Here is a 57671-nt window from a genome sequence, read left to right on the forward strand (position 1 = left end):
CCGCCTGGCTTATTTGTCATAAAATCCGCCACGCAATGAGTCGTACGGATTCTGCACATTTATTAACTGGGATCGTCCGAGTCACAGATGGAATCTATTGCAAGCGAATAACTTCAACGTTCGATTGGCACAAACAAGAGCAGCCCATTCTTATAGGTGCATCCAACGATGAAGTCGGAAATATCGGATACATTAAAATAAAGCTCCAGTCCAAGCTTCCTTTACGAGACAAATATGATTGCCCTGATACTCAACCATTCCTACGCAATCACGTCGATCCTCTAGCCACCAAGAACACGATAATAACTAGAAGATATCGGCGATATGGAAAACCGATAGACAAGACCTTAGTCATGGAAAGCCATCATGCGACCTGGTGGATAGGACGTTTATTTAGAGGTGTTGGCCCTAAGCACTTGCAAGCATATTTAGATCAGTATTGTTACCTTTCCAATCATGGAATCGAGGTAGTGTTCAACCATCTCTTAGACGCCTGCTCTACAACGCATACAATTATCTACTCAGTTCTGATTGGCCGTTCGACTACGATACGCTCCTTGAAACGATTACGAAATTCCGTTCGAGTATCACAACAAACCGGGTAAACAATCTTCTAGATACAAAGAGCGATCTACTCTGGTACTATACCGATGACTTATCTAGTATCTGCAGTTGCTCTTGCAGTTGCTCTTGCACCCCACTGCCCCCCCCCTCTATTCACCTTCCTGAGCGAAGGGGATACCGTCAAAAGGGATAAAACCACAAAGGAGAACCAAGAAGCAGCCCTCGACAAAGCCTATTTCATATAAAAACCAATACAGAAAAATCCCCAAGCCAGAAATAGGCAAGGGGATCAATATTAGGCAATATAACAGATAAGTATAAGAACAAGCATTTCATTATCGACGTATTTGCAAATCCGAAAATTAAGCGAGCGTCGGTTGAATGTTGCGGATTCCGATTTCTGTCGGTGCCGCTGAGCGATGTTCTAATTGCTGAAGCAGATTTTCCGGTTTTAGAGAAGCTTGCTCAGATTCCTCCAGAACATCTTCTGGAGAAGGTGCACGATAAATATCTGCACCAAGTGCAGCAAATTTATTCACAATGTCCATGTAACCACGTTCAATGTGATGGATTCCGCTCACTTCAGTACTTCCATCCGCCACCAAGGCAGCACATATGAGCGCAGCTCCTGCTCTCAGATCAGTCGCACATACGCTAGCTCCGGACAATTTGGCGCCACCTGTAACAATGGCGGTACGTCCATCCACTTTAATCTCGGCACCCATTTTGATCAATTCATCCACGTGCATGAACCGATTCTCAAACACAGTTTCCGTAACAATGCTCGTTCCGTCAGCAGCTAACAGAAGAGTCATCATCTGCGCTTGCATATCTGTCGGGAAACCTGGATATGGCAATGTCTTAACATCCACCGCACGCAGTGGGTTAATGGCTTTTACACGAATTCCGTTCTCGTCACATTCGACGACAACACCCATCTCTTCCAATTTAGCAACAATTGGCCCCAGATGATCGCGAATTGCACCTTCAACATACACATCTCCACCCGTAATAGCCGCAGCAATCATGAAAGTTCCCGCTTCGACCCGATCAGGAATTACGTGATGCTCCGCACCATGAAGCTGCTCAACACCCTCAATACGAATAATGCCTGTACCCGCTCCGCGGACTTTAGCTCCCATTGCATTAAGGAAATTAGCAAGGTCCACGATTTCCGGTTCTTTAGCTGCATTCTCGATAATTGTCGTTCCGATTGCGGTAGTGGCTGCCATCATAATATTTTCTGTAGCACCTACGCTTGCAATATCCAAGTAAATTCTTGCACCGCGTAATTTACCTTCCACACTCGCTTCAATGGAGCCTTGACCGAATCCGATCTCCGCACCCATCGCTTCAAAGCCTTTTAAATGTTGGTCAATGGGACGCGTTCCAATTGCGCAGCCACCCGGAAGAGAAATAGTTACTTTCCCCAAACGTGCCAGCAATGGACCCATAACCAAGAATGAAGCTCGCATTTTTCTAACTAATTCATATGGCGCTTCACAGGAAGTCAGTGATTCAGCATTTAATTTTACAGTTCCGTCACCTTGCTGGGCATTTACACCCAAAGCGGCAAGCACTTGCAAGATGTTCTTAACATCGTCCAAGGCGGGAGCATCATGAATGACACTGGACCCCTTCTCCGCTAATAATGCAGCGGCCAGGATCGGAAGAACGGAATTTTTAGCGCCGTGCACGCGGACTGTTCCCGATAGGACACGTCCGCCGCGGACGATGATTTTGCTCATGGGTGGTTCCCTCCGCGCGTTATAGATTCATTCCGATGCTTCAGCATGACAACTAAAGCACGAAAAACCCAAATTTTATCATACCACTTAGTCCGCCATAGACACAAGCGGCATTTTCTGGGGTTATCCCTTACTTTTCGACTTCATTCGTCCACTTGATGATCAGATTGTACGTTTTGAATATTATTACCCATTCTTATCATTCCGTCGCATCCATTTTGAAAAAATACGACATCATGAACCAAATAGCCATTTTAACGTACCTACCCACGTCCAATAATCTAGAACGAACTGAGCGACTAGTTGCCCGAGTCCTACTGCAAGTAACAGTTGCAGCACTCTAGCCCGCGGGCCTCTTGGCTGGCGTAAAATCTTATCAAAATTAATTTCTTGTATAACAATCCATGCCACAACCACACAGCCTAAAGTGACGAATATCGAAAATACGCCATTCCATCCCGCCATCTCGAATAATCCTGCATCGTCACCCATTACCTGAAATACCCTCCCAGCCTGCAATTATAACTCCAACCTGCCCACTACATCCCAAAAGTTAACTATTTGTAATATACAACTTAAGCCCATAATACTCATTCCGGTTAGAACGATCACCAGTCACCTTCACATAGTAAGATCCCGCTTGTAGCATTTCCTCGCCGGAAATAGCGGTTTGACCTTCCTCATTGATCCATTTCTTTATCGTTTGCAGCTTTTTATCCCTTAATTCTACTCTAATTGCCGTATTACCAGGAATCGGGTTGATTGACAGCTTAACTTTCTGCTTTTTATTTAGAGTGAATTTGTACCAATCTTGGTCTTTAGTCGTATTGATCAACCCGTTGTAAATTTTACCGGGTGAAAGCGGGGTCGATGTTAATGGACTTTCATTAGGTTCGTAAAAATCTTCCTTCTCGGTAATATATTCCAAAGAGGCGGCATATGTCCCGATTACCGCTTCTGGGTTTGACGAAGCTGCATTAGAAATCCGAAAGTAGTATTTGCCAGCCTTCGCATTGTTCAGAATCCATTGCTCATTTCCACCATCTCCACGTTCATCCACAAGTATTTCATTAGAACCAACTTGCTGTATCATTAACTCGGGATCAATTCTTGTTGTATCCGTCGAAACAGATAGCTTCAGAATTCCTGGCTTGGGAAGTGTCACAACAAACCAATCCTTATCCCCGCGTTGATGGAATGATCCAACCCATTGCTGGCTTCGTGGGGGAAGAGTACTTGCGGATGCTGCACTATCATTAGGTTCCTTCGCATCCGGTTTCATCGTAAATTGAGATTCCAGTCTGTATTCATCAGGAGATTGAGCATTAGCTTGAACATTAAGTGATGAACTCTGCACCTGCAACCAGTATCGCCCTTTTGTTACCTCCCATTGCTTAAGTAAACCTTTTGAATTCGAATTGTCTACTGTCACGCTTTGAGGTTGTATAACTTTTGTCTTGCTGTTATATAGTGAGATACGAACATCATCGCCTCGTACACGGTACGTGCCATCATAAGGTGCTTCAAACGTATACCAATCCACGTCCGTCGGACTTCCCCAGCTACTCACTATTTCTTTACCCAATGGAAACTCACTTGCATCGACCTTATCGTCGTTAGGCTCACGCCAATCAATGTCCGAGTCGACTTGTACAGCATTGATCGCCGAGATTAGTCCATAACCCATATTAGGGTTCCAAACAGCTTTTCCGCTTTGCTCGGCAGTTCTCCTCAATGTTTCGCGTAGACGAATCGGCGCCCAATTGGGATGAACGGCTTTAATCATAGCAGCAGTGGCTGCAACTTGAGGCGCTCCCATAGAAGTCCCCTCCATGACAATCGTTCCACCGTTAATCGCCAACGTTTGTATTCTCCACGAGGCACTTACGTCATTTTCCGAGCCGGATGTCGATTGTGAGACGGGCTGCTTATCCTCTGATCCGGCAACAGCCAGTACAGTTGGATAGGCTGCGGGATATTGCACAGCTGCTCTAGCACCAAATAGAGCTGCATCATTACCACTCGCCGCTACAAGCAGAACACCATTTTTCTCCGCATACTCAACAGCTTCGCGCAGTCCAGGAGCATCACGTCTCAATCCGAGAGATAAGACAACTATATCCGCCCCTTGGTCTACGGAATATCGTATTCCTTGGGTGAGCTTCTCTTCATTGCCTGATCCAAATTGATCAAGTGCCTTAACTGGCAGAAGCTTGCCTTTCCATCTTCCTTGACCCGTTGAAGATTCTCCCGCTTTCGCAACGGCAACAATAACTCCAGCTACTGCAGTACCGTGTCCATTATCATCTTGAGCTGTTTTGCGCTCATTTACTAGATTCTTTCCTTCAAGTAGATAGGGCTTCAATTGGGGGTTATTGTAATCAACTCCCGTATCCACAATCGCAATTGTAGATAGAACGTCCACATCCATTTTGGCCCAGGCTTCCGGAATTCCAATAGCCTTAAGATAATTAGGAATTGGAGGACTGACTGACATCAGAACCTGAGGCAGCACGCCCTCCTCAGAAATGCGTAATTCTGCCGTCTGCACCTCATTGAATATCTGTGAAGTGTGTGAGGGCTTTAAGACTAGAACGTCCATAGGTGAAAGTAAGGCAGTAGAACAACACACAAATACAGACGCCATCACTAAGTGAAAGGGGACTCTGAGTTTACGTAACATTCTGCTTAACCTCATGTTATTTAACAGCTAAATCACACCTTTATAGCACACTTAATAAAATCATATAGTTAATCTTTCGATTTTCGACAGCGATTCCCTTCTTTCGACCGTAAATTCATTCAATTGTTTCTTTCCCGACAAATAGAATAGAGTAGGCAACACGCCCTTTCAATACGGAGTGAAACGACTCAGTATATGTTCTGTTCATATTCGATATGCCCATATCAAAAAGCCATAAAAAAGGCAGACTCCAAGTCTTCGACTTGAAATCCGCCACCCTTAAATAACCAGGTTGAATTAGGTTAATCAAAATCTTTTACAAGAAAAGATCAGTAGGCAAGGAGAATAACCGATCTAACCATTCCAATATCGGCACTGGCAGGAACCCAAGAGCCAGAGTCGCAATCGTGCAAATCCATATCGTGATCGCAGTAGGTAATGTCATCTGCAATCCGGAATCAATAGATCCGCTGCGCATGAACATTTGACGAATAAATGTAAAATATACAGCGTAGGAAACGACCGTTGTAATTAATAAAATAGCACCCAGCCAGTACGTATGTGATTGTACGGTTGCAAACAAGATAAACAGCTTTCCGAAGAATCCACCCGTAACTGGCAGCCCCGCTAAAGAACAGAGCAGGATGGTCATCGCCACTGCTGTCCAAGGAGCACGGTGATACAAGCCTGCAAATCCGGATAATGTTTCATTACCGGAATCCCTCGCCACGATTGTAAGCACCGCGAACGCACCAATATTCATGAACGCGTAGGCGATCAGAAAATAAGTGAATTCCGAGAACATGGACGCATTCATTTCCGTTAAGGAAAGCGCCAGAGGCGTTAGAAGAATACCCGCATTCGCCACTCCGGATAGCGCTAGAAGCCTTTTGACATTACGCTGTCTTAAAGCTCCTGCTGTACCCACAATCATCGCTGCTGCTGCAAGAACAGATAAGCTTAAGAAAATATCATTCTTAAGCATACTTTCCTCTTCAGAAGCGAAGAAAGCCGTATTCATGAAAATACGATAAAGCATTGCGAATGCAGCACCCTTAGCAACGACCGCCAGGAAAGCTGTTACGGGAGTAGGGGCACCTTGATAGACGTCCGCAGCCCACGCATGAAATGGGGCTAGTGCCAGCTTAACAGCAAACCCGGCTATCATTAAGAAAAAGCTAATATACAGCAATGCCTCAGAGTTGATGAGTGCATTATCTAACCCCGCCTGTATGGCAGACACATTCGTTCCGCCAGTGAGTCCATAAAGGAAAGACATTCCGTATAAAATAAATGCTGAAGCAACACTACCCGTTACAACATACTTAAATGCCGCTTCACTAGAAAGATTACTCTTCTTCCTGCTGGCAACCAGCACATAAGAAGTAATACTTAACAGTTCCAGCCCTACAAATAAAGTAATCAGATCGCCCGATGAAGACATTACCATTGCGCCCAACACTGCTGGAAGAATAAGATAATAAAGCTCGCCTTTAATCGGAACATCTTCATCTCTTATCGTGCCAAGCGACGTAAATACGATGAACGCCGCTGCGCCGATGAACACTAGTTTGAGAACATTACCGAAATCATCAATTCGGTAGCTTCCTCCAAGCAAGCTATAAAACCCATCGGCTTCCTTCCCGTTTCCTAGAGACAGCAGGAGCAGCACAACAAATACTCCAGCGACCAATAAACCAACAAGCGTCAACCAGCCAATAAGATCGCGATTTATTTTTTTCGGCAGTATGAGTTCTAGCAGCACTAATATGATCGTAAAACCTGACAAGACGAGCTCAGGGGCTAGGTACCACGTATCGCTCCACGATAAAGTCTGTAAAGCTTCCATGTTATCCCCCCATCCTCGATTGAATTTGATCGATGAATCCATTAAAGCTATTCTGCATGAGGTCCGTCAATACGGATGGGTAAACGCCAAGTAATACGATAAAAGCCACTAGAGTAACCATAGGCAGTGCCTCTATGAACCGTGCATCCTTCATCCCAGCGAACTGCTCGGGCATAGAACCGTACGTAATATTAAGGATGCTTCGGAGAACGTAGATGGTGGCAAACAGAATACCGAGCACACCTATAGCTGTCACGATTTTCATAGATCCGAATAAGCCTAGGAACGACAAGAATTCACCGACAAAGCCTGACAATCCCGGTAATCCTAAAGACGCTAGACCCCCAACCAGTAGTACCCCCGACATAAAGGGTACAGATTTGGCCAAGCCGCCAAGCTCACTCAATTGAGTGGTATTCGTACGTTCGTATAAGCTACCAACGATGAGGAACAATAAGGCAGAAATTAAACCATGGGAAACCGACTGGTAGATGGCTCCTTGTAAGCCAACCTCCTCGAGGGAAGCGATCCCTAATAACACAATACCCATATGACTAATACTGGAGTATGCTAGCACAAGCTTGAAATCTCGCTGCACGCAAGCTAGGATCGCTCCATACACAATATTGATAACCCCAAATATCGCCAACGTAGTTGACCACGAATGTAATTGTTCTGGAAATAAGAACACGACGAATCGAATTAATCCGTACACGCCCATTTTCAGCAAAATACCCGAGTGAATCATAACAATAGCTGGTGGAGCCTCGGTGTGCACTCGTAACATCCACGTATGGAATGGGAAAATAGGAATCTTGATCCCGAAGGCAACAAGCAGAAGAATGAATGCCGCCCATTTCGCATTTTCTGACATGAAAATACCCAATGATCTGAATAGCTCATTATCCACGTTAGCGATAGCATTCGGATCAGTCACATTACTTAGCAGAACATCGTAATTTCCGCTAAATAATAAATTGGCTCCATCCGCCGTACTAAACCCAAGTGTCGCGATCAAGATCAGGAAGGATAGCAGCATCGCTGCAGAACCTAGGCCATTGTAGATAAGGAAACGAGTTGCTGCTTTCTCACGTCCATAATATCCCCATATCCCGATAAGAAAGAACATTGGAATAAGAGTCATTTCGAAGAAGATGAAAAACAGGATTAAGTCTCTCGCCAGGAAAACGCCATAAATACCAGTCAGCAATAGCAGAAACAGAAAGTAATAGGTTTTCCACCGCTTTCGAATATGGACTGAAGCCAGCACGGACATTGTTGAAACGATTCCTGTAAGCAGTAGAAGTGGCAAGGAAATGCCGTCGACCGCTAAGTGATAATCGAAGCCTAACTTTAATGAGTTAATCGTGCCATTAAACGGCATATTCAGAACTTCTATATTCAATGGAATGGTTAGCCATGTCGATTGTTCTGTATACTCCCCACCTCCAACGGATGGTTCGTACATTGCAAACAACATTAGCAACAACGCTAACGGTAATAAAGTAAAAATAATAGCCGTCGTTCGAAGCCAGTTACTGCGAGCACTCGGCAATAAGAGAATAATAAGCGCACCGATAAGAGGGGTAAATATGATTAGTGACAGCACCGGTAGGTTATCTAGCATTACCAGAACCTCCTTCCGGCGATTGCGACAATAAGGATGACGATACCGATTAATACGGAAAGGGCGTACGTTTGAACTTGACCACTCTGTAGCCTTGAATTTAACCGTCCAATTGCCGATACAGAGTACCCCGATATACGGACGATCCCATCGACAACATAATAGTCAAACAACTCCAGCACTTTGCCAAAGCTTTGAAGAGGCTTCACGAATATCAGTTGATATAGCTCATCAATATAGTATTTACGCTCAAGCAAGGTAACAAGACCTGAAACGCGCGCAGATACCGCATCGCGGCGGATCGTGCCTTTCACATACATGAGCCAGCCAATGTACAAGCCTAGCAAACCGACCGCAGCGGATATAACCATAACTAATCCGCTAACATGATGCTCTGCCTCATCGCCCATTAACCATTGTCCAAGCCAACCGTTAAAGGGTGTTTCCACAAAGCCGGCTACAATCGCCAGTACGGCTAACACGATAAGTGGGATCGTCATCACCGCTGGAGATTCTTTGGCATGCTGGCCCTCTCGCGGTTTACCGACGAACACCAAGAAAAACAATCTAGCCATATAGAGTGCAGTGAAGAATGCTGCTACTAATCCGACTATGAACAAGATAGGTTGCTTATCTAGTGCTGCAGTCAGAATGGCATCTTTGGACCAGAATCCGGAAAACGGTGGAATACCGGATAAGGCTAGAGCCCCAATACCGAACGTCCACGCCGTTATCTTCATTTTGCTGCCCAAGCCACCCATCTCGCGAATGTCCTGCGTATGTACGCTATGGATGACACTACCTGCTCCTAGAAACAGGAGAGCCTTGAAGAATGCATGAGTCAACAGATGGAACATGGCCCCTGTAACGGAGCCAACACCAAGAGCCAGCATCATATACCCCAGTTGGCTAACGGTTGAAAAGGCAAGTATTCGCTTGATATCATTTTGCGCCAATCCAATTGTCGCCGCGAAGATTGCCGTAAAGGCTCCAACAATCGCCACCGTATTCATTGCAACCTGTGAAGCTTCGAAAATATCGAACGTCCGCGCAACGAGGAACACACCCGCAGCAACCATCGTCGCCGCATGGATTAAGGCACTAATGGGTGTTGGACCTTCCATCGCATCAGGTAACCACACATGCAACGGAAATTGACCCGATTTACCAACCGCTCCGAGAAAAATGAGCAAGGCGATTAAAGTGGTAATCCCTGTTGAGATGACTCCAGCTTGCGAATCGAACACATTGTGGATTGTCGTAAAATCTAGTGCATGGCCTGGCATATACCAGAACAATAACAGCAACGCTATCAGTAAGCCCAGATCTCCGACCCGTGTTACGATGAACGCCTTCTTAGCCGCAGCTTTGGCTTCCGGTTTATGATACCAGAACCCGACGAGTAGGAATGAACATACACCTACCAATTCCCAGAAAATGAAGAAGGTCAGCAGGTTGTCGGACAGTATCAACCCAAGCATTGAGCTTGTAAACAGTGCAACGTATGCGAAGAAGGTTGAGATTCTCTCATCATTTTTCATGTAGCCTTGCGAGTACAGATTGACGAGGAAGCTCACTAGCGTCACGATAACGAGCATTAACGTTGACAGGTTCGTCACTTCGAAGCCTGCTGTCAGCTTCATATTCCCAATCTCTATCCAGTTATATTGGTTACTGTAATCCGCTGCATTACCAGAAATTCTTTCTGTCGCGATACATAACGATAATACCAAGGAGCCGAAAGTCGCAATCGTACCGATCCATGCTCCTGTTTTTTTCAAGCCTTTGCCCATCGCTGTGAGAACTAAAAAAGCAGCAAATGGAAACACCGGGACGAGCCAGGCGTATTCGGCAAAGAAGGTGCTCATGGAAGTTACCTCCTCAACTCGTCGAATTCGTCCACGTTCACCGTTGCGCGGCCTCGGTAAAGCACGATCAATACCGCGATGCCAACTGCAGCTTCAGCTGCTGCAACCGATATGGTGAAGAGGGAGAAGATTTGACCCGCAAGCGAAGGATTGACACCATACTTAGAAAATGCGATCAAGTTAAGGTTAACCGCATTGAGCATCAGTTCGATCGACAGCAGAATAATAATTGCATTTCTTTTGGTCAGCACGCCGTAAAATCCAATGCAGAACAGAACCGCTGCTAACGTTAAGTAAGAGGACAGCATCGTCATTGCGACCCACCCTCTCTCTTCGCTAGAGCAATAGAACCGATAAAGGCAACTGTCAGCAAGACGGACATCAGCTCAAATGGTATTGCATACTGAGTGAAGAGCTGCATCCCGATCTCCCGCGTGTTATCTTCGATGAAGGGTGCCGATTCTGTCGGGAAATTCGCATTTCGAATACCATAAAATAATATTCCGAAAAGGCTTATACAACCGACTGCCGCCAATGTTTCCAATAACGGTCGCGCTGGCTCTTTCCCTTCTCCATCGTGCTTAGTCATCATGATTCCAAAGATCATTAGAATCGTAATCGCTCCAACGTAGATGAGCACTTGTACGAAAGCAACAAATTCAGCCTCAAGAAGTACATACAGTCCCGCTAGCGCAATAAATGTGAAGGCAATGGAGAGCGTCGTATGAACGACTTTCGTAAAGTTAATCGCCATTACTGCCCCAACGATCGCGCATACCGATAGTAGAAAAAATGCTACGAACTCGCCTGTCAACTCGATGTTAAAGTTAAACACTTTATTTGGCGCCTCCCTTCGGAGAGCCGATATTATTGTTATCCTCGCGAATATTTACGTTGTTCTCGTAAAGCCACTTTTTGTCCTTATACAAATCATCGCGACTATACGTAGCAAGCTCAAAATTGTTCGTCATGACAATTGCTTCCGTAGGACAAACCTCCGTACATAGATCACAAAGGATACAAATCTCGAAGTTAACATCAAACGTATCAATGACTTTGCCTTTTTTCTCCGGATCCGGATTTGCTTTACCCGTTAATGTAATACAGTCTGTTGGGCAAATGCGTGCACATTGATTACATACGATACATTTGTCCGGTTCAAAATATTGAATGCCACGAAACCGATCCGGCATCTCGATGGGAACGTCGGGGTAAGCCAACGTCACCTTCTTGGTACCCAATGTTTTCAGTGATACTCCGAGCCCTTTGAGCATTCCTTTCATGGCGTCTGCCCCCTATCCCATCAATTCTATGCCAATTGCCGTCAAGAAAATATTGAGAATCGCCAGCGGCAGAAGTACCTTCCACGCTAGCCCCATTAACTGATCGACCCGAAGCCTTGGAAAGGTAGCCCGAATCCAAAAGAGAGTGAATACAATAACGGCGAATTTAAGGAAAAACCACAATACTCCCGGTATGAAATCAAGCTGCGGAATAGGTGGATGCCAACCGCCGAGGAACAATATCGTGGTCAGACTCGCAATGGCATACACATAAATGTACTCTGACAGCATGAAGAACGCAAAGCGAAATCCGCTATATTCGACATGGTACCCGGCAACTAACTCCGATTCCGCCTCAGGCAAGTCGAACGGTGTTCGATTAAGCTCGGATATCGCCGCGATTATGAATATACCGAATCCGAGAATTTGTGGGACGAAGTTCCAATGCCAGAAGTAACCACTCTGGGCGATGACTATTTCCCGTAAATTCAAGCTTCCCGTCATCATCACAATGCCGACGACAGACATGACTAGCGGCACTTCATAGCTGATCATCTGTGCCGCAGAACGCATTCCGCCGAGCAAAGAGTACTTGTTATTAGATGCCCAGCCCGCTACAACAATCCCAATCGTCGTAATCCCTGATAGAGCAACATAATAAAGAAAACCAACATTCAGATCGGCAAACTGTAAATCCAATGAGTAGGGAATAAAGGCTAATACAACAAACGAAGGTACAAATGCCATCACCGGAGCGAGCATGAATAACCCTCTATCGGCTTTCTTAGGAATTGTATCTTCCTTAAACAGCAGCTTAGCAACGTCCGCTACCGACTGAAGCAAACCTAATGGTCCCGTACGGTTCGGCCCCTTGCGATATTGCATCCAGCCAATGAATTTACGTTCGAAGTAAATCGCATAAGTTACAAATAGGATGACAAAAGCTAGCACTCCTACTGCCGAAGCAGCGAAAATCCCGGCGTTGCCCCAGCTTAATGGCTGATCCCAGAAGTGCTGCATTAGCAGTCGACCTCCCCGAGCACGATATCGATTCCCCCGAGAATGGTAACCATGTTCGTCATACTTTCTCCAATAAGCAGCTTAGGCAAAATTTGGAGGTTCACGAATGATGGTCGACGGAACTTCAGACGGTACGGCTCTGCTTTACCTTTGGAAACAATATGGCAGCCAATTTCCCCACGCGGTGATTCGATTCGCACATAGATTTCGCCGACAGGAGGTCGAATGACGCGTGGTACCTTCCCCATCGTCTCCCCTTCTCCTGGAAATTGCTCCAACGCTTGATCCAGTATGCGCAGGCTCTGCGTAATTTCCGCCAAACGCACCTCATAACGATCGAAGCAATCGCCGTTCTTCCCAACAGGCACATCGAAATCGAAGCGATCATACAAGCTGTAAGGCTCAGCTTTACGGAGATCCCATTTCACACCCGTACAGCGAAGATTCGCCCCGGATAATCCATAGTCGATCGCCGTCGCCGCATCATACTTGCCAATCCCTTTGATCCGGGCAAGGAAAATCTCATTGCCGCTTACGAGATTATGATATTCATCTAGACGGTTGTACATATCTTTGACGAACACTTTAACTCGGTCTATCCATCCGTCTGGTGCATCCCATTTCACTCCGCCAACCCTCATATAGTTATAGGTTAGCCTAGCACCACATAACTCGTTAAACAACCCGAGTATGCGTTCACGATCGCTGAATGCATATAAAAATGGACTTAGTGCTCCGATATCAAGCAGATAGGTCCCCCACCATACCAGATGGCTGGCAACCCTTTGCATTTCCATGACAATTAGGCGCATGAACTCCGCTCGTTCCGGAATTTCTAGCCCCATCATTTTTTCCACCGCATGGCAGAGTACATAGTTATTGGTCATTGCGGACACGTAGTCCATTCGATCAGTATAAGGAATGATTTGTGTGAAGTTCAAGTTCTCTGCAAGCTTCTCCGTTCCACGATGCAAATAGCCCATGACGGGAGTCGCTTCTGTAATGACTTCTCCGTCTAATTTGACAACAATTCGAAATACTCCATGCGTGCTTGGATGCTGTGGACCAACGTTGAGTAGCAGCTCTTCAGTACGAATCACGTATGCTTACACCTCCGGGTCAAGCGGGACGTAGTCTTTGCGAAGCGGATGGCCAACCCAATCATCAGGCATCATGATGCGCTTGAGGTCTGGGTGCCCTGGAAAATCAATTCCGAGCAGATCATAGATTTCTCTTTCATTCCAATTCGCGGTTTCCCAAATGGGTGTGACGGATGGAACCGCTGGTTGCTCGCGGTCTGCACGAACTTTAATTGCATAGCATTCCCGAGTATCCATATTAAGAGGATAATAAACGACTTCCATGTACGTTTCATAATCTACGCCCGAAACATTGCGTAAATAATTGCAGCTTAACTCAACATGATTACGGAATAATTGCGCAGCCTTCAGCCAATGCTCACTCTTAACAACGAATGTTGGAAGATGATCGTTGGCTTCATTTATATAAGCTTCTTCAACAGCATCTTCCGCAGCTAATTCTCTTAATAGGGTTGTAACCCGATCTAATCTCGGTTGATTAGGAGATGGAGGCTTGGGTGGCTCTACATTCTCCAAGCTCGCACCCTCATTATCAGCTGTTTTGCCCGCAGGAGTATTACCATCCGTTACGGGCTGCGATGCTTGTGCAGACGCTAGTGCCGCCGCTTGGGCTGCAGCCACTTTCGCCGCTTCTTTAGCTTCTATCGTCGCCTTACGCCGAGCTGCCTTCTCTTCGTCCGTCTCTTTCTTACGGACAGGAGGGGCTTCTCCAGCTTCCTGTGCAGCTGTGGAAGCCGGTGCTGATGCAGGTGACGGTGTTTCTACTTGTGTTGCTGTTGTTTCAGGCTGTGCCTGCACGGCAGGCGTTTCTGTTGACGCTTCGACGGGTATGCTAGCAGGCGACTCGGAAGCAGAAGATTCGGAAGCTTCCGGCTCAGATGCAGCAGGGGATTGCTCCTTCTCCCGATTGTTCTCCTCGCTCATCGATTAGTCACCTGCTTCCCGGTTTTCGCCTCATAGCGAATTTTCTCCTGAAGCTTATTTATTCCATAGATCAGTGCAGCAGGATTGGGAGGGCATCCCGGTATGTATACATCAACCGGTACAATTTGATCGACACCTTTAATGACGGAATAAGATTTAACATAGGGTCCGCCTGCAGTCGCACATGAGCCCATCGCAATAACCCACTTGGGTTCAGGCATTTGATCATAGAGACGTTTAAGCAACGGCCCCATCTTCTTCGTAACCGTGCCCGACACGATCATGACGTCCGATTGACGTGGTGAAGTTCTGAAAATGACTCCGAAACGGTCCAAATCATAATGGGCTCCACCTGCGGCCATCATCTCGATCGCACAGCAAGCCAAACCAAAAGTCATCGGCCATAAAGAATTACTACGTGCCCAGCCCTTCAACTGATCGATTGTGCCAAAGAGTACGTTGCGCTCCACTTCTTTCCGATCTTCCGGCGATACATTCGCTAAATCGAATTCCATTTAAGCACCTTCTTCCTCCAAGCGTACACCAGACCTATAAGTAGTAATCCTGCAAAAATAAACATTTCGACTAACGCGAAAAGACCAAGCTGATTATACGCTACGGCCCAAGGGTAAAGAAACACAGTTTCCACATCAAATACAACAAACATAAGCGCGTACAAATAATACCGAACATTAAAGCGGATCTGGCTATCTCCTACCGGTTCATTCCCACTCTCGTAGGTGGTTGCTTTCTCTTCTGTCGGTTTGTTCGGCCGAAGCAAGGAGCCAAGCCACAATACGAATATCGGAAATACGATACCCAAGATGAGGAAGACTGAAACAATGACGTATGAATTGATGTATTTCTCCACTTCAACGCCTCCGCAAATAGGTAAATTTACCCCATAAGTATAACAAATGCTCCCAATCAAGTCTACGATAATAGCGTTTTCATTGGTAACAGATGGGATTTAATTCTATTTAAACTTTTCGTATAAAACTAATTATATGATTGATATTCTGAAGATTATGTGAGGAGCATCGCAATTTGTCTCGGTTTGTTTATGCAGGCCACACGAAAAAGACTGCCCTCAATCACCTTGTCTCATAGACAAAGTCATTAAGAGCAGTCCGACTTCATAGTCGAAAACCTCAATTATGCTAAAGTAGACTTGAGCATCCACACTTGCTTCTGCAGCTCCTCAACCTGACCAGTCAGTACATCTGAGGTTGCCGTGTCTTTCGTTGCCTCAGCTTCCTCTGCTGCTGCCATGAGCCCCTGTATAAGCTCCTGTAAGTCCGCAATTGCGGCAGCTAGCATGTCATTCTCCGACTTCGCCTTATCTACTTCCTTAATCGTGGAAAGAGCTAGGAATTCCTTCATTGTCGATACCGGCTTACCTTCTATCGCAAGAATTCTTTCTGCTAACTCGTCTAATTTTAACGCAGCAAGATCGTACAATTCCTCAAACTTAGCATGCAACACCGGGAAGTGGGGCCCTTTTACATACCAATGAAAATGGTGAAGCTTAAAATACAAAACAGACCAGTTAGATAGTTGGACATTAAGTGAATCATTCAGTTTACTCATATGAATCCCTCCAGCTTTGTTCAGTCTCATCTCCTTTAACTTACCCTTCTGACCCTAAAATGAATCAAAAATGCATTGAATTGCATAAAAAATCGCCCTCCTCCAGATCCTTAGATCTAGAAAAGGGCGATCGTGACAACCAATTATTTATTGATCGATGACAGACTCCAAACGGCTGATTGCACGTAGTAGCGCCATCTCTGCACGTTGAGCATTAATATCCGATTGCTTCTGCGCCAGACGGCGTTCCGCACGTTCCTTCGCCAAACGAGCACGGGACACATCGATGTCCGCTCCCAGCTCAGCAGCTTCCGCAAGGATAACCACTTTGTCTTTACGCACTTCCATGAAGCCACCGTGAACGGCAATAAATTCATTCGTATTGCCGATCTTAGCTTTAACCGGAGCAACCTTTAAGGGTGTTACCAAAGGAATGTGGTTAGGTAATATACCTAGTTCACCAGCAATCCCTTTAACAACAACCATGTTCACGTCTTTCTCGTAAACTTTGCGCTCCGGAGTTACGATCTCTAACCGCAAGGTACTCATATCGTTCCCTCCAAACCGGCCGCTTGATTAAACCGAAGCAGCGAGTTTCTTCGCTTTCTCGATGGCTTCTTCAATGATGCCGACATTATGGAATGCCGGTTCTGGAAGATCGTCATGCTTCCCTTCGAGAATCTCTTTGAAGCTACGAATTGTTTCTTTAATTGGAGCATAAACGCCAGGAATACCGTTAAAGGCTTCAGCAACGTGAAGTGGCTGAGACAAGAACAATTGTAAACGACGTGCACGGTGAACGATTTGTTTGTCTTCTTCGGACAACTCATCCATACCGAGAATCGCGATAATGTCTTGAAGCTCTTTGTATTTCTGGAGAATCTTTTTCACACCTTGTGCCACGGCATAATGCTCATCGCCGACAACTTCTGGAGCCAGAATCCGGGACGAGGATGCCAACGGATCAACCGCAGGGAAAATCCCCATTGCCGCAATATTCCGATCCAAGTTCGTAGTCGCATCAAGATGCGCGAACGCTGTAGCAGGAGCTGGATCCGTATAGTCATCCGCAGGAACATAGATCGCTTGAATCGACGTAACAGAACCCTTCTTAGTAGAAGTGATACGCTCTTGAAGCTGACCCATCTCAGTAGCCAGCGTAGGCTGGTAACCTACCGCAGATGGCATACGTCCGAGCAATGCGGAAACCTCAGATCCCGCTTGTGTGAAGCGGAAAATATTATCGACGAACAGAAGTACGTCAAGGCCTTCTTGATCACGGAAATATTCCGCCATCGTCAAGCCTGTTAACGCAACACGCATACGCGCGCCTGGAGGCTCATTCATTTGACCGAATACCATGGCCAGCTTCTTGATTACTCCAGATTCTGTCATCTCATGATACAAGTCATTTCCTTCACGAGTGCGCTCACCAACACCGGCAAATACAGAAATACCGCCATGATTGGAAGCAATATTGTGAATGAGCTCTTGCATAAGAACAGTTTTACCTACTCCAGCACCACCGAACAAGCCGATTTTACCACCTTTTGTATAAGGCGCGAGTAGATCGACAACTTTGATCCCTGTTTCCAGCATTTCTGTCTGGGTTGTCAGTTCTTCAAATGTCGGAGCTGCACGGTGAATCGGGTTTACATGCGCACGATCAACTACACCTTTGCCGTCAATCGGATCTCCCAATACGTTAAATACGCGACCTAATGTAGCGGGTCCAACAGGAATCGTGATCGGAATACCCAGATCAATCGCTTCCGTTCCTCTGACAAGACCATCAGTCGTGGACATCGCTACTGCGCGTACTAGGTTATCGCCTAGATGCTGTGCGACTTCAACCGTAAGACTAACATCGCGAGCGCCAGCGGTTTCCGCTTTTGCTTCAATTTTGATCGCATTGAGTATGTCAGGCAGATGTCCGTGGTCGAATTCGATATCGACAACCGGTCCCAATACCTGTACAACGCGCCCTTTGCTCATGGTTTTACCTCCTGAAGTGCAATTAAACTCTCTCCCCGAAGGGCTTGAGATCAACCGTCACAAAATTTATTGCTGTGCATTCGCTCCGCTGACGATTTCTGCGATTTCTTGAGTAATTGCGGCTTGCCGCGCACGGTTGTAAGTGAGCGTCAGATCCGAAATCATTTTCGTCGCATTTTTCGTTGCGTTGCCCATTGCTGTCATTCTCGCTCCGAACTCGCTTGCTTTACCTTCGAGCAATGCGCTGAATACGAGTGTTTCCGCATATTTCGGTAGAAGAACGTTAAGTACCTCTTCCGAAGATGGCTCGTACTCGTAATCCGGCTTATCTGTGCCAGCTTCAATCTGACCTAGAGGAAGCAGTTGCTTAAGCGTTGGAACTTGGGTAAGTGCATTATAAAATTTGTTGTACGCAAGATGAAGCTCATCGAAAGTTCCATCTTCGTACCCTTTAACTGCTCTAGCAGCTATCTCTTTAATGTCCGAGAATTTCGGCGTATCGGATAGACCAGTGATTTCATCCACTAGCGTAATATTCCGGCGAGCGAAGAAGTCCCGACCTTTCCGGCCAATAACGAATACGGCATACTCCTCCGGAGAACGGTGGTTTTCTTTAATCGTAAGCAAGACCTTACGTAGGATGTTGGCGTTGTATCCACCAGCCAGACCACGGTCTGAAGTAATGACCAGGTAAGCCGTCCTCTTAATTGGTCGGGTTTGCAGCATAGGATGCTTGCTGCCACCGGCACCAGAGGCAATACTGGATATGACTTCCTTCATCTTGTCCGCATAAGGGCGAGATGCGAGCGCAGCTTCCTGAGCTTTTCTAAGCTTAGCGGCTGCAACCATTTCCATCGCTTTAGTAATTTGCTTCGTATTCTGCTTACTCTTAATCGAGCGCTTAATTTCGCGCATACCTTTAGCCAATCGTGTCACCACCTTATTGCCAGGCCTACCTCCGGCAAACCTGGCTCAAGCTTAATGTTACATTCCGAACCAAGTAAACATAAACGGCTTACTCCGATACTGCAAAGCCATTCTTGAACGCTGCGATTGCTTCTACCAAAGCCTTATCCGTTTCCGGAGTTAAGTCTTTTGTATCGCGGATCGAGCTATAGATTTCCGGATGTTTCGCATCTACATATGCCAAGAATTCCCCTTCAAAACGACGAACGTCCTGTACAGGAATCGTATCAACATGACCTTTAGTCACAATGTACAAGGAAACAACTTGACGCTCAACCGATAGCGGCTGATTAACGCCTTGTTTAAGAATTTCAAGCGTACGGATACCGCGATCCAGACGCGATTTCGTTACTTTATCAAGATCCGAGCCGAATTGCGCGAACGCAGCTAGCTCACGATATTGAGCAAGGTCCATCTTAAGAGTACCCGCGACCTTCTTCATCGCTTTGATCTGTGCAGAGCTACCTACCCGAGATACGGAAATACCAACGTTAACTGCTGGACGTTGACCGGAGTAGAATAAATCTGATTCCAGGAAGATTTGACCATCCGTAATCGAGATTACGTTAGTCGGAATATAAGCAGAGACGTCACCTGCTTGAGTCTCGATAAACGGCAATGCAGTCATAGAACCGCCACCCAATTCATCACTCAGCTTAGCAGAACGCTCTAATAGACGGGAATGGAGATAGAATACATCCCCTGGATAAGCTTCGCGACCCGGAGGACGACGGAGCAACAAGGAAAGCTCACGATATGCAGCAGCTTGTTTAGTCAAATCATCATAGATGATTAGAACGTGCTTGCCTTTGTACATGAAGTACTCACCCATCGAGCAACCTGTATAAGGCGCAAGATACAAGAGTGGAGCAGGTTCAGATGCACTAGCGGAAACAACGATCGTATACTCAAGAGCGCCGTGCTTACGAAGTGTTTCAACAACACCACGAACAGTAGATTGTTTTTGTCCAATCGCAACGTAGATACAAATAACGCCGTTACCCTTTTGGTTAACGATCGTATCGATAGCAATCGTTGTTTTACCTGTTTGACGGTCACCGATGATCAGTTCCCGTTGGCCACGACCAACTGGAATCATAGCATCGATTGCTTTAATACCGGTTTGCATCGGTTCATGAACTGATTTACGGTCCATAACACCTGGAGCCGGGGATTCTACAGGACGTGTTTGCGTCGTGTTGATCGGTCCGTTTCCATCGACGGGTTGTCCGAGAGCGTTTACTACGCGTCCGAGCAGTTCTTCGCCAACTGGAACTTCCATGATGCGACCAGTTCTTTTTACTTGGTCTCCTTCACGGATACCTGTGAAAGGTCCCATGATGACGACACCAACATTGTCTTCTGCTAGGTTGAGGGCCATGCCCACAACTCCATTGGAAAACTCAAGCAATTCTCCCGCCATACATTTCTCCAGGCCATGTACGAGAGCAATTCCATCTCCGACCTGGATGACGGTGCCTACGTCAACGACTTGAATATCGGATTGATATTGCTCGATCTGTTGTTTAATCAGAGTGCTAATTTCTTCGGGCCTAATACTCAATTCGTTCACCCCTGTCTCCATTGCTTACAAATGGTATTGTTAAAATTAATTCACTGCCGCTTGCAGTGCTTTATCCAAACGTTCCAACTTGCCTTTGAGGCTTCCATCATACAGCGTATCGCCAATACGAACGGTAAGGCCTCCTAATAATTCCGGGTCAACTGTATTCGTTACCCGTATCTTCTTACCAAGTAATGCACCAAACTTCTCAGATAGCTTAGTTTTCTCTTCTTCACTAAGTGGCTTAGGAGAAATGACATTCGCATCCGAACGACCTAGAACATCACCTGCAACTTGCAGATAAGCGGCCAATACAGCACCTATTTCACCTTCACGACCCCGTTCAACCAGCAAGCTGACCGAGTTAAGGACGATTGGGGAAGCTTGTGCTCCAAAAGCTTGGTTCAAGACTCTTTTTTTAATTTCAAGAGTAATGTTAGGTGCCGTGAGGAACGCGCGAACTTCGGCATTACTCTCTACGACATTAGCGATTAGTCTAAGTTGATCTTCTGTTTCTGCTACGAGCCCTTTTTGCTGCGCCAATTGGAACAACGCCTTCGCGTAACGTTTAGCAACTACCGTACCGCGGCTCATGATTTATTCCCTACTTTTGACAAATACTGATCAACGAGTTGCTTCTGAGATTGCTCATCAACTTGTTTCTCGATGATTTTGGAAGCGATCAGGACGGACAATCCGCTAACCTGTGCTTTCAATTCAGCAATCGCTTTGTTCTTCTCAGCTTCGATATCACGAATTGCTGTCTCTTTCAAACGAGTAGACTCGCTTTGAGCAGCTTTAACGATCTCATCTGCTTGTCTTGAACCCATCGTCTTAGCTTGTTCAACGATTTCGAAAGCATCCTTACGGGCTTGCTGAAGCGCTTGCTTCTGTTCTTCGATATATTGATCCGCTTCAGTACGGTTTTTCTGAGCGCCTTCCATTTGCTCTTGAACCATCTGACGTCTTTTTTCCATAATGCCGAACAACGGTTTGAACGCATAGCGTTGCAACAGCAAGAACAATATTAGGAAAGCAACCAATTGCACAAAAAAGTTACTCCACACAATCTTTTCTATCACGGATCTTCACTCCTTTCACACAGCTGTTCTCAGTTCATGCTTTGCAAAACGAAGGCGTGGAGGCATTAGGCACTCCGCGCCCAGTTCCAATATTGCCTACTCAGCTTGACCCATCAAGATAAATGCAAGAACGAGAGAGATGATCGGCAATGCTTCAACAAGACCTACACCGATGAAAGCTGTTGTTTGAAGGGAACCACGAAGCTCAGGCTGGCGGGAAATACCTTCGATTGTTTTGCTGAAGATCATACCGTTACCAATACTTGCACCAAACGCACCAAGACCAAATACAATTGCAGCTGCTAAAAGACCGTATACCATTTGTAAATCCTCCTCGAAAATTTAAGTTTGTTTTTTTGGGGTAATTAATGTCCTTCTTCGTGAATACTTGCCTGACCGATGTACACCATTGTGAGCATCGTGAATACGAATGCCTGAATTGCGCCAACGAAAATACTAAAGCCCTGCCACACAAGCAGTGCCGGTAATCCGATCCAGCCCATACCCAGGATAATACCGATCATAACTTCGCCCGCGTAAATGTTACCGTAAAGCCGAAGACCAAGCGTAAGTGGTTTCGCTATCGTCTCAATCAAATTGATTGGGAAGAAGAAAGCCCACGGTTGGAAATAGTGCTTCAGGTAATGCTTGCGATTGTGACGTAATCCCTGAATGTGCGAAAGACCAATTACAGTCAATGCCAACGCCATCGACATAGCCATATCAGCTGTTGGTGATTTCCACCACGCCCAAGCGAGATGCTCAGGAGGTACGCCCTTGATAATGAGCTCCTGTCCGAAAACGGTAGGAAGTGCATCACCATGCTGTTCGGTAACGATTGAGAACGGGAGTCCCAACATGTTGCTGACGAAAATGTACATGATGAGCGCTAAGCCAAGGCCGAGATATATACGACCCCTCTTATAGTCGGTAGCCATGCCTATTATGCTCGACACGAACTCGACGACCCACTCCATGAAATTTTGCAGCTTACCCGGATTTTCAACCGATAGGTTGCGAACTGCGAGTCTGGCAAGAATGAAGACGACCACACTTGTGATTACAACCATAATAATGGCTGAAAGATCGAATTCGATGCCAAAAATCTTAATAATGGGAGCTAAATGATCCATACTATTGCTTTTCACCCCTTTCATCAGAGGGATGTCCACCGCGTTTGCGGCGAATGGACGATAAACCCAATACGAGTGTTGCCATCGGAGCGGTAATTATTCCCGCAACCGTTGCCGCTGGATCGTAACCCAACGTTCTTACCGATATAACCGCTGCTAGCAATCCAATGGCTGCTCGGGACATAAACCCGAATCCACCACGACTTCGACGACCTCCAGCTGCCATATCTGCAACGCGCACTGTTTTCCAGGCAAGCTGCCAGGTCAACAATAAACTACCAAGCGCTCCAATCAAATAACCGCCGAAAACCTCTTTCCACTCTGGATAGATGGCCCATCCTAAGCACCCTAAGAACAAAAAAAAGAAAGTAATTCGACTGATTTTGCGCATTAAAACTGGCAAATCATCCTTCATGTCCGCTTGCCTCCCGCATATTTGCGGATAAGCCCAACGGCGGAACCGATTCCGGCGATTAACCCAACGATAAGACCAGTCACAGATCCGTAACTCGTACCGTTCTGATCATCGAATGAGGTACCTAACCACCAGCCGAGACCAACTAATATGGCCAATTCTGCTCCGATGGCCGTCACTAGACCAGCTGCCCGCCAAGGATTATCGTCTTGTGGGGTCCGTTGCGGTGAATCCACCATGATTCGTCGCTCCTTCGCTACCTCAAGTCAGAAAGGCTTTCGTAAGCCCTTTCCTCCCATGTTCCACGTTTTATTGTAGCTTTGCCCGAACCTGTTTGTCAATCAACGTAAAATCAAATTTTATGTGAACACGAAATGTGAAAACCGCGTAACATCAAGTCTTCCGGGGTTTCTAAACCATACAGTTGCACTGTACACTGTACATCTCTTATGACATTTTTATCGATCTGATCTACAAAATAAAAGGTTAGACCTAAAGACTAAACGACTCAGGTCTTTCCGAACCTCTAAAATGGTGTAAAATAGCAGCAACAATTCGCTTAGATGCTTGTCCATCTCCGTACGGATTCGCCGCTTGACTCATGCGCTCGTATAGGGAGGCATCCGTCAACAATGCTTTCGTACGGTTGTACACATCGTTCTCATCTGTGCCAACAAGCTCAAGCGTTCCCGCGTTGATGCCTTCCGGCCGCTCTGTCGTATTCCGTAACACGAGTACAGGAACCCCATATGAAGGCGCCTCCTCTTGTAGCCCACCGGAATCCGTCAGGATAAGATGGGTATGGGGATAGAAATTATGCAGCTCAACCACATCAAGCGGATCAATTAGCTTAATACGCGGATGATCACCAAGAATCGCTTGGGCAGGCTCTTTGACTGCAGGGCTTGGGTGAACAGGATATACAATCGCGATATCCTCGAATTCATCCGCAATTCTTTTCACCGCTTGAAAAATTTGCCGATGCGGCTCGCCTTGAGCCTCTCTCCGGTGCGCTGTCATTAGAATGAGTCGCTTTCCTTTAGCCCAATCTAGCACAGGATGAGTAAAGTCTTTCTTTACGGTGTACTGAAACACATCCGTTACGGTATTTCCTGTAATGTAAATATGATCCTCGTTTTTGTTTTCTTTATGCAGGTTTCCCGCCGACAACTCCGTTGGCGCGAAATGTAAATCTGCCAGAACCCCTGTTAATTGACGGTTCATCTCTTCTGGATAAGGCGATAGCTTGTTCCAAGTACGTAATCCCGCTTCAACGTGCCCCACTTTAATTTGCTGCATGAAGGAAGCATAGCTCGCAAGGAACGTCGTTAACGTGTCCCCGTGCACGAGCACCAAATCAGGCTTAGCTTCTCTCAATACCGGTTCTAGTCCTTGCAGGACGCGAATGGAAATGTCGTTAAGCGTTTGACTAGCTTGCATCACATCCAGATCGTAATCTGGCTTGATGTCGAATACCTCAAGCACCTGATCCAGCATCTGACGATGCTGGGCGGTTACACAAACGATAGGCTCGATCTGATCCGGATACTTCTGTAGCTCAAGAATTAACGGAGCCATCTTGATCGCTTCAGGCCGTACCCCGAATATCGTCATGACTTTTATTTTGTTACTCACGTCGGTTTCTCTCCTTATTTCGTTCCGTACAAACGATCTCCAGCGTCACCGAGACCAGGAACAATATAACCTTGTTCATTTAATTTCTCATCTAATGCGGCTAAATAAATATCGATGTCAGGGTGTCTCTCTTGTACAGCCTTAACACCTTCTGGAGCTGCAATCAAGCACATCAGCTTCGTTGGACGACAGCCTTTTTTCTTTAGCATATCTAGTGCTGCATTCGCCGAGCCACCCGTTGCAAGCATCGGATCGATCACGATCAATTCCCGCTCGGCAACATCGGACGGTAAACTGCAGTAATATTCGACGGGTTGCAGCGTCTCGTGATCGCGGTAGAGTCCGATATGACCAACCTTAGCAGATGGGATGATCTTTAATACTCCATCCACCATACCAAGTCCCGCACGCAAAATCGGGATGAGCCCCATCATTCTACCTGCAATTACTTTTCCCTCAGCAACTTGGACTGGCGTCTCCACTTTTACCGTAGAGAGCTGTACGTCCCTCGTTATTTCGTAAGCCATTAGCATAGCTACTTCGTCGACTAATTCGCGAAATTGCTTCGTATTTGTCATTTTGTCACGGATGAAGGTGACTTTGTGTTGGATCAACGGATGATCGCAAATAACGAGCCGTCCCATATGTTCGTCCCTTTCTTCAACGAACCGACAAAACGCTTAAATCGCGAATTTCGGCCGTTCTCCTATGTATCGTGCCCGTACATTATATCATTGTCTCCGAATGGGTGCATTACATCCCTTGAACTTGCCCGAATTTCGTCGAAAGGGTTTACACACAAATAAAATGTCTCCTAGGAGACCACTCCAAGGAGACATTTTATTTTCAATTACAATAAGATTCCTAGCTTAAGATTAATAAGCTAAGTCCGGATATAGCGGGTATCTTGCAGAAAGCTCAGCCACAATTCCACGCGCTTTCTCAAGCGTTGCTGCATCTTCTGGGTTTTTCAATGTTAAAGCAATAACATGAGCGATTGTTTTCATATCCTCTGGCCCCATACCACGAGTCGTAATTGCAGGTGTACCAATACGGATACCACTTGTTACGAACGGGCTAGTTGGGTCAAATGGAATCGCGTTCTTATTCACAGTAATCGCAACAGAATCCAATACATGCTCTGCCACTTTTCCTGTAATGTTCAGGCTACGCGTATCGATCAGCATCAGATGGTTGTCTGTACCGCCGGATACCAGGTTCAATCCTTCTTCGATAAGCGCTGCAGCTAGAGCTTTAGCGTTAACAACGACATTACGTGCATATTCTTTGAAAGAAGGCTCAAGAGCTTCGCCTAGCGCTACTGCTTTAGCAGCGATAATGTGCATCAGAGGTCCACCTTGTGTACCTGGGAAAACAGCTTTATCAATTGCTGCTGCCCACGGTTGACGACACAGGATCATGCCTCCACGAGGACCACGAAGCGTTTTGTGAGTCGTTGTCGTAACGAAATGAGCATGAGGTACCGGGCTTGGATGCTCGCCACCCGCCACAAGACCAGCGATATGCGCCATATCGACCATGAACAATGCGCCAACATCGTTAGCAATTTGGCCCATTTTAGCGAAATCAATTGTACGCGGGTATGCCGAAGCACCTGCTACGATTAGACGAGGACGGTGTTTGAACGCTGCTTTACGTACTTCATCATAGTCGATTGTGAACGTTTGATCGTCAACACCGTAAGCAACGAAATTGTACAGCAAGCCAGATGCATTGGCAGGGTTACCATGAGTGAGATGTCCGCCATGAGCAAGGTTCATACCAAGAACAGTATCACCAGGCTTCAGAACTGCCAAGTAAACAGCTAAGTTAGCTTGAGCGCCGGAGTGAGGTTGTACGTTAGCATGCTCAGCTCCGAACAATTCCTTCGCACGGTCACGGGCGATTTGTTCAGGGATATCCACATACTCGCAGCCGCCATAGTAGCGTTTGCCTGGGTATCCTTCTGCATATTTGTTCGTCAATACTGTACCCATCGTTTCCAGAACAGCTTCACTTACAATATTTTCAGAAGCGATCAATTCAATGTTGTCGCGCTGACGTGTCAATTCCAAATTAAGAGCTTTAACAATTTCCGGATCTTGCTTGCGTAGATTTTCCAACATAGTTATAGTCCTCCTAAAAATTTATAATGGTTTATTATTAATCACAAGTTTTAAGTGAAGCTTCTTTCTCCCCGGCAGTCGGTTGATCTTCACGTACCGCTGGGTATACGGCGCGAGCGCCGCCAATCAATCGTGGTCGAGTCGTTGCCATATTTACTCTTGCTTGCCCAATCGTCCGAATCGATGGTCTTAAAGGAACAGCTACGGGACGAAGATGCATCCCGATCAGTGTTTCACCAATATCGATTCCGGCATGGACCTGCACGGATTCCACAAGGCAAGGCTCATTCATTTGGCCGTACGCATAGGATGCCATTGATCCCCCCGCCTTCGGGATAGGAACAGCGGATACCTCGGTCCACCCTTGCGTCTCTGCCAGCTGACGCTCAGTGACGAGCGCACGATTAAGATGCTCGCAGCATTGCCATACGATAAGGAACCCGCCTCGCTCCTGAGCTCTGAGGGCGCCAGCATAGATTTGCTCAGCAACCGTCTCTGCACCCGAAGAACCGATACGATGCCCCTGCACTTCGCTTGTACTGACTCCAAACACGATAATTTGCCTCGGTCTTATTCCACCCGACTGAATCAATTCATTTAGCAGGTGTTCCACTTGATCTGCTATGGATTGAGAATCCTGGGTCATGACAATACCTCCTTACAAGCTCGGTTGTATCGCTGATCACAATAAAGGTATTATACCTGAATTCGCACGCGGCTCAAACAGCTTGACCTGCTCGTAGATGCGGTAGTTGCCCAATTATCGCCCCCATTTCGTCAAATAAAGACAAAAAAGAGCAAACGTGCATACGCACGTTGCTCTTTGCCCAGGCGACCGGCCGTCATTCCGATGCTCCACCGTGGTTTAATCCACTTGTCGTCGCCAGTTACATCGGAATCTTGAAGTTATAGCTTAATCATAACGAACGAGCGCAAAAAAATCAATCATTCATATTTCATTTTCTGTGCCCAATTTGTCGACCAAAGTCATTAGAATATCTTCTATTTCATCCGCACATTGCTCATATAGTGATAACGGCCCCCCATAGGGATCTGCAATATCGAAGTCAGGGATGCTACGTTGGAGCTCGAATAAGCGCGTCCGTTCCTCTGAGCTCAGATTTTGACCTAACACCTGTCTGACCTGCCACTCCGAGTAAAGTCTCTCAGCCTCCGCCACATCGTCCATTACTGGATCACCGCGAAGAGCGTACTCTTTCAATGTGAAGGTTTTGGACATCGCTTCAGGAAAACGTTCAAGAATCGCACGCTTATGTCCCGCAGTCATTGTCAGAATGACATTTGCCCAAAGCACTTCATCCGCAGACAGCACCGTTGAAGATCCAGGGAGCGTCAAATTTCTTTTTCTTAGCGTAGTGGCTGCATGAGGAGAAATCGGTAATCCCCCAACGGTAGCAACACCCGCAGATCGGATTTCGAGTGGCTTCCCACTTCTCTCAGCCAAATCCTTAAGCATCACTTCCGCCATTGGGCTTCGACAAGTATTCCCTGTGCACACGAATAAAACCCGGTTCATTTTCTCCCCCCTCACTCTGATGACGTTCCATGCTTACACTAAAAATAATAGACCAAATCCAAATAAAATAACACCACCTAATGCCTCTCCATAGTCTCCCATGGAACGACTGACCCTTCTTCCTAGCATTAAACCAAGCACACTCATTAATCCACCAAAAAATCCGAACATAAGAACAGTGAGCACGATATGTGCTGAGAACATCCCCATAGATATGCCAACAGAGAATGAATCGATGCTTACGCTAAAAGAAAATACGAGCATTCCCCACACCGTACGATGATCGATCGAATCAACAGCTTCACCGCGGAGTGAGCTATAAATCATATGCCCTCCAAGCAGCAGAAGCAATGCACCCGCAGCCGACGTCGCAATTCCACCAAGTAATCCACTCACGTATTGACCTGTAATCATTCCACCGAGCGGCATCAGCACATGGAATATAGCTATAATCACACTTAGCTTCAAGATATCATATAACCGAATACCTTTCAGTCCGATCCCTATTCCTAGTGAGAAAGCGTCCATTCCTAATGCGACCGCCATGATAAGTATAGTCAGCATTTGCCCGGTTGCCGCGAACGCATCGAACATAGCTCGTCCCCCCTTGCGAGTTGTCACCCATTCCTCTTCCAACATATGCGGACAAGAAGGTGAACATGCAAGGGGATGAGGTTGATCCTGCTTATTCGATCGTTATTTCATGACCTCCAGCTGCTTTACGCAGACGATTCATGAGAGCCGCACCAATTCCATCTTCAGAATATCCTTCTGCCACGATGAATTCCACTCCTCGCTCATCGCATTCACGCAATAGAGCGTACAGGGAATGCGCGGCTTGATGAGGTACATTGTAGGGACCACAATCAAACACTTCATCCGCCTGGTAGGAGGAGATATGCTCCGAACAGGAAAGAATCGCAACTCGGCAACCTCTCTTCTTCGCTTCATCCGCCTTTTCTTGAACAATGACTTTAAGTTTTTCTTGTTTTCCTGTTATGAGCAGCATTTCGCCTTTAGGTGCATAATGCGTATACTTAACGCCGGGAGAGCGAGGGACTTGCACCTGCTCCTTGTTATCCTTTTTTTCCGGAGTCCGTACGAGCGCTACCCTAGATGATCCTACCGCCTGCTGTAATTGTTCTCGCGTGATGCCACCAGGCCTAAGAATATGAACCTCTCCCGCAAGCACTCGAACAACAGTAGACTCTAAACCGACACCGGTCGCCCCACCGTCCAATATGCCATCAATTCGTCCATCCAAATCCTCAACGACATGCTTTGCTTGCGTCGGACTCGGGCGACCAGAGCGATTAGCGCTTGGTGCTGCGAGCGGGCAGCCGGATTGCTGGATGAGCGCTCTAGCAATCTCATGTGCTGGAACTCTAACCGCAACTGTATCCAAACCTGCCGTAACAAGCTCTGATACCGCTCCAGCTCGTACAGGAAGTACTAATGTCAGAGGACCTGGCCAGAAAGCCTCCATTAACATCTCTTCCACTTCGTTCACCTGTTCTACTAGCACATAAACCTCTTCACGATCCGCTAGATGAACGATCAGCGGATTGTCCGAAGGCCGCCCTTTGGCCGCGAATATCCGTTCGACCGCCTCCGTATTGCGTGCATCCCCACCAAGTCCGTACACGGTCTCCGTCGGGAATGCAATAACGCCGCCTACGGCGAGTACCGCGGCGGCTTCTTGAATACCAGTCTGCGTCTGCTCTACAGACCAAACCTTCGTAGTCCCTGTCATGTTGTATTCCATCCTTATATTGGCCACCCTATTGTACGTGGGTTACCCACTCTATCTCATTTTCGTTATTATATCATAGCCCTTAAGAGAACCAAGAGCTAATGAAAGCAACCAGCTTCTGAATAAGCTCCCAGAGGAAAAACTTCGCTTTCGGCTCCTCCGTCTCAGCTGAAGCCTTGTCCACTTGGCTTTTAGAAAGAGTTGAACCATCTGACGATAACTTGGTCACTTCAGCTACAGGCGCTTTGTCGTCCGGTGCTGTTGCAGCGGTTAAGCACAGGGGCGGAAACAACACGCACCACCAATTTGCTCCACTACCTTGTCCCAGTGTTATCCGTAATGCTTCGTAATCCCCAGCAGCATAATTGGAGCCATCGAACATTTTTTCTGGAAAAGGAACCTTCGCAAGCTCTACAACACCCCCATAAGGTGCTCCATATTCATTAAGCTTACTATCCACGAGCTGCTGAATTTGCGGTAACCGAGCCTTAATCTGTTCACGTGCTTCGTCATGAGTCGTAGGCATGCTGCCCCATGATTCAATATAAGTTGCAACTTCATCCCGTAGGTTATATTTAAGGGTTTGATCCTCATCTATGTCTGAATTAGCGATTATACGAATTCGAATAGCATCATCAGGAATGAGCTTACTAGAGCTCGCTGAAGCATACTGTCCGATTAATGCAGATAAGCTTAATACTAGTGCAAAACCAATCACAATCATTTTACTTGCTGCTAGAGTAAGGGAAGAAAATATAAAGGAATAATGGCTAATACGCATAGGATTTCGCTCCTTGATGCACCCGTCGGTGCAAGCTATGCGTTCCGGAACGTCTTAGCCATCATTATGTCCGGATTTGAACTCTATAAACCTAGCAATCGCAATTTATTAAAATTAAGATTTCATAGCCTACAGGCATCCCTGTATTGATTCTAAAGAAAGCTCAGCAGATAGGATGGGATTGCTACTCTTCGCGTTGCGGAGTCCGCCTAAATGATATTTACTCAAAACATCTGTATCCTTCAACAGGTTACCCGTGAGAATGCATACCGCCGACTCCTCCCTACCCACCTTTTTCTCCGCGATTAATTTCCGCAGTCCCGCTATCGTCGCAGCCGATGCAGGCTCACAGCCGATCCCACTCCTATCGATCAGAGCCTTCGCCTCCATGATCTCCTCGTCAGTGACCGAGCAGGTAACCCCTTCATTGTGGAGTAGGAAATCACGCGCTTTCTTCCAGCTTGGAGGGTTGCCGATATTCATTGCCGATGCGAGGGTCGAAGGGTGCTTAAGCGGAACAAGTTGCTGCTCTTGACGGGATATCATCTTGTGAAAAGGATTCGCTCCCTCCGCTTGGATTAAAGCCACTTTCGGTATTCGCGTAATCAAGCCCAGTTCTAGAAGGTCATTCAAACCTTTCCCCAGCGCGGTAATATTGCTAAGCGCTCCTCCCGGGATGAGGATCCAATCGGGCATTTCCCAATTCAAGCTCTGGGCAATTTCATAGACAATGCTTTTCTGCCCTTCAATTCGATAAGGATTAATCGAATTGCAGATGTACAAGCCCATTTCCCTGCCATATCGCTCGTAAAACTGTATTCCATCATCGTAAGTTCCCGCAAATTCGATTACCTTCGCACCGTAAGCCAGCGTTTGTAGCACTTTATTAAGCGACACCTGTTCATTCGGAACTAGCACAATGGATTCACACCCTGCTAGAGCTGCATACATCGCCAAGGAAGATGAGGTATTCCCCGTTGAAGTACATGTAAATCTGCTGTAGCCAAGTGACCGTCCATGAGAGACTGCGACTGTCATCCCGTTGTCCTTGAACGAGCCACTCGGATTTTCACTTTGTGCTTTAAGCCATAGCTTGCGAATGCCTAACCATTGTCTAATCGATTCTGAGCTATACAGCCCCGTATTCCCCTCATACTTGGTTACAATATCGCTCTCAGGCAGCTCCGGATAGATCAATTCCTTGTAACGCCACACCCCGCTCGCATAAGGGGTCATACGCTCCGAAAGCCTTTGATGGAATGTACGCTTAAGCTTATCAGCGTCAAGTGTCGAGAAATCCTGAACGACTTCTAGCAAGCCTCCACATGAGCACAGATAACCAAATTCTAATTCGGACTGCTCTTCATGACAGTCATAACATACGATTCTCATCGCTATCCCCGCCTCTTCTGTAGGTTAAGTGGATTGACAATTAAATTGCCAACTCCAACCCTATAGAATTAGAATAAGGGAGAATGAATAATAAAAATAATATATTATAATTAGATTTACATAATTAAATGTTATAAGTTGAGGAGGAGCCTGAATAGAAGATGCTTAACCTTCACGCCTTACGGCTATTCCATCATGTCGCTGAGCAGGGAAGTATAACGAAAGCAGCTGAGCAATTAAACATCAGTCAGCCTGCCGTCACTTCTCAGATTAAGAGGTTAGAACGCGACTTAGAATTACCCCTATTCTCCCCCCACGGCAGGGGAGTTTTACTAACTGAATTCGGGATCAGACTCGCACAGGATACGAGGAGACTATTTGCCTTAGAGCGGAATATCGAGAATACTATCGAGGAGTATAAGCAAGGAAAAATGGGAAGATTGCACATCGTAGCGACATATTTGCCTGCTAACTTTTTACTTCCAAGCTGGATCGCCAGTTACAAGCATACATACCCTAACGTTGACGTTCAATTCATCACAGCTAGTTCAATAAATGCGATACAATTATTACTTCATTACGATGCTGATGTGGCTTTTATTGGAGGAGCTCAGCAATCTCATCCACTCCTCGAAACAACACTTTTGCATACTGACGAGATGTGGTTTGTTGTTCATAAAGATCATAAACTAGCAGCGCAAGGAACAACGCTAGCAGAAGTTGTAAAGGAGCCTTTTGTTTTCCGTGAGAAAAGCAGTTATTCGAGGGAGCAATTACTTTCCCTTTGCTCCATTCATCAATTAATGATGCCTAGGATTGGCTTAGAAATGAACGGCTTTAGTGAATTAATTCGTGTCGTGTCCGGAGGGTATGGAATTGCCTTTCTATCTGCGTTGGAGGCTCGCGATGAAGTAGAGAAGGGTAATCTTCGGAGAATTGATGTGCAGGACGTTAAATTAACTAACCCCATCTGCTTGTACCATAGAAAAGAACCGTTACAAACTCAAGCTCTCCAGTTCTTGGAATTAATGCCATAACATGATGAATGAATATAACATTTGAAGGAAATGGGCATGGACGTGCAATTCCGCCCTATGCTACCATAATCTTAAGATCCGGAAGCACCGGTCAATTCTAAATATTGACACGGGCGAGGAGGCCAGAGCGTGGAAGATCCAATCCAGCAACAGATCCTGAGTGTTGTGAATTTATTGCATGACAGCGTAATGGAATTGAAGGTCAATGTAACAGATTTACAAGGTAGTGTAGCAACGTTACAAGTGGACATGGCTGAAATGAAGCAGGACATTCGTGTTCTAAAGGGCGATGTACGTGTTCTAAAAGACGATGTTGGGGTCCTGAAGGACGATGTACGTGTCCTGAAAGACGACGTTGGGGTTCTGAAGGACGATGTGCGTGTTCTGAAAGTGGACATGCACAATTTGGAAGTTAAAGTGACCAAAATTGACGAACGAACCGAACGTTTGGAACAACGAACGGACATGACCTTCGACACCGTCGGTCTAATCAAGGAAGAGGTTACTGAGTCCAGTTACAGACACGAAAGACACGAGCTCCTGTTAGGGGAAATCGCCACTACACTGCTCGAACAAACAGCAAGGAATCGGTTACCGAAGCCGATATGATCCTATAAGCCTTACTAATACTAAATAAAGACCGCGAAATCCACAGTTGGATAACGCGGTCTACTTTTATTTTATCGCTATGACATGCCTTTCAATACCTGCGTAGTCTTTCACGAACCGAATCTCATCCCACTCCGCCGCCTCACGAAGAAATCCCGCCACATCTTCAGCTTGCCCTGCCCCAACTTCCCAAGCCACAATCCGTGGCAGCTTCTTCAATCGCGATAGCTGGCTAGCCATCATCCGATAAGGATTTAAGCCATCATCCCCGCCATCTAGCGCAAGCCTCGGTTCATGTTCACGAACCTCCCGCTGCAAATCTGGTATATCCAAGGACGGGATATATGGGGGATTGGATACAAGCACATCAATATCAGGACATCCGGCGCCGTCGAGGAAAGGGGATAACAAGTCACCCTGAACAAAGACAACCCGAGAGGCAACATCGTGCCTCCCTGCATTCCGTTTCGCCATTACTAGCGCATCCTCTGATAGGTCCGAAGCGATCACCCGCCACAATGGACGCTCTACCGCCAACGTTATCGCAAGAATGCCACTTCCAGTTCCAACGTCCAGAACGGTAGGAACCGTCGAACACTCTTTCCATATGCGCTCTGTAACGTCTAGAACAGCCTCTGCCAGCAGTTCCGTCTCCGGTCGCGGGATAAGCACAGCCTCCGAAACCTCAAAGGCCCTACCGTAGAAATACTGCTCTCCTATGATGTATTGCACCGGAGCCCCAGTTGATCTCCGTCTCAATAAATCGTTCCAAGCTTCAACCCTCATTACAGGAAATGGATCACGCCAGTCCCGCAACAACACCGTCTTGCTTATTCCGAGCAAATAAAGAAGAAGAAGCTCCGCATCCGCGTCCGCTTCTTCAACTCCGGCTTGTCGTAATTGTTCCGCACCCTGACGCCAAGTCTCACTTAACGTCAAAGGCGCCTGCTTGTTATCCAAGTTCACGCCAAGCGCCTCCTTGCTTATTTCAATTGCTCACGCTCTAGAATTTCAGCTTGTTCAGCAAGTGTCAATGCCTGAACGATCTCTTCCATATCGCCGTTCAAAACATATTCAAGCCGATGAAGAGTTAACCCAATCCGGTGATCCGTTACCCGACTCTGCGGGAAGTTATACGTCCGAATGCGTTCGCTCCGATCTCCAGTTCCGATCTTCTCACGACGTTCACCAGAGTACTTCTCTTCTTCTTCTCGAAGTTTAATGTCCATAATACGCGTTCGCAAAACCTGAAGCGCTTTGTCTTTATTGTCATTCTGGGATTTGCCATCCTGACAAGTCGCTATGATTCCCGTTGGCATATGAGTAACCCGTACCGCAGACTTCGTCGTATTAACGGACTGACCACCCGCTCCACTTGAACAGAATGTATCCACGCGAATGTCTTTGTCATGGATGACGATATCGAGTTCTTCAGCTTCTGGCATGACGACGACAGTAGATGTCGACGTATGAATTCGACCGCCGGACTCCGTCTCCGGAACCCGTTGAACACGATGAGCGCCACTTTCATATTTCATTTTACGATAAGCTTCTTGTCCGATGATTGTAAAAATCACCTCTTTAAATCCGCCGAGATCGCTCACACTGGATTCCAGCATTTCCGTACGCCAGCCTTGGCTATCTGCATACTTAGCATACATTCTGTACAGCTCAGCAGCGAATAAATTCGCTTCTTCTCCGCCGGCAGCGCCGCGAATTTCTACGACCACGTTCTTACCATCGTTCGGGTCCTTCGGCAGGAGCAAGAAACGAACCCTCTCCTCAAGTTCACTACGCCGGCCGTCTAGCTCATCGATTTCCAACTTCACCATTTCACGCATTTCATCGTCCAATTTATCTTCCTGCATCACTTTAGCATCCTGCAGTTGAGTAAGCACTTGCTTGTATTCTTCATAAGCGCCGTACGCTTCCTCAAGCCCGGATTGCTCCTTGGCATAAGTCCGTAACCGCGTCGAGTCATTCACTACATCGGGATCGCTAAGCAATTCGTTAAGCTTCTCGTATCGATCCGCAAGGATTTGCAGACGGTCTAACACTATTCCTCATCCTCCGTTGCCCTTAGGCTTTCGTTCCGTTTTTATGCAGAAAAAAACATATTGTGAATTATTATACCACACAACAAACCTTTCGTGCGGGACGAGATGAAACAGGAAAAGGACGATTTCCACAATCGCGGAAATCGCCCCTTGCCAAACACCTCTGCCCCTTGCTTACCTTCTAGGGAACACACCCAATATTTGTTTCGTTGCTGGATCGAATACGAATGTCAACGGTCCTATTAACTCATCTCTATCCGTATTGTATACAATCTCAATCAACTTGCCTTTAACGGCTTTGATCTCTTCAAGCTTCTTCTTCTGAGCAGCATCCGCGTTCATTAGCGTACCGACATTCTCAGAATCGATCACCGTTACTATCGCCTCGTCTTTTTTCGTCGTCACATGTGACTTCTCGGTTTCAGGAATGTTCTTCCAGCCAAGTTCGCGATATTCTTGAAGCTCTGTTGGTGCAAGATACGTATCCGGCAAGACAACGAGATAATGCAACGGACTTTGAGGCGGGATACTTCTAGTCGTAATTGGACCATAGTAAGCACGAACCTTGTCCCCAGCCTTCAGACTGGACCATTCCACAGGCTCACCCTGGAAAGTCATCACGCTTGTTTCTTTACCAGAATTAACAACAAGAGTTGGAACGGCCACTCCGTCTTTCTTCTCACCGAATGTCACTTTCCAGCCGTCATCTGTTTTCTCAATCGCCTGAATGACGTCTTCCTTTACAAGGCTCTCACTGCCCACCACGATTTTGTGAGCGTGGGATTGCCCCGGATAACTCATTGCTACAATTGGACCAAATTCAGCCGTAATCCGAGTGCCGGCCTTCAGATCTTTGGCAAGGAACACTTGACCACTCTCGTCCGTAAGCAAAGTATCTTTGTCTGCATAGAGAATCATCCATCTATCGTTGCCCTTACCCAGCAATTCAATCCGATAGCTACCGTCTTTGGTCAAGCTTGCATCCACAACAACGCCCAGCATTTTCATGTATTCCACCGCCTGCTCTTCCTTAGCCTTGATATTGATCTCTTTATCCTTCGAGTTCCAATTCAAGTTGAAGCCTAGTGCTGCAGCTGTATCTCGTGCCGGCAAATAAGCCTTACCGTCGATGTAAACTGGATGCAAGCTAGTATCTTCACCATTAACGGATACAATAATTTCTTTATTCAACACCCCGGTAACTTTGCTTACTAAGCCACTCGCTCCGACGGCTGCGCTCGTTCCAAGTAGCCCAACGGCTGTAACTAGAACCAATAACTTTTTCCTTTTCATGTGTGTTGCTCCTTCCATTTTGCGCTCATATAGCGTGTTGGTAAATGTTACTTCTTGTGCTTTCAGATTCTCAGACGAGATTTAACCCAGAAAGGTTTCACAAGAAAATGATTGGTTTCCATACCAAATAACATTTCCTATAAGACAAAAAAAACAGCCCGGTAGGAATCGTTCCCACCGGGCTGCTGCATCTAATCTCAATTATACGTTGAACAGGAAATGCATAACATCGCCATCAGCAACCACATACTCTTTGCCTTCTAGACGAGTAAGCCCTTTTTCCTTCGCTGCTTTCATGGAACCGCTAGTGATCAAGCCCTCATAGGAAACGACCTCAGCACGAATGAATCCCCGTTCGAAATCCGTGTGAATAACTGCTGCAGCCTGCGGAGCTTTCGTTCCTTGACGAATTGTCCATGCTCGAACCTCTTGTACACCAGCCGTAAAATAAGTATAAAGGCCAAGCAGCGTATACGAGGCACGAATAAGACGATCGAGTCCAGACTCAGTCAAACCAAGCTCTTCGAAAAATAACTCTTTGTCATCGCCTTCAAGCTCAGCGATTTCCGATTCAACCTTAGCGCTAATGTGAACGACTTCAGAGCCTTCAGCTGCCGCGAACTCGCGAACCTTCTGAACATAAGGATTGCCGTCGGCGTTAGCCGCTTCACCCTCACTAACGTTAGCCGCATAAAGCACAGGCTTCATCGTTAACAAATGAAGATCACGAATAAGCAGCTTCTCTTCTTTAGATAGCTCAACGCTTCTAGCGGACTTCTCGGCTGTTAAGGCTGCATGAACACGCTCAAGAACTTCCAACTCTTCGGCAACCTTCTTATCGCCGCCTTTTAGCCCTTTACGCGTGCGATCCATCCGTTTCTCGATCGAATCGATATCCGTAAGAATCAGTTCAAGATTAATAACCTCGATGTCATTAATCGGATCAATCTTACCCGATACATGCGTGATGTTCTCATCTTGGAAGCAACGAACAACATGAACGATCGCATCCACTTCGCGAATATTTGCCAGGAACTTATTGCCAAGTCCCTCTCCGCGGCTAGCGCCTTTAACAAGACCAGCGATGTCCACAAACTCAAATGCAGTAGGTACGATCCGATTGGGATTTACGATATCAGCAAGCTTCTGCAAGCGCACATCCGGCACTTCAACAACGCCTACATTCGGATCAATGGTACAGAAAGGATAATTAGCCATCTCTGCTCCAGCTTGGGTTATTGCATTAAATAAGGTCGACTTACCTACATTAGGGAGCCCAACAATTCCGCACGATAATGCCATTCATCTAACACTCCTGACTCCTTGAGATCGCTCACTCCAATGTATTTGGAGCCGATCATCAAGCTGTTCAATTCTCACGCCATTATAACGGATGAAGCAGTTAACGTCCACTTATTCCAATTTAAGCTGCTCATCAATCTCGCTTGGATCTAGAGCATTTAATGCTTCTTTGGGTACCGTAATCGCAGATGAGATATTATGCTTGCTGTAGGTGCCAGCCAGCGTCTCAATAATCGCGGTCTTCTTTCCAGGATCCAGCTCAAGTGTTAGATCAGATTCCACACGGTAGGACAGCGGCCAATAATGCTCCGCATCTAGAGTTACTAGCACTTTAAGCTTCTGAACTTCGAGACTGTCCAATATGCTCGACTGTTCACTAGATAATCCTAATGTACTTTCCAATAACCCCCCAAGATAGTTTGCAGCCTCCGGTCCGATTCCGTCGTAACGAACCGTAATGACTTGCCCATCCTGCTCAGCAGTCAAAGTTTTACCGAGCCCCTGTATTTCCAGCAACGCTTGCTCCGGATTCACCTGAAAGTCAGAGAGCGTCGCGACATTGTCGGCTGCAACCTCCTTGGAGAGCTTGCTCCATTCCTCATATTCGGGCAGATACATATAATAGGCATCCGGAACAACGATAGCCCTTAGCGTGGAAGCTTCTCCATCAATCGTGCTTTTGATTGTTTGGTCTAGCTTCAGCGGATTCCGTTCTACGCGACCTTGCATATTTATTTCCACATCAGAACGATCCGCTTCTTCTGTCCCACTGAGCTTCTGATTCAACTGAAGCTCAAATGCATACTTTTCCATTTTCTGAGCAGCGGTTTGAGCTTTAGCTAACCATTCCAACGCAGGATTGGCACTTTCTGTCGCAGACGGAGAAGCCACGGGAGCATTTTTGGAACACCCTATAGCGAAGCAAAGCACGAAAAGAAGAACCATTATTTTAGTGTATTTCAAATTCCATTCAGCCTCCTTACGGATAACGTTTCGGGGGATTGCGCACAATGACGTCGAAGGGAGGAGGGTGATCCCATGGAAAACAAATCGCACAAAGGCAACTACAAGGGAACAACGAATATGAAAGCGAAGAACCAAGACATGGCGTACGTAAACGATACGCTGGAGAGAACCAAGTCCGTCGCTCCCGTTCCATCCATTAAGAAGGAAACGGATTAATACCCCGTCCCCTCGACTTGCAGTGTAGATGCGAATATAGCCCGGATTTGCATTCGTCCAACCTTAAGGGCGGTCGACTTGCAAATCCGAGCTGCAATCTCAATAAACCGTTCCTCCCCATTAACATACCCATTAATCGGAGCAAGAACCCCTCACACTTTCACCCAAGCATCGGTATCGTACCCTCTTTTCTCCCAATATCCAATGTGCTCTTCATCGATGAGCTCGATCCCATCCAACCATTTCACAGATTTGTAGGCATACATCTTCGGAACAATTAACCGCACCGGCCCACCGTAATCACGATGAATCGGCTTCCCATCGTGCAGCAGAGCAACTAAGACATCATCCATGTTTGCTTGCTCCAGAGTAAGCGTGTCCGTGTAAACCCCATCTCCGGAATAGAATTTAACAAACCTCGCATTCGACTTTATTCCTGCTTGGATCAGCAAGGCAGATAACGGTATGCCTTCCCATGTGTTCTTATAGACCGACCAACCTGTCACGCAATGAAAATCACTCACCTGTACAGTACGGGCAAGCGCAAGAAACTGCTCCCAATTCCAAGTTGAGGGCTTATCCACCAATCCCTTTATCGAGAAGCTCCACGTTCGAGAGTCGAAGGTTGGTAATGGAGTTACCGAATATACTCGAAAATATCCTTTAGCTCCACCCCCTACTACATTTGCGGAATCTGGCATTGGGGTTGGATTCGGCAGCATCAGATTCGTCTCATTAGAAACATCCGACATCCCTCCTTGAAGGGGTGTCATACCTCCACCACCCGTCGTCGTCAGCCAACGAATAAAAGTTGGGGCGACCGCAATAGCCAAACCAACGCCAAGCGACCCTCTTAAAAACTGTCGGCGATTGATCCAGGGTGTCGGCCCCTCGACAGGAACGCCGACATGAGCAGCTACATCTGGATTTCCAAGCTCTCGATTCTCAATGTTCTCCGAAATTTGAATAGCTCGGCGTTCAGGCTTATTCATCCATTTCATCCGAGTCACAGAATGATAAATAATATAAGGAATCCCTATCCAGGTTAATAGATCATGAACGACCAAAGCTCCATTCGCCCATTGTGGCGGAAATTTGCGAATTTGCCATAGCACGATGCCGGAAAGTAGCCACCCTACTAGCAATACCATAACGAAGCTTAGATTTCCCTTCTGCTTCGGCCGTTGCCTAATTTGTTTCAAATGCCGTCTCATCAAAGGGATATAGAGTGCAATCAATACTCCGGATAAAATTCCAATCAGGATATGCAACTGTTTAACGGGGTTGCGGAAATGACCGTCAAACCATCCTCGCACAGCATCCCATGTTAATAGAAGACCGGTAATCGCAAGAACAAGAACGATCCATCCATTCCATTTATGCAATTCCGCGAGTTGCTTACCGAAGCCCGGTTTACGACCGCCCACGCAATTTCCCCCTTCGAATCGTCTGAATTCGTAGCCAAATTATAGCACAAGAATATCCAATTCATTACGACCTAATGAATCAAACCCCTCCAACACAAAATTCACTAGCGCGAATTAAGTTGAATCCCTGATATTTCCACCGGAACATCTTGCCACCTTTTGCGTCTAACTATGTACTTAACCGCAAGGAGGAATGATCATGCGAAGAATGTACCCGTTTTTAACTACGGCTCTTCTCGCACTCCTACTCGCTGGCTGCGGATCCAATTCTAATAAAAACGGAGCAACCGATGTTCCGAAAGCTATTCCGTCCGCGGATTCATCCTTCGGGATTAAACCTACAGCCAATTCGAGTAGTGAACCCCCATCAACCCAATCTCCTTTTGAAACTCAACCATCGGAATCGTCAAATGACCAAGATGCTCAATTGAAGGTTATCGCTCTTGACGTTGTTGAGTATTTGCAGGAGAGAGACTTGAGTGCTTTGATTCCGTTGATCGATCCGGAGCAAGGTTTAAGATTTTCACCGTACCCTCATATCAATACCGATACGGATCTCGTATTCAAAGCAGATGCGCTACCTAGCTTCAAGGACACGAACAAGCTGCAATGGGGAATTGCTGATGGAAGTGGCGAAGCGCTTGATCTCTCATTCCGAGATTATTACGAGAAATTCGTATACAATAACGATTTCGCAGATGCTCCCAACGTCAGCGTTAACAAAATTCTCGCCAAAGGTAACTCCGAATCCAATATCACGAAAGTGTATCCAGGCGCCTCTTATGTTGAATTCTACTTCCCTGGATTCGATAAAGAGCTAGACGGAATGGATTGGCAAAGCCTAGTGCTGGTGTTTATTCCTTCTGCCGATGACTGGAAGCTGGTCGATATCGTTCATGGCCAATGGACAATCTAATCCTACAAATTAAAAAGGTTGAACTACGGGAGAACATCCCGTGGCTCAACCTTTTTTGGTGCCACAATTATACAGCTATCGTGTTATCATTCTTACTAGCCCCTGCATATTCTTTGCGATAAGTGATCACAAAGAATAGAAGAGTCATTGCCGCGAATACGGCTGCGAAACCAAGCAATATCCATACATTTTCCCACATGAAGGAATACTCTCCGCTTGATACGACTGCCTTAAGCCCAGCTACCGAGTATGTCATTGGGAACCATGCGCTAGCTTGCTGCAACCAGTTAGGAATTAATTCTAACGGGAATGTACCCGCAGAGCTGGTTAATTGGAAGATTAAGATTACAATGACGACAAAGCGGCCCGGATTTTGTAACACAGTTACAAAGAACTGAATGAGCGCCATGAACGTGATACTGGTGATAATCGAGAATAAGAAGAACAAGGGTAGGCTTTGAACCTCTAATCCCAGACCGTACAGCAGTACGAGATCTGCAATCACTGCCTGTATCGTACCTATGAATACCATTGTAAGGAACTTACCGACAAACCAGCTCCAGCCGCTTGTAGGTTTAATTGCCGGCTCTCTAACTGTGTATACAATCGTCAGAAGTAATGCTCCGACAAACAGACCTAGGGAAATAAAGTAAGGTGCAAATCCAGTACCGTAATTCGGCACCTCTGTCGTCTTGACCACATCAAGATCAACAGGGCTAGCGAACATATCAATAAAGGTGTCGCTACCGTTAAGGCTGGAAGTCTTACCCGCAGCTTCATTCAGCTTGCTCGATAATTCTCCAGTACCGTCGGTCAACTTCAATAAACCTGCAGTAATTTGTTGAGCACCTTGATCTAACTGACTTGAACCGTCAACGATGGTGCTAAAGCCAGTCGATAAACTACCCAAGCCTTGCTTCAGTCCAATTGCTCCAGTGTGAAGCTGCTCAGCACCGGTCGCAAGCTTATCACTTCCTGATTTAGCTGCATCAAGCTTAGCCCCGAATTGTTCAAGGCCACTTGCCAACTGTGCTGTACCACCACTTAACTTAGTCGCTCCTGCAACCAGTTGATCCTGCCCTTGCTTAGCAGCGCTAATCCCTCCAGCAACCTGCTTACTTGTGGCTATCAATTGTTGCAAATCGGCATCCTCAGCAAGCTCAGGATGGGCTTTAACATATTGCTCAAGTCCACTTGCTACACCCTTCGCACCCGTCTCAAGCTTAGCTGTTCCTTCTACGGACTGGGAAAGCCCCGCTGCCAGCTGACTTGCTCCGAGCTTCGCTTGATCAGCGCCTTGTCCAAGCTGGCTATTCGCCTCTGTGAGCTGCGACAATCCACCACTAAGCGATCCGCTTCCTTTCACTAGCTCGGAAGTACCCGTCTCCAGCTTTGCACTACCCTCAACAAGCTTTACAATTCCACCTTGCATCGTCAACGACCCCGAGGCAAGCTTATTGAGATTTTCTTCGAGCAGCGCCGCACCATTCTTGGCACTGTCCGTTCCTGATGCGATTTCGCTAGCGCCATCGCTAGCTTGGCTTAGTCCATCCGCCAAAGTTTTAACTTGATCGAATACCGTATGCGTATACGCCTTAGTCACTTCTTTGCTTAGCTCTGTTCTCATTTTCTCAATCGCAGTATTCCCGATTTGAGCGGCCAAGAAGTTATAGCTCTCATTTGGCATAAACACAATTTGAGCCGGAGTAGGTGTCTCAGAAGTTAAGGTTGTTGTTAGGGCCGAGAAATCTGCTGGAATTTCAATCGCCATGTAGTACTTGTTATCTTTCAATCCTTCTTCTGCTTCTGTCTTGTTCACTAAGCTGTAATTGAAATCATTGCTTCCCTTCAGCTTCTCGACAAAATCCTGTCCGATGTGCATAGTCTCACCTTCAAAGACAGTACCTTCATCTGAGTTCACCACAGCAACCGGTAAGTCCACTAGCTTATCGTATGGATCCCAGAAAGCACCTAGGAACATTGCACAATACAATACCGGCACTGTTAATACCGCTACCACCGGAATGAGCACCTTCTTGTTTTTCCCAATCCCTAAAATCTCTCTCGCAAATTGCTTAATCCCTTTCATTAACAAACACCCCTATACATTATGACTATTTCGTTCATTTGGTCACTTTAATGCAAAAAAAGATCAGCCCTATTAGGGCGTGTTGTCCTTTATTCGAAGCCATATTCGATATGAATCCAAGTTCAATCACTAATCCATAGCCAACCCATTCATTAAGTACAGTTGGAACAGCTCTGTAATCCGTCCTTTATCTAAGGCAGTGTGCGAATGCTGCCACTCCGATGCGAGAGCTAGATACATTTTCAACAACACAAATGCTGTAATCTCCGGATCGCAAGGCTTCAGCTCTTTCTTATCGATAGCCGTCTGAATCTTAACTTGAATAAATGACAGGATCGCAGCTTCCAGTTTATTAAGTCCTTCTAGAGCTTTAGGCGTTCCCATATCCCTCACTTCATGAACCATCTTCACAGCAAGCTGATGCTTATCTCGAAAATCGAGGATTTTGTACAAAATGCGATTCAAATTATCGAAAAAGTTTCTCTGGGCATCGTATTCTGCATCCGCGACAACCTTCATTTCTTTAATCAATTGATTCATAATATCGTCGAATAGCTCTTCCTTATTAGAGAAGAAGGTATAAATCGTACCTTTCCCCACATTAGCAAGCTTCGCCACCTGATCCATCGTCGTCGCTTTATATCCGAACAAAGCAAAGCTCTGGTATGCCGCATCAACAATTAGCTTCCTCCGGTCAATTTGCACTGACGTTATTCCCTCCTTCCAAAATGACTGACTGACTATATTCCAAATCTGGTCAACTGGTCAAAATGATAATAACATGTGTATAAGGAGATTGCAATAGTTCAAAGCCAAAGAAGAAACACCGCAAATCCTCTCAAGAGAGGACTCACGGCGTCACTTCACACATCTCAATTACATGTGGCTTTGGATTTTTGCTTTCAAGGAATCTTTGGATTGCAGACCTACAAGCTTATCCACGGGTTGTCCGTCTTTGAACAGGATCAACGTCGGGATGCTCATAACGCCGAATTGACTAGCAAGCTCAGGCTCTTCGTCAACGTTAACTTTCGCAATCGTTGCAGTTCCTTTCAATTCTTCAGAAAGCTCTTCCACGATTGGAAGCTGCATTTTGCAAGGTCCGCACCATGGAGCCCAGAAATCAAGCAAGGATACTCCTTGCGCTACGTTCTCAGTGAAATTGTCTTTTGTAACTACAACTGCCATAAGACATCTCTCCTATTCTAAGTGAATAATGTATGAAACCTATGATGATCGGGCACTTCTCGTGACCCGCTCCACCCCAAAATAATCTTCATGGTGCGCTAAGCCTTAGCTTTTGCCGTCAAACGGGACAACATCTGTCCAATCGTAATCGACTCGAAATACAATTCGAGCTGCTGATCCGCTCCGCAAAATACGGCGTCCATAACTTCCCCCATGTTGGAGCCTACCAAGCAATCTGATTCCGGATTACCGCTGCACCAGCTAGGAGCCAGTGAGCCTGCAGTCAAAGCGCGATATATATCAGCTAACGTTACCTCATTCGGTTCCTGAGAAAGCCGATAACCGCCGCCCGAGCCTTCACGCGTATCCACGAAACCATTTTTGCGTAAGCAGCTCATAACCTTACGAACCCGAACCGGATTCGTGCACACGTTGGATGCAATTTCTTCACTTGAAGCCATTCCATCGGGTCGATGCGCTAGGAGAACTAGGCTGTGGACAGCTATGATGAATTCACTGTTCATATCACAAGCCTCCTTGGTTACTACTGTAATAATATCAGTTACAGTTAATACTGTCAAGGGCGCACCTGCATCACGTATTATTTCATGAACAGCGCTACATTATGCTTAGAAATCAACATGATCTGGATCCGATCCAAAACGTTGATTCTGATTCAATCCATCCATTCGGTTCATATCCTCCGGCTCCAGCTCAAAGTCAAATACATCTGCGTTCTCACGAATACGCTCTTCGTTCACCGACTTAGGAATCGTCACCACGCCAAGCTGAAGATGCCATCTCAGAACAATCTGCGCAGGTGTTTTGTTGTATTTAACAGCCAATTCCGCAATAAGGGGCAGATCCAATCGCCCTTGCATCAGCGGTCTCCACGATTCAAGCTGAATACCTTCCTTACGACAAAAGGCAAAAAGCCTCTTCTGAGTGTGCAGCGGATGGAATTCCACTTGATTCACCATCGGCTTAACCCTGCAGCTTCCCATCAAATCCTCCAGATGGTGAATATTGAAGTTGCTAACGCCGATCGCACGTACGAGCCCTTGATCATGCAGCTCCTCTAAAGCCCGATAGGTTTCATTATATTTACCCACAACCGGCCAGTGAACGAGGTACAAATCCACATATTCCATTTCTAACCGGTTAAGGCTGTTCTGAAACGCTTGTAAGGTACTCTCATAGCCTTGCTCATTATTCCACACCTTTGTCGTGAGGAAAATCTGATCACGTGGAACACCTGAAGTTCGAATAGCCCGACCGACACTTTGCTCATTGTCATACATAGACGCTGTATCTATACTGCGATAACCTGCCTTCAATGCAGCCAACACTGCATTTTCCGTTTCTTCACCGTCTTTCGCGCGCCATACCCCAAGACCTAGTCGCGGCATTTCCACACCATTTAACAGCTCAACAGTCGAATCCATATGCAGCTTCACTTCTTGTTTCCTCCTCATCTGACCGATTTTTTCTATTTTCACATTCTATCACGCCAGGGCCCTCATCGCACATTGAATGGCGCTTTGTAGTCTGCCATACTATGAGTACAGAATCTACTTAAAGAGAGGTGACGGCGATGAAAATCGATGTTTATTCAGATATGGTATGTCCTTGGTGCCGAATCGGCAAAAAGAATATGAACGACGCAATTGACTCCTGGCATGATCAAACCGGTCAAACGGTTGAAGTGAGTTACCACGCCTATCAACTTGATCCTACATTGCCACCCGAAGGCTTACCCTTCAACAAGGTTATGGAGAAGAAAATGGGCGGTGTCGAGCGTCTACGGCCCATGCTCGATAGAGTTACCAGTGCAGGCGCCGACATTGGTGTTACCTTCAATTTCGACAAGGTAGAACGTATGCCGAACACGGTGCTCGCTCATCGCATTACTGCTCTGCTACCTGCTGAAGATGAGGCATATTGGGTCGAAGCGGTCATGAAAGCATATTTCGAGGATGGAAGAGATATTGCAAAGATGGAAGTACTCATGGAAGTTGCCGCTGAATTAGGACTCGAGCCCGAAGAAGCCCAACGTCTGCTGGAAGCTGGAGAAGGTCTCGAAGCCGTTGAGCAGGATATGGCTTCTGCGAAATCATTCGGCATATCCGGGGTCCCCTTCTTCCTCATTAATAACAAATATGCTTTGTCCGGCGCTTATCCATCCGCTCAATTTCTAGAGGCATTCAAGAAAATCTCTCAAGAGGGCTAAGCTCAAAGCTGAGGGCTTAGAGGCTTAGAGTCTTGTCAACCATCAGTAGGAGTCGTTGCTAGCATCGCTTCCGTTACTGTCCGCAGAGTTTGCAGAAAAACCTCGATGGTTCGAGTACGTAGATCGCCTTTGCGTAACAAGATATTGAAGCTTCGTTTAACAGGAAGCCCTTCTATAGGAAGCAACTTTAAGGAGCCGAGCCCGAGTTCCTTGCGAAGCGCCCAGCGCGATTGCAAGGTCACACCGAGCCCGGCTTCCACTGTTTCTTTGATCGACTGTGTGCTGCCCATTTCCATAAGTCGTGCCGGATGCACGCTTAACGCCGCGAACATTTTATCAGCAGCAGCTCTCGTCCCTGAGCCTTGTTCCCGCACAATCCATGTTTGACCCTCTAGGAGCTCCAAGGGAATCTGCGTTACCTTAGCTAGTGGATGCTGCGCTCCTGCCGCAATGTACATCTCATCCTCCGCTAGCTTCTCCATGGAAAGACCGGTACCAATCTCCTCTCCTTCAACAATCCCCACATCCAATTCACGATTACGGACCTGCTCCGCTATATCTGAAGTATTACCAATCTTGACCGTTGGGTGTATATCCGCAAAATCCAAGTTTAATCTCGCCAGCACCAATGGAAGCACATATTCGCCAAAGGTATAACTTGCCCCAATTGACAGCGGACCTCCGGTATAATGCATCAAATCGTTGACCATTTCCTCCATTCTACGATATAAGCCACTAATTTCTTTGGCATGATGGAGGACGATATCCCCAGCTTTCGTTAAGGTTACAGATTTATTATTACGCTCCAGCAGCCTAACCTTAAGCCGCTCCTCCAAAGACCGAATATGCTGGCTAACTGCAGGCTGTGTCATATGTAGCCGTTCCGCTGCACGAGAGAAATTACGAGTATCGGCAACCTCTAAGAAAACAATAAGGGATTGATCCATTGCCTAGCAGCCCCCATTCATTAGCTATTGATTATCATGAATATAATTATAATTAATTTTTCTTATTATCGTAACCGAAGTATGCTGAGGATAACAAACAAAGCATCGGAGGGATCAGTCATCATGCGTGCTAATATCACCCCCTTTAACTTTACCACTTTTTCGCTTATTCCCGCTCGAATCTACGGAATTTTGTTTACCTTGGCACTCGCGCTGACAGGCTGGGGCTTGTCTCAACTCCCTGGACTGGACCGACTTGGTCCTCTTGCTTGCACCTTACTGCTCGCAGCCGCTTATCGCCATTTGTTCGGCTACCCCTTATCCCTCGGCAGCGGTATTCGTTTCTCTTCGGGAACTTTGCTCAGGCTTGCCATCGTGTTATTCGGGCTCAAGCTGAATATTGGCGACCTACTGCAGCAAGGACTCCCGTTACTAGCACGAAGCGCTGGAACAGTCCTCTTCTCACTTGTGATCGTAATGGTTATCGGTCGATGGCTCCGTGCAGATCGCAAGCTGACCTTTCTGCTTGCGATTGGTACGGCGATATGTGGCGCAGCGGCCATAGCCGCTGTATCCCCTTTGCTCAAATCCAAAGATGAAGATACAGCCATCAGCGCCGGACTGATCGCTCTCATCGGAACGATATTCGCTGCAGCTTATACACTCATACAACCTTGGTTGCCGATTGACGTGGCGACTTATGGAATTTGGTCGGGACTTACCTTACATGAAATCGCACATGTCGCGATGGCTGCCGCATCAGCTGGACCAGATGCTTTGGCTGATGGATTGCTTGCTAAGTTATGCAGAGTAGCCTTACTAATCCCAATGTGCCTCGGTATCCTAAGTGTAGCCAAGCTGCGCGCTTCCGTAGCCGCGCCCTGCGTCCATTCATAGCGATGTTTATTGCATCGGTGCTGCTTTCTGGCCTAACACTGTTGTCTTTGTAAACTTAGGAGGAAGACACTGTAAGGGATTAAACAGCAGGACACGCTTCGAGCATCTATAGCCACATTGACAACTGAACAGTCGAAATAGCGGAACCTCGTTCCGCTATTTCGACGCATTCTACCTTGGCGCACCCCGTTTCACGGACAGGAATACAACCGCACCATCAACCACGTATGCTCCACTTACTTTGCTTTCCGTTCCGCAACCGCACGAGCAATCCACACACCAGCCGCACCCGCTTGCGCCAAACCACGCGTTACTCCCGCTCCGTCTCCGCCGCAGTACAAGCCAGATATCTCCGTTTCCAAGGTGTTACTGAGCTTAGGACGAGCAGAGTAGAACTTAGCCTCTACACCATAGAATAAGGTATGTTCCGAGGCAATACCTGGCGTAACCTTGTCGAGTGCCTCGACCATCTCGATTAAGCTTTTCATTGTGTTATAAGGAAGCACTAAACCAAGATCCCCTGGCACGGCCTCATGATGGGTTGGTTCAATAAATCCTTCCTTGATACGCCCATCCGTTGAACGGCGACCTCTCAGAATATCCCCATACTTCTGAACAATGATGCCCCCGTTCGAGAGATCGTTCGCCCGCTTACAAATCTCACGCGCATACTCGTTTGGCTTATCGAATGGATCCGTGAACTTGTGTGAAACAAGTAGCGCGAAGTTTGTATTCATAGAACCAAGTGCCGGATCCTTGAAGGCATGACCATTCGCCGCCATAACCCCACTATGATTCTCGACAACGACGTGCCCGGATGGATTACTACAGAAAGTCCTCACTCGGGTACCTACAGAAGTATTGAACACGAACTTGCCTTCGTACAGATGCTGATTTATTTCTCTCATGACAACATCAGAGGTTTCTACCCTTACCCCTACGTCGACCTGGTTGTTAACCATAACCAATCTACGTTTCTTGAGCACCTCAGTCAACCAACCCGAACCATCGCGTCCCGGTGAAATAACAACGGTATCAGCCATAATTTCCTCGCCGTCTTTGAGGGTAATTCCAAGAACGCGATGAGCGCCATTTTCCTTCACGGTCAATAGATCAGCAACCTCAGTCTTAAACCGCATGTCTATCCGGCTTTCCAGGAAAGTATAGATCGACTTCAGAATTTCCAAGTTCTGCTCTGTCCCCAGATGCCTAACCTGTGCGCGCAGCAGCTTCAGCCCCGCAGCGTAGCCACGGTGCTCGATATCTCTAACAAAATCGGTTGTTGGATCTGTCAAATTCAAAGTGGCTCCGTGCTCCAAATTAATTTCGTCAACATAGCGAATTAATCCTAATACTTGAGAAGGAGATAAGTAATCTGTCAGCCAACCGCCGAACTCCGTCGTAATATTAAATTTACCATCGCTATAAGCACCCGCACCGCCAAATCCTGCCGTAATTGAACAAGCTGGTAGACAGCCGGCAAATTCTTTTTTCCCAGCGGGTGGTGGACAGAGCTCAATTTTATTTTCCAATATCGGACAGTGACGACGCTTGATTTCATGCCCTTTGTCAACTAAAAGCACCTTAAGGTGCGGGGAAGTCCTCGTCAATTCATAGCAAGTGAAAATTCCAGCTGGTCCTGCACCAACCACAATAACGTCATACTTACTCATCCGTAAGTCTCCTCCTGGTTTGCTCCCATATTCTAATCAAGACAGCACAAAAAAATTCCCGACTACAGATGGATGCAGGTATCCTAATGGATATCCCACATCCTCGTAGTCAGGAATTTAAGGTTCCTGGTAGAGACCCCCAACCCATATTGCCGAGGATATACGAATGGATGACAGATGAAATTAAAAGGTTCTTCAATACGGAGATTAACCGATAAAAACGTACAAGTCAAGGGCGAATCGCCTTAATCATTCGTATTATACGCAAAAATTACTCAAAACTCCTATCTCAAACCATAATATACCCTATATTTACGAACATTTTTACTTTAACCGAAAACCAATTCATTTTTACCTACTTGCAAATAAACCTATTGAAATCACTTTGATATCCCGATAGATTGAAGATATACATAAAAGAAAAACCAATATATAGGAGATGATTGTTTTTGAAAAGGAAAGTATTCATTTCATTCCTCGCGTTATCGTTTGTATATGCAGGTATCGTGAGTGCCGCGTCCTTATGGGGCTCCTATAAAGGCAACCCAATTGTAAGGGTACAAGTAGATGGAACTGTTCACAAAAACAGCGTTCCCGCGATTAGCCTCAATAACCAAACCTACGTCCCCTTAAATGCTCTTAAAAAAGCTGGCATTAAGTATAATATGGACAGTAATAAACAAACCCTTGATCTCACAACAAACAAAATGAATACAACAGTCAAACAGTTGCACTCCATTACATTAACCTCTAAGGACGGAGGAATAGAAGCCTCGACCGACTTCTACCAAACCAAAGGAAATGAGGATGAGGACTGGGATGACATCATGGACGCGTTCACTTCACTAAGTGATCTAGACGCCACATTACTCACAGTAAATTATTACACAACCCCATCCTACGCTTGGAAAGGTTCGGTCTCTATTCCTAAGCTTACATTGATGAAATTTTGGCAGAGCAAGATCACAGATGACGAGCTATCATCCGAATGGGTCATTGATGGCAAGCTATTTAGAGAGCCCTTAACCCCTAAAGAAATCGCTAAGCTGCAAAATGCAGTAGGATTCGTGCTCGTCTACGATGAATCCAACAAGCCTCTAGGACAAGGCTCTGGATTCGTCTTAAAGGACGATATTTTCGTAACTAACTATCACGTCACAGAGGATGCCTCTAAAATCACGGTGTCCGTAGATAATAAAACCTACGATTTGTCCGACTGGTATTTCTTCAAGGATGCCAATAAAGATATTTTCTCCGCAGCGATTTCAAGTTCATTCGATTCATCTGGGAATGCAACAGGGAGCTCTCCTGCTCATTCTCTCGAATATACGACCGAATTACCCGAAGTTGGAGACAAGGTATATGCGATCGGTAGTCCTAATGGTTTAGAAAATACGGTGTCAGATGGAATCGTTTCCTCCATCCGCACGATTGATGGGATCACGTATATCCAACACACAGCCGATACCGAGCCCGGCTCAAGCGGAGGAGTCCTTCTCAACGAATACGGTGAGGTTATTGGGATAACAACATTCGGTGTCTCAAACACAACGTTAGACTTTGCTGTTCCGATGAAATATTTCCAAAGCAATTGGGATAATCTTTAGGAAGAAAAGAATAAGCAAATAAAAGCAGGTAGCTGCCGGAATGGAGCTACCTGCTTTTATTTGCGCACTTCTACGCCCCTTGCCCTCTTTTAAACCTACGCGCTCTCTCCCAACCGAACATCCACCGATACCTGTAGCGTCTGCCCGGACGCCCCTCTGTAAATTCCTTTAACAGGAACGATATCCGTATAATCGCGACCATGACCCAGCTTCACGTAACGCCAATCGATTAAATTGTTATTCGTCGGGTCAATCCCCTGCCAACCCACACCCGGGATATATACTTCCACCCACGCATGCGAGGCTTGCTCGAAATCCGCATCTCGCCCCTGGAGATCACCCACGTAGTGATATCCACTCACGTAACGCGCGGGTACCCCGCGAAGTCTACAAACCGCCAGCAGCAAATGGGCGAAATCTTGGCAAACTCCAGTCCCGATCCCAATCAACTCTTCCGCTGTTGTATGGACCCCAGTGGAAAGCGGCTTGTACTCGAAGTCTCCATAGATCGCGCTCGCTGCATTGCGGACAAATCCGAACACGCCCTCGTCTTCCCCACTTATACCAGCAGCGTACACTCCTACGCTCGGATGGAACGATGCGTACGCAGTGGGAAGTAAATATTCCGCGTTCCCATCAATGAAATCCTCGCTTCGGAGCCGACTCCATGATTCCTCTGGTCCCCATGCCGCTTTCCATATTACATCCCTATCTCTTGTCACGACCGTCGAGTAAGAAGTAATCACAAGCTCCCGATGAGGGTCGTTAGCTGTAAAGGAATGCACTCGATTGCCGAAATAATCCTCGTAGGACAGCAGTTGAACATTCGGCTCGATAACAAGTCGATGCTGATAACAAGCCTGACGTTCGTCTGTACGAGGCGTTAGCCTGATTTCATTGACACTGTCCGTCACTGATGAATCGTAACGGTATCTTGTGACGTGACATATATCGAGCTTCATGCAATAACCTCCTGTCCAGGGGAAAAAAAAGTCTTAGCAACCGCATCTCCGAGCTGCCGGTTCGTACCCAAAAGCTGGTAGAGGACGATATTTAAGGTTTCCATTCTGATATCCTTGCGATCCAGCCAACCAAGCTCCGACCGAGCCTTTCCGGCTAATCGAATCATTCGTTCGAGCCCAGAGTTCGACTTATCAGATTGTCCACGCAGCGCCTTAAGATGCTGCTCGAAGGCAGCCAGCGCAAAGTGGACCGACCTCGGGAACGACTCCTGCAGCACGATAAACCGCGACACCTCTTCTAAGTTGATTTCCTGAAGATCCAATCGGCGAAACGCCTCATACCCGCCAACCGACTTCAAAACCGCCATCGTATACGCATACGAAGCTTTTCGTTTATCCGGGGCAATATTACTGACCGACTGCAAGAGTCTAACGACATTCTCAGAGCGCTCCAAGTAACGCCCACTCTCCAGCATGTGCCAGGATTCATCCCTAAGAGCAATAGAAACTGCAGTCCCTTGGAAAGCCGCAAGCCCTTCCTTAACACGTTGGAAGAAGCGATGGGGGGATTGCTGCGTGATCTCCTCTAATTGAACTGTTTTAAGCCATAAATAAAAACCATTCAATAGGTTCCAAAGCTCGGAAGGAAGCTGCTCGCGAATCTTCTTCAGATTATCCCGGGCTTGAGCTACACAGGATAAGATCGAATTGGACTGCGTCAAGTCCAAGGTGAGGAAGTATAGGACATCATGCTCACGATACACCCCATACTTCTCCTCATACATTTCGCAATCTCCAATCGCTTCGGCAATTCGCTTCCAGACGGTTTCCGCTTCCCCGTTGCCTTCCTCACGCAGATGGTAATACACATCTAGAAGCCGGGCATGATTTTCCGCTCGCTCTGTATACCGCCCAATCCAGAACAACGATTCCGCTATCCGATCCAACATAGGGCTCACTCCTTATGAATTGGAATCCAAATACATGACTCGTTTTTTCAATTCGACAATACCCAGGTATCCTTGACCCCGCCGCCTTGCGATGAATTCACCACCAACGACCCTTCCTTCATTGCCACTCTCGTTAAACCTCCTGGAAGCACATGAACATTACGTCCATCAGCAAGTGCAAATACTCTTAAATCGATATGCCGATGGGCCATTCGCCCATCCAGATTAACGGGTGAAGTAGATAGCTTAATGGTTGGTTGAGCAATGTAATTGTCCGGATTCTCCCGTATTTTCACCGCAAACCTCTCTCTTTCCCACTCCGTAGAGGCCGGACCTACAAGCATTCCATATCCGCCAGATAACGAGGTTTCCTTGACGACCATCTCTTCAAGCCGCCCAAGCACATGCTCCCGTTCATCCGGTCTACTCATCAAATAAGTCGGAACATTGTTTAGAATCGGCCTTTCATTCAGATAATACCGAATCATCTCTGGAACGAACGTATAGATGGCCTTATCATCGGCCACACCTGTACCCGGTGCATTAGCAATCGTAATGTTGCCGAACCGGTAAGCATTCATCAACCCCGCTACACCCAGCATCGAATCAGGACGGAATGCCAGGGGATCCAGATAATCATCGTCGATTCTACGATAGAGTACATCTACCTTCTTCAATCCCGATAACTTTCGGATGTAGATTTTATTATCACGGCAAACAAGATCCCTTCCTTCAACAAGCTCCATACCCATCTGCTGAGCTAGAAAAGTATGTTCGAAGTATGCCGAATTGTAGCTACCAGGGGTGAGGAGCGCAATAACCGGCTCCGCTTTATCCGAAGGAGCTAGGTTCCGCAAAGAGGATCGGAATTCGTGTAACGCTTGTTCAATGCCTCGAACAGGATGAGAGAAATAAAGCTCTGGAAAATCATGCGTCATAATCGATCGGCTTTTGAACACATAAGAGAAACCTGATGGAGACCGCAAATTATCCTCGAGGACAAAGTAGTCGCCCTTCTCGTCTCTGATGAGATCGATACCGGATGCCGTAACATAGGTTCCACCTGGCACGGGTAGCTTCATCATCTCTGTGCGAAAATATCGATTCCCCATGACCATACGGCGAGGAACCAACCCATCCTTGAGAATACACTGCTCATTGTAGATGTCCGCCAAGAACGCATTTAATGCCCGCACCCGCTGTTTAGTCCCTCGTTCAATCATCTCCCATTCCTCGGCCGGTATAATCCTGGGAATCAAGTCAAAAGGAATTGTCCGCTCCAATGATTCCGATTGATCACCGCCCGATAGCGTGAAAGTTATTCCTTCCTCGAGTAGTCGACCGTTCATCTGAGCTTGCCTGGATGCGCGATCCGCTATCGACATACGCGAAAGAATTTGATTCACTTTGCCATAGTGCGCTCGAACCTGTGCCCCGTTATACATTTCATTGAAGAAACGAGAGGAAGGCGTAGCAACCGATACATCATTCATCATTTCCATGTCGGCACAGCTCCTTCTCATTACTGGGTTTTATTGTAATCATATGCTCATAGCAACATTGTGTCAACTATTGTTACATTAAAATGCCAATTCATTTGTTAATTTAACATATATATTACATCAATAGTGATGTAAACGTTATATATAGATCACAATAATCATTAGCCTGTGTCGTATGGGTATGTTACAATAGTATAGCTAATTGGAACGGGAATAATGGAGAGGGTGGTTGTCACCCATGAGATATCATCAAGCAGCAATTGATATAGGTTCAAAAACAGGCTTTCAACCCCAAGGTTGAAAGCCTGTTTTATTTTTTGCGCGGGGTAAACTTTCTTTGAAGGGGTAATCATTGTGGCGGATAGGCATCATTCTGGATTATTGGCAATTTGGATCAGCTTAATAAGCAACATCATTTTAACGATTTTAAAGGTAACAGCCGGACTTCTACTTGCTAGTCCCGTGCTACTCGCAGACGGAGTTCATAACGCCGGCGATATCATCGCAACTATAGCAGCGCTGACTTCCTCGATGGTATCGAAAAAGCCGGCCGATGACGATCATCCCTACGGTCATGGCAAGGCTGAAGTCATCGCCTCTGCATTCGTCGCCGTTGTTCTCGTGCTTGCTGCCTTCTGGATTGGGATTCAATCCATCATCGCCTTGTTCCACCCCCCTGGGGAAGAAAGCTGGTTAGCTCTCGGAGCGGCAGCGATATCTCTTCTATGGAAACAAGCGCTCTATATTTATACAATTAGAGTCGGCAGGGCAACCAATAGCAAAAGCGTTCTAGCTACCGCCTATGATCACTTAGCCGATGTGTATGCATCTATCGCAGCAGTCGTAGGGATCGGACTCGGATTGCTAGGAGGACGCTTGAACTGGGAGTGGGCCGCCTATGGTGATCCGGTTGCTGGTATCATCGTCTCCTTACTCGTGCTTAAGCTCGCCTATGAAATGGGTCGAGACTCTGTCGATATCTTAATGGAACGTAATGTCTCTGTAGAAAAGCTGGCGTACTACGAAGATTTGCTTCGGTCGGAGGAAGACGTAAAGCGAGTAGATCGAGTCAGAGCACGCGAGCACGGCCATTACATCATCGTAGATATTCGTGTAGGCGTTCCTTATGATTACAATATTCAGCAAGGTCACGATATAAGCAAGCATC

Annotated in this window: 59 protein-coding genes and 2 riboswitches (2 of these 61 running past the window's edge); of the genes, 9 read left to right on the forward strand and 50 right to left on the reverse strand. The window is 46.6% G+C overall.

Annotated features, from left to right (window positions below; all coding sequences use genetic code 11):
* Positions 1–605, forward strand: the 3' portion of a protein-coding gene (locus M1K58_RS12405) for a transposase (RefSeq protein ID WP_256759174.1). 334 nt of this gene lie to the left of the window's left edge; 605 of the gene's 939 nt are visible here — the last part of the coding sequence; its start codon lies off the left edge, out of view; its stop codon occupies positions 603–605.
* Positions 606–926: 321 nt separating this feature from the next.
* On the opposite strand, the gene murA is transcribed toward M1K58_RS12405, so the two are convergent.
* The 34 genes from murA to thrC all read right to left on the reverse strand — a co-directional run bounded on the left by murA (position 927) and on the right by thrC (position 32635).
* Complete coding sequence (gene murA / locus M1K58_RS12410; protein ID WP_256759175.1) at positions 927–2312, reverse strand: UDP-N-acetylglucosamine 1-carboxyvinyltransferase; 1386 nt, start codon at positions 2310–2312, stop codon at positions 927–929.
* Between the two features lie 234 nt (positions 2313–2546).
* On the reverse strand, positions 2547–2804 hold the full coding sequence (locus M1K58_RS12415) for a DUF1146 domain-containing protein (RefSeq protein ID WP_256759176.1): 258 nt from the start codon (positions 2802–2804) through the stop codon (positions 2547–2549).
* A gap of 61 nt (positions 2805–2865) precedes the next feature.
* Complete coding sequence (locus tag M1K58_RS12420) at positions 2866–4995, reverse strand: S8 family serine peptidase (RefSeq protein WP_256759177.1); 2130 nt, start codon at positions 4993–4995, stop codon at positions 2866–2868.
* A gap of 316 nt (positions 4996–5311) precedes the next feature.
* Positions 5312–6844, reverse strand: coding sequence for an NADH-quinone oxidoreductase subunit N (locus M1K58_RS12425; protein WP_256759178.1), 1533 nt, complete (start codon positions 6842–6844; stop codon positions 5312–5314).
* Position 6845: 1 nt separating this feature from the next.
* Positions 6846–8471 carry a complex I subunit 4 family protein gene (locus M1K58_RS12430; protein WP_256759179.1) on the reverse strand — a complete coding sequence of 542 codons (1626 nt, stop codon included), beginning with the start codon at positions 8469–8471 and terminating at the stop codon, positions 6846–6848.
* A complete protein-coding gene (nuoL, locus tag M1K58_RS12435) occupies positions 8471–10339 on the reverse strand; it encodes an NADH-quinone oxidoreductase subunit L (protein ID WP_256759180.1) in 1869 nt (622 codons plus the stop codon). The genes M1K58_RS12430 and nuoL overlap by 1 nt, the downstream gene beginning before the upstream one ends.
* Positions 10340–10344: 5 nt before the next feature.
* Complete coding sequence (gene nuoK, locus M1K58_RS12440) at positions 10345–10647, reverse strand: NADH-quinone oxidoreductase subunit NuoK (protein WP_256759658.1); 303 nt, start codon at positions 10645–10647, stop codon at positions 10345–10347.
* A 2-nt stretch (positions 10648–10649) separates the two neighbouring features.
* Positions 10650–11174, reverse strand: a complete 525-nt coding sequence (locus M1K58_RS12445) for an NADH-quinone oxidoreductase subunit J (RefSeq protein WP_256759181.1) — start codon at positions 11172–11174, stop codon at positions 10650–10652.
* A gap of 1 nt (position 11175) precedes the next feature.
* The gene (gene nuoI, locus M1K58_RS12450) at positions 11176–11622 is read right to left on the reverse strand and encodes an NADH-quinone oxidoreductase subunit NuoI (protein ID WP_256759182.1); all 447 of its coding nucleotides are present in this window, start codon (positions 11620–11622) and stop codon (positions 11176–11178) included.
* Between the two features lie 12 nt (positions 11623–11634).
* Positions 11635–12642, reverse strand: coding sequence for an NADH-quinone oxidoreductase subunit NuoH (gene nuoH, locus M1K58_RS12455; protein WP_256759183.1), 1008 nt, complete (start codon positions 12640–12642; stop codon positions 11635–11637).
* Positions 12642–13742 carry an NADH-quinone oxidoreductase subunit D gene (locus M1K58_RS12460; protein WP_256759184.1) on the reverse strand — a complete coding sequence of 367 codons (1101 nt, stop codon included), beginning with the start codon at positions 13740–13742 and terminating at the stop codon, positions 12642–12644. Before M1K58_RS12460 ends, nuoH begins: the two co-directional genes overlap by 1 nt.
* A gap of 6 nt (positions 13743–13748) precedes the next feature.
* Entirely contained in the window at positions 13749–14666 is a 918-nt protein-coding gene (locus tag M1K58_RS29470) for an NADH-quinone oxidoreductase subunit C (protein ID WP_306220378.1), read from the reverse strand.
* On the reverse strand, positions 14663–15181 hold the full coding sequence (locus M1K58_RS12470; RefSeq protein WP_256759185.1) for a NuoB/complex I 20 kDa subunit family protein: 519 nt from the start codon (positions 15179–15181) through the stop codon (positions 14663–14665). The genes M1K58_RS29470 and M1K58_RS12470 overlap by 4 nt, the downstream gene beginning before the upstream one ends.
* Positions 15166–15537, reverse strand: a complete 372-nt coding sequence (locus M1K58_RS12475) for an NADH-quinone oxidoreductase subunit A (protein WP_256759186.1) — start codon at positions 15535–15537, stop codon at positions 15166–15168. The genes M1K58_RS12470 and M1K58_RS12475 overlap by 16 nt, the downstream gene beginning before the upstream one ends.
* A gap of 284 nt (positions 15538–15821) precedes the next feature.
* Positions 15822–16256, reverse strand: coding sequence for a Dps family protein (locus tag M1K58_RS12480; RefSeq protein ID WP_256759187.1), 435 nt, complete (start codon positions 16254–16256; stop codon positions 15822–15824).
* A 147-nt stretch (positions 16257–16403) separates the two neighbouring features.
* The gene (locus M1K58_RS12485; RefSeq protein WP_256759188.1) at positions 16404–16805 is read right to left on the reverse strand and encodes a F0F1 ATP synthase subunit epsilon; all 402 of its coding nucleotides are present in this window, start codon (positions 16803–16805) and stop codon (positions 16404–16406) included.
* A gap of 27 nt (positions 16806–16832) precedes the next feature.
* Positions 16833–18251 carry a F0F1 ATP synthase subunit beta gene (gene atpD / locus M1K58_RS12490; protein WP_256759189.1) on the reverse strand — a complete coding sequence of 473 codons (1419 nt, stop codon included), beginning with the start codon at positions 18249–18251 and terminating at the stop codon, positions 16833–16835.
* Between the two features lie 66 nt (positions 18252–18317).
* A complete protein-coding gene (gene atpG / locus M1K58_RS12495; RefSeq protein ID WP_306220380.1) occupies positions 18318–19178 on the reverse strand; it encodes an ATP synthase F1 subunit gamma in 861 nt (286 codons plus the stop codon).
* Positions 19179–19266: 88 nt separating this feature from the next.
* The gene (gene atpA / locus M1K58_RS12500) at positions 19267–20781 is read right to left on the reverse strand and encodes a F0F1 ATP synthase subunit alpha (RefSeq protein ID WP_256759190.1); all 1515 of its coding nucleotides are present in this window, start codon (positions 20779–20781) and stop codon (positions 19267–19269) included.
* Positions 20782–20826: 45 nt separating this feature from the next.
* Positions 20827–21375, reverse strand: coding sequence for a F0F1 ATP synthase subunit delta (locus tag M1K58_RS12505; RefSeq protein ID WP_256759191.1), 549 nt, complete (start codon positions 21373–21375; stop codon positions 20827–20829).
* A complete protein-coding gene (gene atpF, locus M1K58_RS12510; protein WP_256759192.1) occupies positions 21372–21863 on the reverse strand; it encodes a F0F1 ATP synthase subunit B in 492 nt (163 codons plus the stop codon). Before atpF ends, M1K58_RS12505 begins: the two co-directional genes overlap by 4 nt.
* Before the next feature lie 96 nt (positions 21864–21959).
* Positions 21960–22184, reverse strand: coding sequence for a F0F1 ATP synthase subunit C (gene atpE / locus M1K58_RS12515; RefSeq protein ID WP_094047624.1), 225 nt, complete (start codon positions 22182–22184; stop codon positions 21960–21962).
* Positions 22185–22228: 44 nt separating this feature from the next.
* Positions 22229–22996 (reverse strand): F0F1 ATP synthase subunit A, encoded by a 768-nt coding sequence (atpB, locus tag M1K58_RS12520; protein ID WP_256759193.1) that lies wholly within the window; start codon positions 22994–22996, stop codon positions 22229–22231.
* 1 nt (position 22997) lies between these two features.
* Positions 22998–23411, reverse strand: a complete 414-nt coding sequence (locus tag M1K58_RS12525; RefSeq protein WP_256759194.1) for an ATP synthase subunit I — start codon at positions 23409–23411, stop codon at positions 22998–23000.
* The gene (locus M1K58_RS12530) at positions 23408–23650 is read right to left on the reverse strand and encodes an AtpZ/AtpI family protein (RefSeq protein WP_256759195.1); all 243 of its coding nucleotides are present in this window, start codon (positions 23648–23650) and stop codon (positions 23408–23410) included. Before M1K58_RS12530 ends, M1K58_RS12525 begins: the two co-directional genes overlap by 4 nt.
* Before the next feature lie 253 nt (positions 23651–23903).
* Complete coding sequence (gene wecB, locus M1K58_RS12535; RefSeq protein WP_256759661.1) at positions 23904–25025, reverse strand: non-hydrolyzing UDP-N-acetylglucosamine 2-epimerase; 1122 nt, start codon at positions 25023–25025, stop codon at positions 23904–23906.
* Between the two features lie 35 nt (positions 25026–25060).
* Entirely contained in the window at positions 25061–25690 is a 630-nt protein-coding gene (gene upp, locus M1K58_RS12540; protein ID WP_256759196.1) for a uracil phosphoribosyltransferase, read from the reverse strand.
* Between the two features lie 231 nt (positions 25691–25921).
* Positions 25922–27169, reverse strand: coding sequence for a serine hydroxymethyltransferase (locus M1K58_RS12545; protein WP_306220424.1), 1248 nt, complete (start codon positions 27167–27169; stop codon positions 25922–25924).
* Between the two features lie 40 nt (positions 27170–27209).
* On the reverse strand, positions 27210–27818 hold the full coding sequence (locus tag M1K58_RS12550) for a TIGR01440 family protein (protein WP_256759198.1): 609 nt from the start codon (positions 27816–27818) through the stop codon (positions 27210–27212).
* Between the two features lie 172 nt (positions 27819–27990).
* Positions 27991–28073, reverse strand: a riboswitch (ZMP/ZTP riboswitch).
* A 48-nt stretch (positions 28074–28121) separates the two neighbouring features.
* Entirely contained in the window at positions 28122–28709 is a 588-nt protein-coding gene (locus M1K58_RS12555) for a low molecular weight protein arginine phosphatase (protein ID WP_256759199.1), read from the reverse strand.
* Positions 28710–28742: 33 nt separating this feature from the next.
* Positions 28743–29303 (reverse strand): manganese efflux pump MntP, encoded by a 561-nt coding sequence (locus M1K58_RS12560; protein WP_256759200.1) that lies wholly within the window; start codon positions 29301–29303, stop codon positions 28743–28745.
* Positions 29304–29394: 91 nt separating this feature from the next.
* Complete coding sequence (locus M1K58_RS12565) at positions 29395–30474, reverse strand: L-threonylcarbamoyladenylate synthase (RefSeq protein WP_256759201.1); 1080 nt, start codon at positions 30472–30474, stop codon at positions 29395–29397.
* A 70-nt stretch (positions 30475–30544) separates the two neighbouring features.
* Positions 30545–31243: a stage II sporulation protein R gene (locus M1K58_RS12570; protein ID WP_256759202.1), complete on the reverse strand. Its 699-nt coding sequence runs from the start codon at positions 31241–31243 to the stop codon at positions 30545–30547.
* A gap of 129 nt (positions 31244–31372) precedes the next feature.
* Positions 31373–32635: a threonine synthase gene (thrC, locus tag M1K58_RS12575; protein WP_256759203.1), complete on the reverse strand. Its 1263-nt coding sequence runs from the start codon at positions 32633–32635 to the stop codon at positions 31373–31375.
* A gap of 161 nt (positions 32636–32796) precedes the next feature.
* Here thrC and M1K58_RS12580 point away from each other — a divergent pair, with 161 nt between their 5' ends.
* Both M1K58_RS12580 and M1K58_RS12585 read left to right on the forward strand, forming a co-directional pair.
* Complete coding sequence (locus M1K58_RS12580) at positions 32797–33672, forward strand: LysR family transcriptional regulator (RefSeq protein ID WP_256759204.1); 876 nt, start codon at positions 32797–32799, stop codon at positions 33670–33672.
* Between the two features lie 129 nt (positions 33673–33801).
* Positions 33802–34281, forward strand: coding sequence for a hypothetical protein (locus tag M1K58_RS12585; protein WP_256759205.1), 480 nt, complete (start codon positions 33802–33804; stop codon positions 34279–34281).
* A gap of 66 nt (positions 34282–34347) precedes the next feature.
* Here the strand turns inward: M1K58_RS12585 and prmC are convergent, their stop codons facing one another.
* From prmC to M1K58_RS12610, 5 genes are all read right to left on the reverse strand, one after another.
* Positions 34348–35247 (reverse strand): peptide chain release factor N(5)-glutamine methyltransferase, encoded by a 900-nt coding sequence (prmC, locus tag M1K58_RS12590; RefSeq protein WP_256759206.1) that lies wholly within the window; start codon positions 35245–35247, stop codon positions 34348–34350.
* Between the two features lie 17 nt (positions 35248–35264).
* Positions 35265–36338 carry a peptide chain release factor 1 gene (prfA, locus tag M1K58_RS12595; RefSeq protein WP_256759207.1) on the reverse strand — a complete coding sequence of 358 codons (1074 nt, stop codon included), beginning with the start codon at positions 36336–36338 and terminating at the stop codon, positions 35265–35267.
* Positions 36339–36512: 174 nt separating this feature from the next.
* Positions 36513–37631, reverse strand: coding sequence for a stalk domain-containing protein (locus M1K58_RS12600; protein WP_256759208.1), 1119 nt, complete (start codon positions 37629–37631; stop codon positions 36513–36515).
* Positions 37632–37832: 201 nt separating this feature from the next.
* A complete protein-coding gene (ychF, locus tag M1K58_RS12605; RefSeq protein WP_256759209.1) occupies positions 37833–38933 on the reverse strand; it encodes a redox-regulated ATPase YchF in 1101 nt (366 codons plus the stop codon).
* A 111-nt stretch (positions 38934–39044) separates the two neighbouring features.
* Positions 39045–39896: a DUF6612 family protein gene (locus M1K58_RS12610; protein ID WP_256759210.1), complete on the reverse strand. Its 852-nt coding sequence runs from the start codon at positions 39894–39896 to the stop codon at positions 39045–39047.
* Positions 39897–39971: 75 nt separating this feature from the next.
* Between M1K58_RS12610 and M1K58_RS12615 the strand changes: the two genes are divergently transcribed.
* Positions 39972–40115, forward strand: a complete 144-nt coding sequence (locus tag M1K58_RS12615; RefSeq protein WP_256759211.1) for a hypothetical protein — start codon at positions 39972–39974, stop codon at positions 40113–40115.
* 152 nt (positions 40116–40267) lie between these two features.
* Here the strand turns inward: M1K58_RS12615 and M1K58_RS12620 are convergent, their stop codons facing one another.
* Positions 40268–41542 (reverse strand): molybdopterin-dependent oxidoreductase, encoded by a 1275-nt coding sequence (locus tag M1K58_RS12620; RefSeq protein WP_256759212.1) that lies wholly within the window; start codon positions 41540–41542, stop codon positions 40268–40270.
* A gap of 199 nt (positions 41543–41741) precedes the next feature.
* Here M1K58_RS12620 and M1K58_RS12625 point away from each other — a divergent pair, with 199 nt between their 5' ends.
* Positions 41742–42458, forward strand: coding sequence for a hypothetical protein (locus M1K58_RS12625; RefSeq protein ID WP_256759213.1), 717 nt, complete (start codon positions 41742–41744; stop codon positions 42456–42458).
* Positions 42459–42525: 67 nt separating this feature from the next.
* Here the strand turns inward: M1K58_RS12625 and M1K58_RS12630 are convergent, their stop codons facing one another.
* From M1K58_RS12630 to M1K58_RS12650, 5 genes are all read right to left on the reverse strand, one after another.
* The gene (locus M1K58_RS12630) at positions 42526–44547 is read right to left on the reverse strand and encodes a YhgE/Pip domain-containing protein (protein ID WP_256759214.1); all 2022 of its coding nucleotides are present in this window, start codon (positions 44545–44547) and stop codon (positions 42526–42528) included.
* Between the two features lie 129 nt (positions 44548–44676).
* Positions 44677–45252, reverse strand: a complete 576-nt coding sequence (locus tag M1K58_RS12635) for a TetR/AcrR family transcriptional regulator (RefSeq protein WP_256759215.1) — start codon at positions 45250–45252, stop codon at positions 44677–44679.
* Between the two features lie 171 nt (positions 45253–45423).
* Positions 45424–45735, reverse strand: coding sequence for a thioredoxin (gene trxA, locus M1K58_RS12640; protein ID WP_256759216.1), 312 nt, complete (start codon positions 45733–45735; stop codon positions 45424–45426).
* A gap of 98 nt (positions 45736–45833) precedes the next feature.
* Positions 45834–46259: an RrF2 family transcriptional regulator gene (locus M1K58_RS12645; RefSeq protein ID WP_256759217.1), complete on the reverse strand. Its 426-nt coding sequence runs from the start codon at positions 46257–46259 to the stop codon at positions 45834–45836.
* Positions 46260–46364: 105 nt separating this feature from the next.
* Complete coding sequence (locus M1K58_RS12650) at positions 46365–47180, reverse strand: aldo/keto reductase (RefSeq protein WP_256759662.1); 816 nt, start codon at positions 47178–47180, stop codon at positions 46365–46367.
* Between the two features lie 149 nt (positions 47181–47329).
* On the opposite strand from M1K58_RS12650, the gene M1K58_RS12655 reads away from it, so the two are divergent.
* A complete protein-coding gene (locus M1K58_RS12655) occupies positions 47330–47965 on the forward strand; it encodes a DsbA family oxidoreductase (RefSeq protein WP_256759218.1) in 636 nt (211 codons plus the stop codon).
* A 35-nt stretch (positions 47966–48000) separates the two neighbouring features.
* Here M1K58_RS12655 and M1K58_RS12660 read toward each other — a convergent pair whose 3' ends face one another.
* The gene (locus M1K58_RS12660) at positions 48001–48912 is read right to left on the reverse strand and encodes a LysR family transcriptional regulator (RefSeq protein ID WP_256759219.1); all 912 of its coding nucleotides are present in this window, start codon (positions 48910–48912) and stop codon (positions 48001–48003) included.
* A gap of 123 nt (positions 48913–49035) precedes the next feature.
* Here M1K58_RS12660 and M1K58_RS12665 point away from each other — a divergent pair, with 123 nt between their 5' ends.
* A complete protein-coding gene (locus tag M1K58_RS12665; protein WP_256759220.1) occupies positions 49036–49809 on the forward strand; it encodes a YeiH family protein in 774 nt (257 codons plus the stop codon).
* A 236-nt stretch (positions 49810–50045) separates the two neighbouring features.
* On the opposite strand, the gene M1K58_RS12670 is transcribed toward M1K58_RS12665, so the two are convergent.
* Positions 50046–51482 carry an NAD(P)/FAD-dependent oxidoreductase gene (locus tag M1K58_RS12670; protein ID WP_256759221.1) on the reverse strand — a complete coding sequence of 479 codons (1437 nt, stop codon included), beginning with the start codon at positions 51480–51482 and terminating at the stop codon, positions 50046–50048.
* An 86-nt stretch (positions 51483–51568) separates the two neighbouring features.
* A riboswitch (purine riboswitch) is annotated at positions 51569–51668 on the reverse strand.
* A 263-nt stretch (positions 51669–51931) separates the two neighbouring features.
* Between M1K58_RS12670 and M1K58_RS12675 the strand changes: the two genes are divergently transcribed.
* Positions 51932–53089: a S1C family serine protease gene (locus M1K58_RS12675; RefSeq protein WP_256759222.1), complete on the forward strand. Its 1158-nt coding sequence runs from the start codon at positions 51932–51934 to the stop codon at positions 53087–53089.
* A gap of 95 nt (positions 53090–53184) precedes the next feature.
* Here M1K58_RS12675 and M1K58_RS12680 read toward each other — a convergent pair whose 3' ends face one another.
* Genes M1K58_RS12680 through M1K58_RS12690 form a run of 3 tightly spaced genes read right to left on the reverse strand, consistent with a single transcriptional unit; the run spans position 53185 to position 56503 of the window.
* Complete coding sequence (locus M1K58_RS12680) at positions 53185–54051, reverse strand: transglutaminase family protein (RefSeq protein ID WP_256759223.1); 867 nt, start codon at positions 54049–54051, stop codon at positions 53185–53187.
* Entirely contained in the window at positions 54048–55001 is a 954-nt protein-coding gene (locus tag M1K58_RS12685; protein ID WP_256759224.1) for an alpha-E domain-containing protein, read from the reverse strand. The genes M1K58_RS12680 and M1K58_RS12685 overlap by 4 nt, the downstream gene beginning before the upstream one ends.
* Positions 55002–55048: 47 nt before the next feature.
* Positions 55049–56503, reverse strand: a complete 1455-nt coding sequence (locus tag M1K58_RS12690) for a circularly permuted type 2 ATP-grasp protein (protein ID WP_256759225.1) — start codon at positions 56501–56503, stop codon at positions 55049–55051.
* Between the two features lie 354 nt (positions 56504–56857).
* Between M1K58_RS12690 and M1K58_RS12695 the strand changes: the two genes are divergently transcribed.
* Positions 56858–57671: the 5' portion of a cation diffusion facilitator family transporter gene (locus M1K58_RS12695; RefSeq protein ID WP_256759226.1), read on the forward strand. Its footprint extends 95 nt past the window's final position; 814 of the gene's 909 nt are visible here — the first part of the coding sequence; the start codon lies at positions 56858–56860; its stop codon lies off the right edge, out of view.

Origin of the sequence: Cohnella sp. WQ 127256 (assembly GCF_024519285.1) — a bacterium.
Lineage (GTDB): Bacteria > Bacillota > Bacilli > Paenibacillales > Paenibacillaceae > Cohnella.

Bases quoted from the DNA above. Each gene is read 5' to 3' on its own strand.
- murA (WP_256759175.1), bottom strand. From the start codon at position 2,312: ATGAGCAAAATCATCGTCCGCGGCGGACGTGTCCTATCGGGAACAGTC.
- M1K58_RS12415 (WP_256759176.1), bottom strand. From the start codon at position 2,804: ATGGGTGACGATGCAGGATTATTCGAGATGGCGGGATGGAATGGCGTA.
- M1K58_RS12420 (WP_256759177.1), bottom strand. From the start codon at position 4,995: ATGTTACGTAAACTCAGAGTCCCCTTTCACTTAGTGATGGCGTCTGTA.
- M1K58_RS12425 (WP_256759178.1), bottom strand. From the start codon at position 6,844: ATGGAAGCTTTACAGACTTTATCGTGGAGCGATACGTGGTACCTAGCC.
- M1K58_RS12430 (WP_256759179.1), bottom strand. From the start codon at position 8,471: ATGCTAGATAACCTACCGGTGCTGTCACTAATCATATTTACCCCTCTT.
- nuoL (WP_256759180.1), bottom strand. From the start codon at position 10,339: ATGAGCACCTTCTTTGCCGAATACGCCTGGCTCGTCCCGGTGTTTCCA.
- nuoK (WP_256759658.1), bottom strand. From the start codon at position 10,647: ATGCTGTCCTCTTACTTAACGTTAGCAGCGGTTCTGTTCTGCATTGGA.
- nuoI (WP_256759182.1), bottom strand. From the start codon at position 11,622: ATGAAAGGAATGCTCAAAGGGCTCGGAGTATCACTGAAAACATTGGGT.
- nuoH (WP_256759183.1), bottom strand. From the start codon at position 12,642: ATGCAGCACTTCTGGGATCAGCCATTAAGCTGGGGCAACGCCGGGATT.
- M1K58_RS29470 (WP_306220378.1), bottom strand. From the start codon at position 14,666: ATGAGCGAGGAGAACAATCGGGAGAAGGAGCAATCCCCTGCTGCATCT.
- M1K58_RS12470 (WP_256759185.1), bottom strand. From the start codon at position 15,181: ATGGAATTCGATTTAGCGAATGTATCGCCGGAAGATCGGAAAGAAGTG.
- M1K58_RS12480 (WP_256759187.1), bottom strand. From the start codon at position 16,256: ATGAGTAAACTGAATGATTCACTTAATGTCCAACTATCTAACTGGTCT.
- M1K58_RS12485 (WP_256759188.1), bottom strand. From the start codon at position 16,805: ATGAGTACCTTGCGGTTAGAGATCGTAACTCCGGAGCGCAAAGTTTAC.
- atpD (WP_256759189.1), bottom strand. From the start codon at position 18,251: ATGAGCAAAGGGCGCGTTGTACAGGTATTGGGACCGGTTGTCGATATC.
- M1K58_RS12505 (WP_256759191.1), bottom strand. From the start codon at position 21,375: ATGAGCCGCGGTACGGTAGTTGCTAAACGTTACGCGAAGGCGTTGTTC.
- atpE (WP_094047624.1), bottom strand. From the start codon at position 22,184: ATGGTATACGGTCTTTTAGCAGCTGCAATTGTATTTGGTCTTGGTGCG.
- atpB (WP_256759193.1), bottom strand. From the start codon at position 22,996: ATGGATCATTTAGCTCCCATTATTAAGATTTTTGGCATCGAATTCGAT.
- M1K58_RS12525 (WP_256759194.1), bottom strand. From the start codon at position 23,411: ATGAAGGATGATTTGCCAGTTTTAATGCGCAAAATCAGTCGAATTACT.
- M1K58_RS12530 (WP_256759195.1), bottom strand. From the start codon at position 23,650: ATGGTGGATTCACCGCAACGGACCCCACAAGACGATAATCCTTGGCGG.
- wecB (WP_256759661.1), bottom strand. From the start codon at position 25,025: ATGACGATATTCGGGGTACGGCCTGAAGCGATCAAGATGGCTCCGTTA.
- upp (WP_256759196.1), bottom strand. From the start codon at position 25,690: ATGGGACGGCTCGTTATTTGCGATCATCCGTTGATCCAACACAAAGTC.
- M1K58_RS12550 (WP_256759198.1), bottom strand. From the start codon at position 27,818: ATGACCCAGGATTCTCAATCCATAGCAGATCAAGTGGAACACCTGCTA.
- M1K58_RS12555 (WP_256759199.1), bottom strand. From the start codon at position 28,709: ATGAACCGGGTTTTATTCGTGTGCACAGGGAATACTTGTCGAAGCCCA.
- M1K58_RS12560 (WP_256759200.1), bottom strand. From the start codon at position 29,303: ATGTTCGATGCGTTCGCGGCAACCGGGCAAATGCTGACTATACTTATC.
- M1K58_RS12565 (WP_256759201.1), bottom strand. From the start codon at position 30,474: ATGGAATACAACATGACAGGGACTACGAAGGTTTGGTCTGTAGAGCAG.
- M1K58_RS12570 (WP_256759202.1), bottom strand. From the start codon at position 31,243: ATGCGTATTAGCCATTATTCCTTTATATTTTCTTCCCTTACTCTAGCA.
- thrC (WP_256759203.1), bottom strand. From the start codon at position 32,635: ATGAGAATCGTATGTTATGACTGTCATGAAGAGCAGTCCGAATTAGAA.
- M1K58_RS12580 (WP_256759204.1), top strand. From the start codon at position 32,797: ATGCTTAACCTTCACGCCTTACGGCTATTCCATCATGTCGCTGAGCAG.
- M1K58_RS12600 (WP_256759208.1), bottom strand. From the start codon at position 37,631: ATGAAAAGGAAAAAGTTATTGGTTCTAGTTACAGCCGTTGGGCTACTT.
- ychF (WP_256759209.1), bottom strand. From the start codon at position 38,933: ATGGCATTATCGTGCGGAATTGTTGGGCTCCCTAATGTAGGTAAGTCG.
- M1K58_RS12615 (WP_256759211.1), top strand. From the start codon at position 39,972: ATGGAAAACAAATCGCACAAAGGCAACTACAAGGGAACAACGAATATG.
- M1K58_RS12625 (WP_256759213.1), top strand. From the start codon at position 41,742: ATGCGAAGAATGTACCCGTTTTTAACTACGGCTCTTCTCGCACTCCTA.
- M1K58_RS12630 (WP_256759214.1), bottom strand. From the start codon at position 44,547: ATGAAAGGGATTAAGCAATTTGCGAGAGAGATTTTAGGGATTGGGAAA.
- trxA (WP_256759216.1), bottom strand. From the start codon at position 45,735: ATGGCAGTTGTAGTTACAAAAGACAATTTCACTGAGAACGTAGCGCAA.
- M1K58_RS12645 (WP_256759217.1), bottom strand. From the start codon at position 46,259: ATGAACAGTGAATTCATCATAGCTGTCCACAGCCTAGTTCTCCTAGCG.
- M1K58_RS12650 (WP_256759662.1), bottom strand. From the start codon at position 47,180: ATGGATTCGACTGTTGAGCTGTTAAATGGTGTGGAAATGCCGCGACTA.
- M1K58_RS12655 (WP_256759218.1), top strand. From the start codon at position 47,330: ATGAAAATCGATGTTTATTCAGATATGGTATGTCCTTGGTGCCGAATC.
- M1K58_RS12660 (WP_256759219.1), bottom strand. From the start codon at position 48,912: ATGGATCAATCCCTTATTGTTTTCTTAGAGGTTGCCGATACTCGTAAT.
- M1K58_RS12665 (WP_256759220.1), top strand. From the start codon at position 49,036: ATGCGTGCTAATATCACCCCCTTTAACTTTACCACTTTTTCGCTTATT.
- M1K58_RS12670 (WP_256759221.1), bottom strand. From the start codon at position 51,482: ATGAGTAAGTATGACGTTATTGTGGTTGGTGCAGGACCAGCTGGAATT.
- M1K58_RS12680 (WP_256759223.1), bottom strand. From the start codon at position 54,051: ATGAAGCTCGATATATGTCACGTCACAAGATACCGTTACGATTCATCA.
- M1K58_RS12685 (WP_256759224.1), bottom strand. From the start codon at position 55,001: ATGTTGGATCGGATAGCGGAATCGTTGTTCTGGATTGGGCGGTATACA.
- M1K58_RS12690 (WP_256759225.1), bottom strand. From the start codon at position 56,503: ATGGAAATGATGAATGATGTATCGGTTGCTACGCCTTCCTCTCGTTTC.